The 56,304-nt window shown below is 62.8% G+C and carries 57 protein-coding genes and 3 pseudogenes (1 of these 60 only partly in view); 43 read left to right on the forward strand and 17 right to left on the reverse strand.

What is annotated here, in order from left to right:
• Positions 1–2,345 (forward strand): beta strand repeat-containing protein (locus tag QSV46_RS10500; RefSeq protein WP_314950002.1); only part of this gene is annotated, 2,345 nt, incomplete at its 5' end.
• A 61-nt stretch (positions 2,346–2,406) separates the two neighbouring features.
• Here the strand turns inward: QSV46_RS10500 and QSV46_RS10505 are convergent.
• The 4 genes from QSV46_RS10505 to QSV46_RS10520 form a co-directional block, all read right to left on the reverse strand.
• Positions 2,407–3,447 (reverse strand): transglutaminase-like cysteine peptidase, encoded by a 1,041-nt coding sequence (locus QSV46_RS10505; RefSeq protein WP_314950003.1) that lies wholly within the window; start codon positions 3,445–3,447, stop codon positions 2,407–2,409.
• Between the two features lie 216 nt (positions 3,448–3,663).
• Complete coding sequence (locus QSV46_RS10510) at positions 3,664–4,914, reverse strand: HlyD family type I secretion periplasmic adaptor subunit (protein ID WP_314950005.1); 1,251 nt, start codon at positions 4,912–4,914, stop codon at positions 3,664–3,666.
• The gene (locus tag QSV46_RS10515) at positions 4,904–7,090 is read right to left on the reverse strand and encodes a type I secretion system permease/ATPase (RefSeq protein WP_314950926.1); all 2,187 of its coding nucleotides are present in this window, start codon (positions 7,088–7,090) and stop codon (positions 4,904–4,906) included. Before QSV46_RS10515 ends, QSV46_RS10510 begins: the two co-directional genes overlap by 11 nt.
• A gap of 266 nt (positions 7,091–7,356) precedes the next feature.
• Positions 7,357–9,033, reverse strand: a complete 1,677-nt coding sequence (locus QSV46_RS10520; RefSeq protein ID WP_314950006.1) for a TolC family outer membrane protein — start codon at positions 9,031–9,033, stop codon at positions 7,357–7,359.
• 667 nt (positions 9,034–9,700) lie between these two features.
• Between QSV46_RS10520 and QSV46_RS10525 the strand changes: the two genes are divergently transcribed.
• The 6 genes from QSV46_RS10525 to QSV46_RS10550 all read left to right on the forward strand — a co-directional run bounded on the left by QSV46_RS10525 (position 9,701) and on the right by QSV46_RS10550 (position 12,208).
• Positions 9,701–10,027, forward strand: a complete 327-nt coding sequence (locus tag QSV46_RS10525) for a hypothetical protein (RefSeq protein ID WP_314950008.1) — start codon at positions 9,701–9,703, stop codon at positions 10,025–10,027.
• The gene (locus tag QSV46_RS10530) at positions 9,993–10,577 is read left to right on the forward strand and encodes a hypothetical protein (protein ID WP_314950010.1); all 585 of its coding nucleotides are present in this window, start codon (positions 9,993–9,995) and stop codon (positions 10,575–10,577) included. The genes QSV46_RS10525 and QSV46_RS10530 overlap by 35 nt, the downstream gene beginning before the upstream one ends.
• Positions 10,546–10,797, forward strand: a complete 252-nt coding sequence (locus tag QSV46_RS10535) for a hypothetical protein (RefSeq protein ID WP_314950012.1) — start codon at positions 10,546–10,548, stop codon at positions 10,795–10,797. Before QSV46_RS10530 ends, QSV46_RS10535 begins: the two co-directional genes overlap by 32 nt.
• Before the next feature lie 17 nt (positions 10,798–10,814).
• A complete protein-coding gene (locus QSV46_RS10540; protein ID WP_314950014.1) occupies positions 10,815–11,192 on the forward strand; it encodes a hypothetical protein in 378 nt (125 codons plus the stop codon).
• A gap of 480 nt (positions 11,193–11,672) precedes the next feature.
• Positions 11,673–11,825, forward strand: coding sequence for an integrase (locus QSV46_RS41400; protein WP_409997163.1), 153 nt, complete (start codon positions 11,673–11,675; stop codon positions 11,823–11,825).
• Positions 11,825–12,208 (forward strand): hypothetical protein, encoded by a 384-nt coding sequence (locus QSV46_RS10550; RefSeq protein WP_314950015.1) that lies wholly within the window; start codon positions 11,825–11,827, stop codon positions 12,206–12,208. Before QSV46_RS41400 ends, QSV46_RS10550 begins: the two co-directional genes overlap by 1 nt.
• A 140-nt stretch (positions 12,209–12,348) precedes the next feature.
• Here the strand turns inward: QSV46_RS10550 and QSV46_RS10555 are convergent, their stop codons facing one another.
• Both QSV46_RS10555 and QSV46_RS10560 read right to left on the reverse strand, forming a co-directional pair.
• Complete coding sequence (locus tag QSV46_RS10555) at positions 12,349–12,942, reverse strand: NADPH-dependent F420 reductase (protein WP_409997164.1); 594 nt, start codon at positions 12,940–12,942, stop codon at positions 12,349–12,351.
• A gap of 16 nt (positions 12,943–12,958) precedes the next feature.
• Positions 12,959–13,693: an SDR family NAD(P)-dependent oxidoreductase gene (locus tag QSV46_RS10560; RefSeq protein WP_314950929.1), complete on the reverse strand. Its 735-nt coding sequence runs from the start codon at positions 13,691–13,693 to the stop codon at positions 12,959–12,961.
• 266 nt (positions 13,694–13,959) lie between these two features.
• On the opposite strand from QSV46_RS10560, the gene QSV46_RS10565 reads away from it, so the two are divergent.
• Positions 13,960–14,856 carry a LysR family transcriptional regulator gene (locus QSV46_RS10565; RefSeq protein ID WP_314950019.1) on the forward strand — a complete coding sequence of 299 codons (897 nt, stop codon included), beginning with the start codon at positions 13,960–13,962 and terminating at the stop codon, positions 14,854–14,856.
• Between the two features lie 148 nt (positions 14,857–15,004).
• Entirely contained in the window at positions 15,005–15,907 is a 903-nt protein-coding gene (locus QSV46_RS10570; protein ID WP_314950021.1) for an HNH endonuclease, read from the forward strand.
• A gap of 15 nt (positions 15,908–15,922) precedes the next feature.
• Here the strand turns inward: QSV46_RS10570 and QSV46_RS10575 are convergent, their stop codons facing one another.
• Entirely contained in the window at positions 15,923–16,822 is a 900-nt protein-coding gene (locus QSV46_RS10575) for a LysR family transcriptional regulator (RefSeq protein ID WP_314950022.1), read from the reverse strand.
• Between the two features lie 109 nt (positions 16,823–16,931).
• On the opposite strand from QSV46_RS10575, the gene QSV46_RS10580 reads away from it, so the two are divergent.
• From QSV46_RS10580 to QSV46_RS10620, 9 genes are all read left to right on the forward strand, one after another.
• Positions 16,932–17,576: a DsbA family protein gene (locus tag QSV46_RS10580; RefSeq protein ID WP_314950024.1), complete on the forward strand. Its 645-nt coding sequence runs from the start codon at positions 16,932–16,934 to the stop codon at positions 17,574–17,576.
• Between the two features lie 72 nt (positions 17,577–17,648).
• A complete protein-coding gene (locus tag QSV46_RS10585) occupies positions 17,649–18,545 on the forward strand; it encodes an MBL fold metallo-hydrolase (RefSeq protein WP_314950026.1) in 897 nt (298 codons plus the stop codon).
• A gap of 1 nt (position 18,546) precedes the next feature.
• Positions 18,547–18,951, forward strand: a complete 405-nt coding sequence (locus QSV46_RS10590) for a nuclear transport factor 2 family protein (RefSeq protein ID WP_314950028.1) — start codon at positions 18,547–18,549, stop codon at positions 18,949–18,951.
• A 563-nt stretch (positions 18,952–19,514) separates the two neighbouring features.
• Complete coding sequence (locus QSV46_RS10595) at positions 19,515–20,981, forward strand: amidase family protein (protein ID WP_314950029.1); 1,467 nt, start codon at positions 19,515–19,517, stop codon at positions 20,979–20,981.
• A gap of 68 nt (positions 20,982–21,049) precedes the next feature.
• Positions 21,050–21,541 (forward strand): DUF302 domain-containing protein, encoded by a 492-nt coding sequence (locus QSV46_RS10600; RefSeq protein ID WP_314950030.1) that lies wholly within the window; start codon positions 21,050–21,052, stop codon positions 21,539–21,541.
• 32 nt (positions 21,542–21,573) lie between these two features.
• Positions 21,574–22,155 (forward strand): TetR/AcrR family transcriptional regulator, encoded by a 582-nt coding sequence (locus tag QSV46_RS10605; RefSeq protein WP_314950031.1) that lies wholly within the window; start codon positions 21,574–21,576, stop codon positions 22,153–22,155.
• A gap of 525 nt (positions 22,156–22,680) precedes the next feature.
• Positions 22,681–24,870 (forward strand): TonB-dependent siderophore receptor, encoded by a 2,190-nt coding sequence (locus QSV46_RS10610; RefSeq protein WP_314950032.1) that lies wholly within the window; start codon positions 22,681–22,683, stop codon positions 24,868–24,870.
• 114 nt (positions 24,871–24,984) lie between these two features.
• Entirely contained in the window at positions 24,985–26,232 is a 1,248-nt protein-coding gene (locus QSV46_RS10615; RefSeq protein WP_314950034.1) for a serine hydrolase, read from the forward strand.
• 164 nt (positions 26,233–26,396) lie between these two features.
• Positions 26,397–26,855 (forward strand): suppressor of fused domain protein, encoded by a 459-nt coding sequence (locus tag QSV46_RS10620; protein WP_314950036.1) that lies wholly within the window; start codon positions 26,397–26,399, stop codon positions 26,853–26,855.
• Positions 26,856–26,947: 92 nt separating this feature from the next.
• Here the strand turns inward: QSV46_RS10620 and QSV46_RS10625 are convergent, their stop codons facing one another.
• Complete coding sequence (locus QSV46_RS10625) at positions 26,948–27,367, reverse strand: hypothetical protein (protein WP_314950038.1); 420 nt, start codon at positions 27,365–27,367, stop codon at positions 26,948–26,950.
• Between the two features lie 96 nt (positions 27,368–27,463).
• Here QSV46_RS10625 and QSV46_RS10630 point away from each other — a divergent pair, with 96 nt between their 5' ends.
• Entirely contained in the window at positions 27,464–28,345 is an 882-nt protein-coding gene (locus QSV46_RS10630) for an AraC family transcriptional regulator (RefSeq protein ID WP_314950039.1), read from the forward strand.
• Between the two features lie 45 nt (positions 28,346–28,390).
• Here QSV46_RS10630 and QSV46_RS10635 read toward each other — a convergent pair whose 3' ends face one another.
• Positions 28,391–29,362, reverse strand: a complete 972-nt coding sequence (locus QSV46_RS10635) for a LysR family transcriptional regulator (RefSeq protein WP_314950041.1) — start codon at positions 29,360–29,362, stop codon at positions 28,391–28,393.
• Between the two features lie 166 nt (positions 29,363–29,528).
• On the opposite strand from QSV46_RS10635, the gene QSV46_RS10640 reads away from it, so the two are divergent.
• The 5 genes from QSV46_RS10640 (at position 29,529) to QSV46_RS10660 (ending at position 33,044) form a co-directional block, all read left to right on the forward strand.
• Positions 29,529–30,041, forward strand: a complete 513-nt coding sequence (locus QSV46_RS10640) for a hypothetical protein (protein WP_314950042.1) — start codon at positions 29,529–29,531, stop codon at positions 30,039–30,041.
• A 149-nt stretch (positions 30,042–30,190) separates the two neighbouring features.
• A complete protein-coding gene (locus QSV46_RS10645) occupies positions 30,191–30,949 on the forward strand; it encodes an SDR family oxidoreductase (protein WP_314950044.1) in 759 nt (252 codons plus the stop codon).
• Between the two features lie 294 nt (positions 30,950–31,243).
• The gene (locus QSV46_RS10650) at positions 31,244–32,164 is read left to right on the forward strand and encodes a LysR family transcriptional regulator (protein ID WP_314950046.1); all 921 of its coding nucleotides are present in this window, start codon (positions 31,244–31,246) and stop codon (positions 32,162–32,164) included.
• An 80-nt stretch (positions 32,165–32,244) separates the two neighbouring features.
• A complete protein-coding gene (locus QSV46_RS10655; protein ID WP_314950933.1) occupies positions 32,245–32,607 on the forward strand; it encodes a carboxymuconolactone decarboxylase family protein in 363 nt (120 codons plus the stop codon).
• The gene (locus tag QSV46_RS10660) at positions 32,604–33,044 is read left to right on the forward strand and encodes a DUF302 domain-containing protein (RefSeq protein ID WP_314950048.1); all 441 of its coding nucleotides are present in this window, start codon (positions 32,604–32,606) and stop codon (positions 33,042–33,044) included. Before QSV46_RS10655 ends, QSV46_RS10660 begins: the two co-directional genes overlap by 4 nt.
• 212 nt (positions 33,045–33,256) lie before the next feature.
• Here QSV46_RS10660 and QSV46_RS10665 read toward each other — a convergent pair whose 3' ends face one another.
• The gene (locus QSV46_RS10665) at positions 33,257–33,607 is read right to left on the reverse strand and encodes an AraC family ligand binding domain-containing protein (RefSeq protein ID WP_314950049.1); all 351 of its coding nucleotides are present in this window, start codon (positions 33,605–33,607) and stop codon (positions 33,257–33,259) included.
• Between the two features lie 174 nt (positions 33,608–33,781).
• Between QSV46_RS10665 and QSV46_RS10670 the strand changes: the two genes are divergently transcribed.
• Both QSV46_RS10670 and QSV46_RS10675 read left to right on the forward strand, forming a co-directional pair.
• Positions 33,782–34,444: an SRPBCC family protein gene (locus tag QSV46_RS10670; protein WP_314950051.1), complete on the forward strand. Its 663-nt coding sequence runs from the start codon at positions 33,782–33,784 to the stop codon at positions 34,442–34,444.
• Positions 34,444–34,806 (forward strand): metalloregulator ArsR/SmtB family transcription factor, encoded by a 363-nt coding sequence (locus QSV46_RS10675; RefSeq protein ID WP_314950052.1) that lies wholly within the window; start codon positions 34,444–34,446, stop codon positions 34,804–34,806. Before QSV46_RS10670 ends, QSV46_RS10675 begins: the two co-directional genes overlap by 1 nt.
• Positions 34,807–34,846: 40 nt before the next feature.
• Here the strand turns inward: QSV46_RS10675 and QSV46_RS10680 are convergent, their stop codons facing one another.
• Positions 34,847–35,344, reverse strand: a complete 498-nt coding sequence (locus QSV46_RS10680; protein WP_314950053.1) for a peptide deformylase — start codon at positions 35,342–35,344, stop codon at positions 34,847–34,849.
• A 265-nt stretch (positions 35,345–35,609) separates the two neighbouring features.
• On the opposite strand from QSV46_RS10680, the gene QSV46_RS10685 reads away from it, so the two are divergent.
• Positions 35,610–37,034, forward strand: coding sequence for an amidase (locus tag QSV46_RS10685; RefSeq protein ID WP_314950054.1), 1,425 nt, complete (start codon positions 35,610–35,612; stop codon positions 37,032–37,034).
• An 874-nt stretch (positions 37,035–37,908) separates the two neighbouring features.
• Here the strand turns inward: QSV46_RS10685 and QSV46_RS10690 are convergent.
• A complete protein-coding gene (locus QSV46_RS10690; RefSeq protein WP_314950055.1) occupies positions 37,909–38,943 on the reverse strand; it encodes a methyltransferase in 1,035 nt (344 codons plus the stop codon).
• A 303-nt stretch (positions 38,944–39,246) separates the two neighbouring features.
• Between QSV46_RS10690 and QSV46_RS10695 the strand changes: the two genes are divergently transcribed.
• Positions 39,247–40,218: an ABC transporter substrate-binding protein gene (locus QSV46_RS10695; RefSeq protein ID WP_314950057.1), complete on the forward strand. Its 972-nt coding sequence runs from the start codon at positions 39,247–39,249 to the stop codon at positions 40,216–40,218.
• Between the two features lie 34 nt (positions 40,219–40,252).
• Here QSV46_RS10695 and QSV46_RS10700 read toward each other — a convergent pair.
• Positions 40,253–40,382: pseudogene (locus QSV46_RS10700) on the reverse strand (transcriptional regulator); the annotation flags it as partial.
• A 330-nt stretch (positions 40,383–40,712) separates the two neighbouring features.
• Here QSV46_RS10700 and QSV46_RS10705 point away from each other — a divergent pair.
• Positions 40,713–41,933, forward strand: a complete 1,221-nt coding sequence (locus QSV46_RS10705) for an MFS transporter (protein WP_314950058.1) — start codon at positions 40,713–40,715, stop codon at positions 41,931–41,933.
• Positions 41,934–41,955: 22 nt separating this feature from the next.
• Here the strand turns inward: QSV46_RS10705 and QSV46_RS10710 are convergent, their stop codons facing one another.
• Both QSV46_RS10710 and QSV46_RS10715 read right to left on the reverse strand, forming a co-directional pair.
• A complete protein-coding gene (locus tag QSV46_RS10710) occupies positions 41,956–42,342 on the reverse strand; it encodes an ester cyclase (protein ID WP_314950060.1) in 387 nt (128 codons plus the stop codon).
• A 55-nt stretch (positions 42,343–42,397) separates the two neighbouring features.
• A complete protein-coding gene (locus tag QSV46_RS10715; RefSeq protein WP_314950062.1) occupies positions 42,398–43,270 on the reverse strand; it encodes a bifunctional helix-turn-helix transcriptional regulator/GNAT family N-acetyltransferase in 873 nt (290 codons plus the stop codon).
• A 145-nt stretch (positions 43,271–43,415) separates the two neighbouring features.
• Between QSV46_RS10715 and QSV46_RS10720 the strand changes: the two genes are divergently transcribed.
• From QSV46_RS10720 to QSV46_RS10750, 7 genes and pseudogenes are all read left to right on the forward strand, one after another.
• Positions 43,416–45,062 carry an acetolactate synthase large subunit gene (locus tag QSV46_RS10720; protein WP_314950064.1) on the forward strand — a complete coding sequence of 549 codons (1,647 nt, stop codon included), beginning with the start codon at positions 43,416–43,418 and terminating at the stop codon, positions 45,060–45,062.
• 274 nt (positions 45,063–45,336) lie between these two features.
• Positions 45,337–45,684, forward strand: coding sequence for a Lin0512 family protein (locus QSV46_RS10725; RefSeq protein WP_314950065.1), 348 nt, complete (start codon positions 45,337–45,339; stop codon positions 45,682–45,684).
• Between the two features lie 4 nt (positions 45,685–45,688).
• Complete coding sequence (locus QSV46_RS10730) at positions 45,689–46,381, forward strand: GNAT family N-acetyltransferase (RefSeq protein ID WP_314950066.1); 693 nt, start codon at positions 45,689–45,691, stop codon at positions 46,379–46,381.
• A 72-nt stretch (positions 46,382–46,453) separates the two neighbouring features.
• Positions 46,454–47,638 (forward strand): annotated as a pseudogene (locus QSV46_RS10735) (serine hydrolase domain-containing protein).
• A 29-nt stretch (positions 47,639–47,667) separates the two neighbouring features.
• Positions 47,668–48,333, forward strand: a complete 666-nt coding sequence (locus QSV46_RS10740; protein ID WP_314950068.1) for a DUF429 domain-containing protein — start codon at positions 47,668–47,670, stop codon at positions 48,331–48,333.
• A gap of 115 nt (positions 48,334–48,448) precedes the next feature.
• The gene (locus QSV46_RS10745) at positions 48,449–48,592 is read left to right on the forward strand and encodes a hypothetical protein (protein WP_314950069.1); all 144 of its coding nucleotides are present in this window, start codon (positions 48,449–48,451) and stop codon (positions 48,590–48,592) included.
• A gap of 75 nt (positions 48,593–48,667) precedes the next feature.
• Positions 48,668–49,378, forward strand: coding sequence for a glutathione S-transferase family protein (locus QSV46_RS10750; RefSeq protein ID WP_314950072.1), 711 nt, complete (start codon positions 48,668–48,670; stop codon positions 49,376–49,378).
• Here the strand turns inward: QSV46_RS10750 and QSV46_RS10755 are convergent.
• Positions 49,375–49,744, reverse strand: a pseudogene (locus tag QSV46_RS10755) (tRNA-binding protein). The gene QSV46_RS10750 and the pseudogene QSV46_RS10755 sit on opposite strands and share 4 nt — an antisense overlap.
• Before the next feature lie 108 nt (positions 49,745–49,852).
• Here QSV46_RS10755 and QSV46_RS10760 point away from each other — a divergent pair.
• The gene (locus QSV46_RS10760; RefSeq protein WP_314950934.1) at positions 49,853–50,206 is read left to right on the forward strand and encodes an ArsC family reductase; all 354 of its coding nucleotides are present in this window, start codon (positions 49,853–49,855) and stop codon (positions 50,204–50,206) included.
• A gap of 24 nt (positions 50,207–50,230) precedes the next feature.
• Here the strand turns inward: QSV46_RS10760 and QSV46_RS10765 are convergent, their stop codons facing one another.
• Entirely contained in the window at positions 50,231–50,872 is a 642-nt protein-coding gene (locus QSV46_RS10765; protein WP_314950074.1) for a hypothetical protein, read from the reverse strand.
• 342 nt (positions 50,873–51,214) lie between these two features.
• Here QSV46_RS10765 and QSV46_RS10770 point away from each other — a divergent pair, with 342 nt between their 5' ends.
• The 6 genes from QSV46_RS10770 to QSV46_RS10795 form a co-directional block, all read left to right on the forward strand.
• The gene (locus QSV46_RS10770; protein ID WP_314950076.1) at positions 51,215–51,970 is read left to right on the forward strand and encodes an ABC transporter ATP-binding protein; all 756 of its coding nucleotides are present in this window, start codon (positions 51,215–51,217) and stop codon (positions 51,968–51,970) included.
• A complete protein-coding gene (locus QSV46_RS10775) occupies positions 51,963–52,709 on the forward strand; it encodes an ABC transporter ATP-binding protein (RefSeq protein ID WP_314950078.1) in 747 nt (248 codons plus the stop codon). Before QSV46_RS10770 ends, QSV46_RS10775 begins: the two co-directional genes overlap by 8 nt.
• 87 nt (positions 52,710–52,796) lie before the next feature.
• Positions 52,797–54,020, forward strand: coding sequence for an ABC transporter substrate-binding protein (locus QSV46_RS10780; protein WP_314950081.1), 1,224 nt, complete (start codon positions 52,797–52,799; stop codon positions 54,018–54,020).
• Between the two features lie 71 nt (positions 54,021–54,091).
• Complete coding sequence (locus QSV46_RS10785; RefSeq protein WP_314950083.1) at positions 54,092–54,955, forward strand: branched-chain amino acid ABC transporter permease; 864 nt, start codon at positions 54,092–54,094, stop codon at positions 54,953–54,955.
• Position 54,956: 1 nt separating this feature from the next.
• Complete coding sequence (locus QSV46_RS10790) at positions 54,957–55,925, forward strand: branched-chain amino acid ABC transporter permease (RefSeq protein WP_314950084.1); 969 nt, start codon at positions 54,957–54,959, stop codon at positions 55,923–55,925.
• A 155-nt stretch (positions 55,926–56,080) separates the two neighbouring features.
• Positions 56,081–56,304 carry the 5' portion of a DUF47 domain-containing protein gene (locus tag QSV46_RS10795; RefSeq protein WP_314950086.1) on the forward strand. 421 nt of this gene lie beyond the right edge of the window, so the window shows 224 of its 645 coding nt (coding positions 1–224); its start codon is at positions 56,081–56,083; its stop codon lies off the right edge, out of view.

Below are 56,304 nucleotides of genomic sequence, written 5' to 3' on the forward strand. Positions count from 1 at the left end.
AGAACCTCGTCACCAACCCGGCGACGGTGACGACGACGATCACCGATGACAGCGATCCGGTGACGGCGACGCTGACGACCTCCAGCACGACCGTCTCGGAATTCGGCGGTTCGATCACTTATATTGTGACGCTGTCGAGCGGATTGAGCCCGTTTACCCCGAATTCGCCACTGGATGTGCTGTTGAGCAATGGTGAGCACGTCATAATCGGCGCGAATGCGAGCAGCGGCTCGGTTACCAGAACGTATACGGATGCGGAGATTACCAGCCAGGGCTCGATCGTCGATTCCATCAATAGTGTCGGCGGCGCTGCGCAATATGAGCAGTTGCTCACCACGGGGACGACGTCCGTTCCAGTCGTCTATTCCCCGACGGTCTCCGTTGGGCCGAACAACGGCCTGCCCGAAGACACGCAAGAGGGAATCCAGTTCACGGCGACCGTCGGCAGCAGCTCGCACGTCACGCAGATCGTTGTTTCCGGTCTCACCGGATGGAATGTGGACGCGACGGCTGCCAACATCGCGCTCACGGGAGGCGGTGGCACTGCTTCGGTCAGCAGCGCCTCGTTCAATAGCGGTGTGCTGACCATCAATATCGCCGGTGCTGCCGATGGTGCGGCCGTGACGGCGGCGGTGCTCATGTCGCCGCCTCTCAACAGCGACGTGGACGCCACGGTTTCGATGACGGCGACGGCCGCGCAGGGGGCTACGACGTCCACCAGCGCGGCAACGCCGGGTATCATCTACGTCGACGCCGTTGCGGATGCGCCCGCGCCAGTAACCGGCCAGTCGCATATCATCTTTGTGAAGGACTCGGCCAGTGACACCAACTCGGCATTCAGCAATGGCGAGACCGGGTCGCTGCAGATCAAGACGACGTTTGGGGACGTGCACGACGGGTCGGAGACCCACGTACTGGATATCCACCTACAGACCGGGTTCACGGCAGCTCTCGCGGCCAGCGGGACCATTACCGGCACATACAACGGTATCAGCACAAGCTTCAGCTACACCTACAGCAGCGGAACCGGCAATATCCACATCATCGTTCCCAATGATGCAGCCCTGAACCCGAACGCAGGCCAGACGGCGACAATCGATCTAAGCTTCGCCGTGACGGCGCCGCTGACGGGAACGCTGCCGGACAACCTGAACTTCAGTGTCACCGCAACATCGACGGAAGCCATTCTCTCCGGCGGGGGCGTGGGTGCCGTCAACGCCGACGTGACCAGCGACAACATCGCTACGTTCCTGGACAGCACGGCCATTCCGGCCGCCAGGCTGTTGGCTGGCGCCTTCAAGACCAACACGAACAGCAATGTTCAGGAAGCGATTCTCAGCTTTATCGACGAGGCGCAGCCTCTGGATGCGTTCGCGCAGCTTATGACATTCCAGGGCACTGGCCAGGCATCGACCTTCGCCGGCGACGCGGGCTTCAATATCACCGGCTCGCATACGTTCGAGGTCGTCATGGAAGCCGCCTTTACCGCGACGAGCCAGGTCAACGTGACCGATTTCACGTTGAACAACGTTGCGATGGTCAAGGACAGTGCCGGCGTTACAACCAAGATCGAATACTTGCTCAGTGGCAACACCGCTGAAGCGCTGACATCGGAGATCGTGCCTGACGGTGCCCACAACGCCGACACCTATGTGAATTCGCAAGATGGATCCAGCGCTGCCAATAACCCGCTGACCGGCACCGGCGTCAACGGCAACTACGTCTATGGATTTGACGGCAATGACACCTTGGTCGGTGGAGCCGGAAATACGTTCCTGAACGGTGGCGCCGGCGCCGACGTCATCACTGGCGGCGTCAAGAACGACGTCATCGTGTTCGATACGAACGACACCAGCGTCAATGGTGGCGCCGGGTTCGACATTCTTCGTATCGATGACGGAGCGATCTACAACACCTCCTTCCAGGTCAGCGGCGCGCCGACCGGCGCTCTCTCCTCCGCCAATTCGCACCTCACCGGCGGTGTGCAGCTGTATGACGTCGACCTGTCGACTGAGAACCTGACCAACTTGGAAGCGATTCTGCTCACCGCGGAGGCGTCCGCCAGCAGTTCATTTGGCACCGAACTGCACGGGCTGACCGCTGCCAATGTGGTTGCCTTCACGGGCGGCGCAGGGGCGATCAACGGCCAGACGGGCACGGCCAACACACTCTTCGTCATCGGATCGACAGGTGATGACGTCCAGCTCACCAACTTCACCGAGACCGCAACGACCTTTACCTCGTCGGGAGGGCAGGTCTTCCATCAATGGGTCTCGACCGCCGGCCCTGCGGCGACGCTGTTCATCGACAACGACCTGCAGGTGAATCACGCCGCGCAGGCCTAGTCTTCCGGCAAAGGCTGACGGCACCGGAAAGCGGCTCGATAAGAGCCGCTTTCCATTCGTCTCACATCAGCAGCGGGAGCGCGCCCGGCCAGGACCCGCCCGCGGCGATGTCCGTGTCGCCCCATTCAGCCCGTTCACCACTGGCTGCCGGCGCAGCCTCTGTGGACGCGGCGAACTGGCGCTGAGCGTAGGGGGCGGCGAACAGGTGGACGCCGGCGTGGTCGATGGCGAACAGCGGGGCCAGGTTCGTCGCCCCTGAATCCTCGATCAGCTCGGAGCGGCGGTTGTCAAGCACGAGCCACTGTCCGTCGAGGCGCGCGGCGAGCACGGCGTGGTCCTGCCGCACGGCGCGGTCGCGGACCAGCACGAGCCGCAGATCTTCGCGCGGGAATCCGGCCTCGCGCAGTGCGACGTATTTCGCGATTGCATAATCCTCGCAATCACCCTTTGCCGTCGCGAAGGTCTCCAGCGGCGAGCTCCAGCGATCGGCTTCGCCGTGCTGCGCGTAGTCGCTCACGTAGCGGACGACCATGTTGACGGCGCGATTGGCCTCATCGAGCCTCGCGCGCCCCGATTTCGATTTGACGGCGCCGATCAAGCGCAGGAACTGGGCGGCGTTGGAAGGGCAATCGCCGGCGTCGGTCTGGCACCGTTTCAGTGTCTCTGCGTCCCGGTTCAACTTGGTCTCGAGGCCCCGCCATTTCTGCCACAAGAGGCCTTCGGGCGCCCGGAAGGTGAAGAGGCCAAACGGCTCGTCGCCCTTCCCCGGCAAGGGCCTGGGCTCAGGGGCCGCGTCGGTCGCGATGTTGGAAGGCGTCAGCGCCGCGACGCGGACTGCATTCGGCCCACGGCCGCGCATGGCATCGAGCTTCGCCAGCACGTCGTTGATGCGAAAGAACGTTGCAGGTGCGCGCGCTGCCGCGTCGATGCCGGGTGCGAGAGTATCCTGGGCGTCCTGAGCCAAGCCGTGATCAGCCAAGCTGTTCTGGGTCAAGCCGTCATCGGCCCGGGCAGGCGATGTCACGCCGGCAACGATCAATGTAACCAGCCCCACGCCAAGTGCGCACAGGCGTTCCCGCTGCAATTCCCAATGCGGTGTCATAGACGACGTCCCTGCGCCGGGAGCGTCGTCAACGTCTATTGCGTCGATCCACGCCCCGATCCTGTTGTCGGATCGAGACTGAGGTCCGCGACGCTTAGACGAGGTTAAAGCGGAGGCGGAGGCAGGAGCCTTGTCGCAAAGACGGTCTATCCCGCGCTTCGAGGGACCGGCAAATTGTCGCCGCGATCTTTGCGCGGCGTTAACCTTGCCGAGGGCTCAACGCTCGCGCAGGGCTTCGTCGCGTAGCGTACGGGCCGGCCTCACCAGATAATCGAGAACCGACTTCTCGCCGGTCAGCACCTCGACCGTCGCGACCATGCCGGGAATGATCGGGAGCGGCTTCTGCTCCGTGCCGAGGTGGTTCTTCTCTGTCCGCACCATGACGCGGTAGAAGCTCTCCTGGCGTTCCGGCGTCTTCTCGGCCTTGTCGTCGACGATCGTATCGGCACTGATACGCTCGACCTTGCCCTTCAGCGAGCCATAAACGGACGAATCGTAGGCCGAGATCTTCACCACGGCGTCCTGGCCGGGCCGAATGAAGGCGATGTCTTGGGGCTTGATGCGGCCTTCGACCAGCAGCGTATCGTCGAGGGGGACGATGTCCATCACGTTGGCCCCGGGCTGCACGACGGCCCCCACGGTGGTCACGTTCAACTTGTTGACGATCCCGTGCACGGGCGCCTTGAGGTCGGTTCGTCGGACCCGGTCCTGCGCTGATTTGATGTTTTCATCGAGCACGGCCAGATCGCCCTTGGACTTCGCAAGATCTTCGTCCGCCTGGGAGCGGAAGGAAGAGACCGTGCTCGCGATCTTGGATTGGGCCTCCGCGAGTTGTCCTCTCATCTCGGTCGCCTGGCGGTCGAGCCGCAACATCTCGATTTCCGGCACCACTTTTTGCTCGTACAGCTTGCGGGTCAACGCCAGCTCCCGATCCAGCAGTTTGAGTGTCCCCCCGAGCCGGGTGACCTGCTGGTTCAGAACGTCGACATCTTGCGCCAGTTTCTGCGCGCGCATCTTGAACACACTGCTTTCCGTGGCCACGGCCGCGGGCACCACCTGGTCAAGCCGGTCGGGAAAAATCAGCTCGCCCTTTCCTCTGGCTTCGGCCTCTAGTCTGGTGACACGGGCCGCCATGGCAGCTCGCCGTTCCCTGATCTCACCGAATTCAGAGGCAAATTTCGTGTCGTCGATGCGCATCAGGGATTGGCCCTGCTGGACGATCGCTCCCTCCTGGATGAGGATATCGCCGACGATCCCGCCTTCGAGCGACTGCACCACCTGCATCTGACGTGCGGGCACAACGCGGCCATTGCCTCGCTTGACCTCGTCCAGCACGGCGAAATGAGCCCAGGTCAGGAACGCGGCGAGCATGGCAAGGGATGCTACGAGCAGCATGCGGGAGGTCCGCGGCGCGCGAAGCGCGGCGGCGGCCCGAACATCGTTGGCGAATGCGAAATCAGACGACATTGGATCTGGCCATGGGTGAGGCGGGTTGCTCGGCAGCCGCCGGCATCTGGTCCTGGCTCGGCGTCGATGGCGCCGGCTTGCCCTGCAGCAGCGCGAGAACCTTGTCGCGGGGGCCGTCGGCGACCAGTCGGCCGTTATCGAACAGCAGGAGGCGGTCGACCATGTTCAGCAGCGAAAGGCGATGCGTCGAGATCACGATTGTGATCTGCGCTTCGCGCAGCGTCCTCAGGCGATCGAGAAATTCGGCTTCGCTGCGAATGTCGAAGTGGGCGGTTGGTTCGTCGAGAAACAAAATTCGCGGCTTCCTGATGAGCACGCGCGCAAGGCCGATTGCCTGCTTCTGGCCGCCCGAGAGGCTCCGGCCACCTTCCGAAATGGGCATGTCGTAGCCCATGGGATGGCCCGCGACGAACGCCTCGACGCCCGCCAGCCGTGCCGCGGCCAGAACTTCCTCGTCGGTTGCCTCGGGCTTTCCCAGCGCGATATTATCGCGCAGCTTTCCGAAGAACAGTTCGGTGTCCTGCATCGCAAAGCCAACGCCCGACCGCAGGTCGGATGGATCGTATTGCCGCGAATCGACGCCATCGACGAGGATGCGGCCCTCCTGCGCTTCATAGAAGCCGAGCAGAAGCCGCCCGACGGTTGTCTTGCCGGAGCCAATACGTCCGATGATGCCGACCTTCTCGCCGCCTTCGATCTTGAAGGATACCTTGTCGAGGGCCTTGCCGGGCGCATTGGGGTAGGTGAAACTGACGCCGTCGAAAGCGATCGCGCCGTCGCGGATTTGCCGGGAGACATAGGCACGCGCAGGGGATCTCTCGCGCTCCAGCGACATGATGCGATCGATGGCCTTTAGCGAACTCAGCGTTTGCGTTCCGCGCGTGATCACTGACGCGATCCCGGCGATCGGAGCTAGAACACGTCCCGCCAGCATGTTTGCCGCTACCAGCGCTCCGACCGTGAGCTTTCCGTCGAGTATGAGGAATACGCCGACGACGATCAGCGCGAGGCTGGTGAGCTGCTGGGCCGTATTGGCGCTCGTAAGCGCGAGCGAGGCCCAGAAATGGACGTCTTCGCCGGAGCGGGCCGTTGCTGCGACGGATCGCTCCCAAGCCGTTTGCATGCGGGATTCGGCGCCGGTCGCCCGTATGGTCTCGAGGCCGGACAGCGATTCGACCAGCACGCCATGGCGTGCCGCAGCTTCGGCCTGCTGGCGTTTCATGGCCCGGTTCAGCGGGCGCTGCAGTGCCAGGCCGATCAGGAGCATGACCGGCAACATCACCAGAGGGATCCAGGCCAGCGGCCCGGCGATGACGAAGAGGATCCCGACAAACAGCATTGCAAACAGCAGATCTGTCGCGGATACCACGCTGCCGGACGTGAAGAACTCGCGAACTGAATCGAAGTCGCGCAACTGATTGGCGAGAATGCCCACCGAGGCGGGACGCTGCGCCATCTTCACCGCCATCACATGCTCGAAGATGTTGGCGGCGAGGATTACGTCGATCGTCTTGCCGGTGACATCGATCATGCGGCTGCGAACGGTTCGGAAGATGAAGTCGAACGCAATCGCCAGTCCCATTCCGATCGACAGGGCAATCAGCGAAGGAAGCGCGCCATTGGGAACGACGCGGTCATAGACGCTCATTGTGAAAAGGGGCGTCGCCAGCGCCAGCATATTGATCAGAAAGGCGGCAAGCGCGATATGACCGTAGCTGCGCCAATTAACCTTGACCACCGACCAGAACCAATGGCTTCGCGGCAGGTCGCCGGCAGCGACGACGCGTGCATTGCTTTCGACCGTAGCCCTGACGAAGAATGCGTATCCGGTGTAGCCCGCCGAGATGGTCTGGATCGCCTGAAGCTGAGGGATATTGTTCGTCGGGGACGGATCGAGGACTTTGACATTGCTTCCGGATTTGTCGAACTCCAGGAGGATCAGTGTCGTCCCATTCTTCATGATGAGGACGGCCGGCAGCACCAGCGCGGGAATATTGGCAATGTCGCGTTTGACGGCTTCGGTCTGGAGGCCCGCGCGTTGCGCCGCGCGGTCATAGAGCGGAACCGACAACCGACCATCCAGGATCGGCAGTCCGCCAAGGAGTGCGTCACGGCTGACGGCACGGCCGTGGTACGACGCCAGGTAGATGAGCGATGATGCAAGTGGGTCGTCGATTTCGAGGCGACCCGTTACTTGCTTCGGTTCAAACGCAACGGCTCGCTCTGCAACGGAGTGGCCATGCGTGCGCGTTGACTCGGATGCTCGAAACAACAAATGCGAATGTCCAAAATGAAATAATACGGAGCGAAAAGCGAACCGTCATTCCAGCATAGCGGAAAGCGCACTGAATCATTTGGTTAATCGGCAAAAGCACGACTAAAGGTTAATCTTCGAATTGCCTTTTGCCGATCACGGACCGACTGCACCTTGTGGAGTTGGGACTATTTTTGAATCGGCTCGAATGCCGTCGCCAGCCAATGCGGCTTTCTATCGGCTGTGTATGCGGTCACGGGAGAGGTTTGCAGTATGACTGGATCGTTGGTGCTTCGCTGCTGCGTGATCCATTCGGACGCTCCCACCAGGCCCGCCAGATTGGATCGCGACGGCCATCTGTGCTTGAACGCATCAGGTTCGGGCGCTTCGCTCGCGTAGCCCAGACGGGCGGGAACCCGTTCCGGTGCAGGCACGGGGACGTTCAGCGGTTCGGAGCCGGTCTGGGGCAGCTTCACGCGCAGCGTCGGCGCCCTGTAGTCGGGCGTTCCGAAAATCCCAAGATCCATCGGTGCTGCATCAACAGGGGGCGGAGCTTTCAGATATTCGAGCAACGTGCCCATCGCCGCCAAAAGCTGGTAGTCGGCGAACACCACGACGCCGCGAGCCGAAGTCAACGAAACCAACGCGTTGAAATACTGGTTCTGTGCATTCAAAAGGTCGATCAGCGAACGCTGGCCAAGCTCATATTCCTTTTGGAATGCCGCGATCGTCTTGCGATCAGCCTCGAGCTGTCGCGTCAGCGCGGCGATCCGTGTCACGGTTTCCGTCCGCGCAGCCCAGGCCTTGTCGATGGATTCGATTGCATCGCGCTGAAGGCGTGCATGTCGTGCCGTGCTTTCGACGTAGCGCTCGGACATCTCAGTCCGTCGCCAGACATCCTGACCGCCGCGGAAGACATCCCAGGACATGACGACCTTGCCGCTATAGTCGTCGTGAGTAACGCCAAGGTAGGGGTACGTATTGTCGCTGTGTGTTGCTCGGCCCTCAAGCGAGAAGGTCGGAACAAAAGCGCCGTCGGTCACGCGAAACGCATGCTTTGCCGCATCGGCGTCGGCCTGCGCGGCCTGAATGGTGGGATTGAATCGTACCGTAGTTGCAAGCGCCTCGTCGCGGGTTCTCGGCAAGCCGCCGAGCGGTCCCGGGAAACGAAGATTGATGGGTTCGATTCCGACGACCTTGCGGTACCTGGCGCGGGACTCTTCCAGGCTCCGGCGGAATTCAGAGAGCGCCGCGCGCGCATTTTCAACTCGTTCGCGGGCCTGTTCGAGATCACCTTCGCCGGCGCGACCGCCGGAAAAGCGCGTGTTGACGTTGGCGAATATCTTCTCGTGGTTGGCGACGTTCTGCTCGCTGAGCGCCACCAGTCGCAGATAGCGGACGACGTCGACATAGGCTTCCGCTGCGTCCAGAGCGATCAATTCGGTGCGCTCGCGAACGCGGAAAGCCGCTGCGTTGACGCGCGCCGTCTGTCGCCAGATGTCGTGGATCGAGGCGAAGCCATCGAACAAGATCTGCCGGACGACGACGGATTCCTGCGATCCGTTGCGCCAGGAGCCATTTCCGGCGATCGGAACGGGCAGGGCGGTGCCGGTTGTCACGGCCGCGCTCTGGTCGAATTTTTCGGGGCCCCAGCGCGCTTCTACGCGCACCTGCGGAAGCAGCGTGCTCTGGGTCTGTCGAAGTTCGCTCTCGGTGGCGCGGCGGTTGGCCGACGATTCACCGACTCCAGGATTGGTGCGCACCGCCTGCTTCAACGCGTCATTAATGGAGAACGGCTCGGCCGATGCGCTGCCGCAAGGAGCCAGAGCCAATGCAGTAAAAACGAAAATTGTGTGCTTGAACAATTTGACCTCCGCCCGCTCCCGAAAATTCGGTCGGGGGCCCCCCCATGAAATTGCCTGAAGCTTCGCAAGGACTGATCCCACAAGCTAGGCACAATGCGGGAAAACTGTGCAAATATGCGGGTTGTCGCTTTTCTGCCACGTTCGAAACCGCTGTTTAGGTGTAATAATACCTGCATCGCCGGGGGCAGAGGAAAGCGGCGCCACCTTTTTGCCCCTTCAGTGCGACGGAGATTCAAGCGCCTCCCGTGCCGTTTTGTGTCTTCGGAGTATGTCCTCGGGACGGTTGTCGACCCGGGCCATGCCGCACGATGCCGTCCCGCCGAGCGACGATCCGTCATTGGCGAACACAAGCCGGGCGTCGAGCCAACCGACCATTCCGCGTTAGCCCGCTGCCCCGGCGTCATCACGACCAACGTTGCAAGCAGGTGCAGCCGATGCCGCGCAAGGAACCATAATCCGGCGGGATTGCTTGATTATCGGCCGTTCGGTTGAAACGGCGCGATGCCCGCCGCGCCTCCTTGGTGGCCAAGATTGCTCTCACGAAGGGAGGGAAATGCGCTTTCTGCTTGCTACGGCAGAGCACCTGGATGATTGTGACGGAGGCGTGAACGAGCATACGTAGAATCGACGTGACTGATTTTTCCAACTGTATTTTTTCGGATTTCCGATGCGCACCCTGTTCATTGTTCTCGGCATTTGGCTGCTGATAAATGTTCTCTTCGTCGTGATCATGATGCCGCCGCGAAAGCCGCGGAGGTCGAATGCCGAGAGTCGACAGAGCGACCTGTCGCCAGCATTGATCAATCCGAACAGCCGACTGGTCGAAGCGGATGAAGGTTTTTCGCTTCGGCATGCAATCATTGCCGTCGCGCTCGGCTCCTTCTTTTCTCTGACCCCGCCGTTGCTGCAAGCTTACGATGCCATCGCGGCATTCATCAGAAAGCGCCGCCGAGACGAGGGTGACGGAAATTCAGCGGATCCTCCCTCTCGCTAAGTCAGGGCGCGATCACCATTTCGAACCGGAGCGCTTCACCCGCTCCAAACGTTCCCGAATTTTCCCAGAAATTCCGCAACGTCCCGAGTTACATGGACTTTTCGCCCTAGGTTCCAGAAAACTTCCAACATTCCGTCCAACACGATTTTCTGAATGCCCGAATTTTCTCATACGGCGTAATGGCGCATGGCATTTCGTTCGGCGCGTACCGAGTGAGTTCAAGAAGCTCGATCGGCGTGGCGTCATCAAGCATTCGACGCGCATTCGCATCGCCGATGATCGCGCGGGACATCGCGCTGCACGCGTTGCGGAGCAGCTCAATGAACAGCTTGAGATGTTCTGGAGCAGCCTTGCTGGCGGGCATAAGGCACATCTCAACAGTTATGAAACCGCCCGGCGCCAGGCACGTGCGCTTGGCTTTGACTACATCGAGAACCAGCAACTCCTGAAGGCAGCACCCGAAGCGCGGCTTGAGCGTTTGGAAGCGCTCGTCAATGCCGGGCTCGCAAACGACAACGGTGCGCGCGCCGCACTTCGAGATCACGTCTGACGATGGCATCAATTACTGCGAATTGTGGCGCGGCCGGGTGATTGAAGGCGAGTCCGAACCCAAGACCGCCAACAAGGATATCGGCCAGCTGAGCCACATCAAGGTCAGCACACGTCGTCGTCTGGGCCTGGAGGACATCTTCTGCGGCCTGCGCCTGAAGGGCGAGATCGAGCGGCCCCGTGTTCCGTACGATACCGAGTTCATTCAGCCATCGTCCTGAAAGCTCCGATCCCGTATGTGAAGATCCTGCCCGAGGGACGCCGCCTGAAGACTGCCGATTCCCAGCGCGAAATCCCGTTGGTCGGTGCGGCGCTAGCCGCGATGAAGAAGAGGCCACAGGGATTTCCGCGCTATCGCGACAAGTCGTCCAATCTGTCGGCCGTGGTGAACAAGTTTCTTCTGAACAATGATCTTCGCCCGACCAAGGATCACACCGTCTATTCGCTGCGGCACAGCTTCAAGGACCGACTGATCGCCGCCGAAGCGCCGGACAGCCTGATCGACAACCTCATGGGTCACAAGACCTACAAGCCTAAGTACGGGAAGGGGCCGTCGCTCGAACTCAAGCTGAAGTACCTTCAGCGGATAGCTCTCCAGGCGCCCGCGTCGCTGTAGGCCGTCAGGCGACGCGCTGTCGGCGCGTAAGGCCTGGCGATGACGGTATCTGCCGCACGTCGGGGAAAGCCCAAGAGGAGGCTCTTCCAAGTTTGAGTCCGTCTAGTGCCCCGATTGATTCCGATACTTGCTGAAGGTGCCACCCCTCAGCGTCACCCAAATTTTCCTGTGAATTCAAGGCCGAAAAGTTGCGACGGATGCGCCGCGGGATTTGTCCGTCAGCTCCAAGGATTTGTGCTTGGAGATCAACACCGTAATATCGACCTAGAGACTAAGTGAGACGGCATGCACTGGTAAAAATGACGGGTAACTCATGAACTACAAGGATTTAGGCATAACATTTCTGTATCACTCCGCCGCGCCCGATCTCGCCATATTTGCTGGTACTGTCGAGGGCAGGTTTTTAGGGGCTCCGTTTCGGTCGGTTCTGTACCATCATGGTCCATGATGGTATCTGGCGGCGAACGAACGGAGAATACCTTGTTGACCGATGCGGGACTTCAGAAGCTCAAGCCTGGCAAGAAGCTTTACAAGCGCGGCGACCGCGACGGCATGTACGTTGCCGTCCTGCCCATCCATGGACGCAAGCAGATCTCTGAAAGTGGCGACCACACCATCAAGGTGGTGCACTGATGCGCGCCGCGTTGAAAGTGGTGGTGGCCGCAATACTTGCTATGCCGGCTACGGCGGCTCTGGCGAAGTCTCCGGACTGCGCGAGTTGGCCGACGAACATGGCCCTCACGCACCTCAAGAATGCCGGCCTGATTGATATCCCATCAGTGATCGAGGCGCAGACCAAGGCCGTTCGTCTCGCATCCGAAAAGATCGGCAAAGACCTCTACCAGCAGGTTTACGATATCACGTTTCACACCAAGGACGGCAAGAAGATCGAGGTCATCACGAAAAACCAAGCATCAAGCGAGGAATGCTCGATGAGCGGCGTCGATATCTACGTGGTCTCGAAGAAAATCGACGGGTCGGCAGGGCAGCCATCTGACGGCACGACTAAAAAGTGATCCGGCTGCACCGAAAGCTCAAGAACTGTAATTGACCCGCAGCGCACCACGTAACTCCCTCAAATATTCGGTCGCGCGCTGCTCGAAGAAGTTGGCGCGCGCGACCGGCTCTCGACGTCGATCACACGGTCCTAGATCGATTACTGCTCCTTCCTGATCAAATCCTGGAAGATGAGCTGGCCCCAGGTGCGGCCGCGTGCGTGCACCAGCGCGCCGCCCTCGTTGAGCTTTCCGAGCTTGACGGGTGCGAAGCCGAGTTGTTTGGCCAAAGCCGCCACGGGAGCGATTGCGTCCTCGTCGTCACCAGACAGGAAGACGACCCGGTGGCCGCCCTCGACGACCGGATCGGTCGCCAAGGTGGCTGCAATCAGATGATTGAAGCCTTTCACGAGCCCGGCGCCGGTGAACGCCTTCGCGACGACGGCGGAGGACAGAAGACCGTCCAGCTCTTCTCCAAACCCGTTTGTCGCGTCGATGATCGTCTTGCCTTTCCAGCTCGGCAGGGCCTTCGCAACCTCGCGATGCTCGGCGAACGGGACCGCCAGGATGATCGTGTCGGCCTCCAGCGCTTCCCGCAGCGACTTGGAGACAACCGTGGGGCCAATCGCCCGAGCCTGCGGCGCCAACGCCTCGGGCGGCCGGCGGCTCGCGACTGTTACCTCGATGTTCTTGCGGGCGAAGGCATGGGCGAGGGCCTGGCCGATCTTGCCGAATCCAATGATTGCGTGGCTCATGATGTTTCTCCTATTTTCAGATGGCCGAAAAGCCGCCGTCGACGGACAGCTCCACCCCATTCACGAAGCTCGAATCGTCCGAAGCAAGAAACAGCGCGACCGCCGCAATTTCCTCAGGACGCCCCATCTTTCCCCGCGGGATCAGGGATTCGAACATCCGCTTGGCTTCCTCGGTGAGAACCTGGTCCTGCATCGGTGTGGCGATCGGCCCCGGGCTCAGCACGTTCACGCGGATATTCCGGCCTTTCAGTTCGTTGAGCCAGGTGCGCGCGAACGAGCGCAACGCCGCCTTGCTCGCCGCATAGACGCCGTAACCAGGAAAACCTTTCACCGAAGCAACCGACCCGGTCATGAAGATCGATCCGCCATCGCCAAACAGCGGCAGCGCCTTCTGGACCGTGAACAGCGTGCCGCGCGTATTCAGGTCGAAGGCCGCATCGAAGTGCTGCTCGGTAATCTCGCCGAGGGGGACGGCGTCGCCGATGCCGGCGCTCGCGTACAGGACGTCGATCCTGCCTTTGATCCGCTTGACCGTATCGAACAGGCGGTCGAGGTCGTCGAGATTGGCCGCGTCGCCGCGCACACCGGTCACATTCCCGCCGATCAGCTTGACGGCCTCGTCCAGCGCCTCCTGTCTCCGTCCCGTGATGAAGACGTAAGCGCCTTCTTCCACGAACCGCTTGGCGCTCGCCAGCGCCATGCCGCTCGAACCACCCGTGATGACTGCAACCTTACCCTCAAGCTTTCTCATGACTTCTCTTTCAGACTCCGTCTTCGGTTGTTCGGGGACGCCCCCGAGAACCTCGACATAGGTCTGCAGGCGCGGGGCATTGAGTGCGGAAAAGCGCACATCGGTGGTGCGAAATCGATCCGGCCGCACCGGCCGCGATGATCGGTGTCCGCCATTTCGGAATTGGGCAGTGCTTGCGAGCACCAGGCTATGATGACCGGCTGTATTGCTGTACGAGGCGTTGGATACGGCCTTGGAAGGCGCACCCTCCGGTGCGGGATTGCACCATGATCGACTGGGATGACGTTCGCTATTTTCTCGCCGTCGCGCGCGGCGGCTCGGTGCGGGCTGCCGCCGAGCGCCTCGGCGTGAACCACGCGACCGTGCTGCGGCGCATCGCCCAGCTCGAGGAACGCCTCGGCGTCCAGATGTTCGAAAAGCTGCCTTCGGGCTACCGCCTGACGGAGGCGGGCGAGGAGGTCCTCGAATTCGCGGACCAGATGGAAGCCTCGTCGCACCAGCTGGAGACGCGCGTCTTCGGGCGCGACCAGAGCGTGCGCGGACGTCTGCGGGTAACGCTGGCGCCGCCGCTGGCGACACACCTGCTGATGCCGGACTTCGCCGATTTCGCGCGCCTGCATCCTGATATCGAGATGGACATCCTGTCGTTCGGCGAGCTGGTCAATCTGACCAACCGGGAGGCCGACGTCGCGATCCGCGTCGTCTACGACCGCAAAACCCTGCCGCTCAATCTTCACGGCGTGAAGGGGCCGGAGCTATTCGGCGCCGTCTACATGTCCAGGGATCGACTGGCCGCGTGGCGCGCGGGCGCGCCAGATCCCATCCGGTGGATCGTCATCAGCATGCACGGCATCCCGGACTGGGCCGGCGCGGGCGAGGTTCGCACCACGGGCGTTCCATTCAGGACCTCGGACGCCGGGGCGCAGATCGCAGCTGTCCGGCAAGGTCTGGGGATCACGACCTTGCCGTGCTTCGTCGGCGATGCCGACCCAATGCTGGCGAGGGTGCCGGGCACCGACCTGCACATGTACGGAACGCTCTGGCTCCTCACACAGGGGGAGACACGCAAGACCAAGCGTGTGCGGCTGTTCACCGAGTTCGTATCCCGCCGTCTCGCCGCCTACGCGCCGCTTCTCGCAGGGTTGTCGGTATCGCGCGACTGACGCTAGGCAGGTCGCTGCCGGAAAGGTTGGCCTCGACAGATCGATGCGTTATCGTGCTTGATAAGAATAGAGTGGGAGCAGGGTGGTGACTGCTATTCGTCCAGCAGCGCTGGATGTTGTTTCCTGGAGAGGCAGCGCCGCTTAGGTCATGGGATTTGGAGTATTCATCCATCGATTGGACTCGATCTACGATGACAGTCCCGCTGAGCAATACCAATTTCCCAGTCAATATCTTCATCGCGTTGAAGCCTGCATCGGCGATTGGATAGTATATTACGAACCGAGCAAAGTCGCTGAAACGCGCGGTTATTTTGCAATTGCACGGGTTCAGCAGGTTATTCCCGATCCCGGTACTTCTGGGATGTATTTCGCTTTAATTGAACCGGGAAGCTATCTCGATTTTGCCAATCCGGTCCCTTTCAACGGACCGACAGGTCCAGTAGAGCGCGGCGTCCTCAACGAGCAGGGACGGATTTCAGGACGCGCTCAGTCCGCAGTCCGCCCAATCTCTCCGGACGATTTCAATAGAATATGCGAGCTTGGTTTTGCGGAGAACGCGCCGGTGCTGCCGCGGCGCGACGGCGACCTCCCGCTGCTCGATCTTAACGATCAGCCGCAGGTGCCATTCGCGGTTGAGCAGCAGCGCGACCGTGTTAGCGTGACGATATCGAAAATCCTGCGTGATCGAGTTTTCCGGCGGATCGTGCTGCGTGCCTATGAAGAGCGTTGCGCCGTCACCGGCCTCAAGCTCATCAATGGAATGGGGCGCGCGGAGGTCGCGGCGGCTCACATACGACCCGTGGAGGCAAACGGGCCGGACATCATCAGTAATGGGATTGCTCTTTCGGGCACCGCTCATTGGATGTTTGATCGTGGTCTCATCAGCTTTGCGGATGATTTGGAGATATTGATCTCGCGCCAGACAAATGATCTGGATGGCGTGCAATCGATCATCAACAAGACCGGGCGGGCCCTTGCGCCGCGTCGGGCGTCGGATCGGCCACATCCACACTTTTTGAAGTGGCACCGCGACCATTGTTTCAAACAATAGGCAAAGCGATGCGGGTCATACGACCGAACCCGCCCGTCGCTGAGCCGCGATCAACATCTCCACGAACGCTGTCACCTTGGGCGGACGGAAGCGAGCCGCGGGGTAGACCGTGTGGATGCCGCCGGATGGCAGTTGCCACTGCGGCAGGATGTGAATGAGGCGCCCGGCCGCGAGATCGTCGGCCACCAGGAAATCCGGCAGCACCGAAAGGCCGCCCCCCGCAAGCACTGCCGCGAGCACCCCCGGCGTCGTGTCGATCGCAATGCTCGCTTGCAGCCGCAGGGCGCGTCGGTCGAGATCACCGCGCGAGAACTGCCACAGCAGCGGCTCGCGCAGCGCCATGTTGGCGATGAACGGCAGCGTCACGAGGTCGTCGGGATCGCGCGCGGCGGCGATCCGATCCTTGAAGGCGGGAGCGCCGACCAGGCATTGCCGGAACGCGCCGATCTTGCGCGCCTGCAGGCTGGAATCGACCAGCCACCCGACACGGATCGCCATGTCGATCCGGCCTGAGGCGAGATCGACCGTCTGATCTTCGAGCGTCAACTCCACCCGGCAGTTGGCATAGCGTGCCGCGTAGGCCGTGACGACGGCGACAACGACGGCCGTGCCGTAGTCGTTGGGCGCCGTGATCCGCAATATTCCGGTCGGCTCAGCGGCTGCCTGGGCGAGCTCGCCGAAGGCGTCCTCCGCCTCGCGCAGGATCATGACGCAGCGCGCATGAAACATCCGGCCCGCTTCGGTCGGATGAACCCGGCGCGTGGTGCGCACGAGCAGGCTGGTGCCGAGATCGCGCTCCAGCTGCGCCACTTGCTGGCTCACTACGGCTTTGGTGATGCCGAGCCGCTCGGCTGCCCGCGTGAACGATCCGGCGTCCACGACGGCTGCGAAATAGGCCAGTCGGTTCAGGTTCATTGGCTCCCCGGCGAGATTTTATTGTCAGTTTATTACATACATTCTGTTTATTTTGTTGATGTTTTTCTATCAATTTGCGCGTGCCACATTGCGATTCAAGGAGATCGCCATGTCCGCGCCCATTCACGTCACCTACCTGTTCGATCCGCTCTGCGGCTGGTGCTACGGCGCCTCCACGCTGCTCGAACAGCTGGTCGCCCGACCGGATTTCGATGTCGCACTGGCGCCGACGGGCCTGTTCGCCGGTGAGGGTGCCCGTCCGATGGACGATGGCTTTGCGGCCTACGCCTGGAGCAACGACCAGCGGATTTCGCGCTTGAGCGGCCAGCCCTTCAGCGAAGCCTATCGCCGCGATGTGCTGGGCGACCGCACGCGTCTATTCGACTCCGGCCCGGCAACACTGGCGCTCACGGCTGTTGCGCTCACGGCGCCTGATCGGGAGTTCGCGGCTCTGAAGGCCTTCCAGCTCGTCCGCTATGTCGAAGGCCGCGACAGCACGGACATCGCCGTTTTGTCGGACGTGCTGCGCGCGTTGAACTTGCCGGACGCTGCCGCGCGCCTGGCGAGCCCCGACGCCGCATTGATCGCCGCTTACCGCGGGCGCCTCGAGACTGCGCGTGCCGAGATGCGCCGGTTCGGCGTTAACGGTGTTCCGGCCCTGATCGTAGGAGCCGGCAATGATCGCCGCCTCGTGCAGGCGAGCGCCCTGTTCGGCAGCCTGGACGTCCTCATTGGCGGACTGAAGGCGGCTTGAGCACCGCACTCAACACAGACCGGACCATCCAGCTTGAATTTCGCGATCGCAGACCAGCACCAGGAGACCAACATGCCGACAAGGAGAACCATCATGAAAACCACTCTCGCCGCGGGCACCGCCGCACTCTTCGCACCCGCAGGCCTCGGCCATGCCGCAGGCAGCCTCGCCTGGAAGCATTTTCCAGCCGGACAGAACGGCTTCTTCCGGGCTCCCGTTCTGGTGTCCGGGCCGAGCGAAGCCGTGCTGATCGATGGCGGCTTCACGCTGTCCGATGGCAAGGCTGTGGCCGACGCCATCAAGGCCACCGGCAAGAAGCTCACCACCATCTATATCAGCCAGTCGGACCCGGATTATTATTTCAGCCTCGGTGCCATCAAGGCGGTCTTCCCCGAGGCCCGCGTGATCGCGGCGCCCGCAACATTGGCGGCCATCAACGCCAGCGTCGAAAAGAAGCTTGCGGTCTGGGGGCCGCAGCTCAAGGCGAACGGGCCGCAGGTGCTTGCCGGTGTGGTCATCCCCGCAGCGTTCGACGGCAAGACGCTCAGCGTGGACGGCGAGACCATCGAGATCGTCAGCGCAGAGGGCCTGGCCAACCGGCGCTATTTGTTCGTGCCCTCGCTCGACGCAGTGTTCGGCGGCGTGCTGATCTTCTCGGGCGTCCATGTCTGGACCGCCGACACGGCGACCAGGGAGCTGCGTGCCGCCTGGATCGCCAATCTGGAAAAGATCGCGGCGCGCAAGCCGGCGATCGTCGTGCCCGGCCATCTTTCGGTGGATGCGAAGACCGACCTCTCCGGTGTCGAGCACACCATCGCCTACCTGAAAGCGTTCGATGAAGAGCTGGCCAAGGCCAAGGAGTCCACAGCGCTCAAGGCGGCGATGGAGGCGCGCTTCCCCGGCCTCGGCATGGGCGTTGCGCTCGACATCGGCGCCAAGGTCGCCACCGGCGAGATGAAGTGGGGCTGAGATGGGTGGCAACCTCGACCTGATCCGCGCCACCTATGAGGGATCATCGTCGGAAGAGAACGGCCGCAATCTCTTGGCCGCTCTCGCCCCCGATGCCGCGTGGACCGAAGCGGAGGGGTTTCCGTACGCGGGCACCTATGTCGGGCCCGACGCGATCATATCAGGCGTGTTCCGGCGTCTCGCCACTGAATGGACCGGCTACCGCGCCGATGTTCACACCTATCTCGAAGACGGCGACCGCGTCGCCGCCTTCGGCGTCTACTCCGGGACCTATAAGGCGACGGGCAAGGCCATGCGTGCCAATTTCGCGCATCTCTATCAGCTGAGGGACGGCAAGATCGCCATCATGACCCAATATGTCGACACTGCGATCGTGCAGAAGGCGCTGCAGCCCGCTGGCCAATAACGGCCGTATGCCGGGATGTGCGAAAGAGGGGAGCCCGCGACATGCGGGCTCCCCATTTTGGTTCGGGGCGCCTGCTAGGACGCGGACTCATTAAAGCGCAGCCATAGTCGGCGAGTTCGTAGCGCATGATTGGAGACCCCAGTTTGGGAGTTTGAATCGCGGGGGTCTGGCCGAACGCAACCCTCCTGGCCGGTCCTTGTTCGGCGCTTTCGCGCAGAAGCTGACATCAACCAAATCCCGTCGAAACCAATCGTGCTCGGCCGACGAACGCCGCTCACCGTCACTGTGACGTAGGATCTGCAATCGCGCTGGCCAGATTGCCCGACCAAATGAAGGACGTACCAGAACTCTTTGCTCCCGGACGGTCGTTCTTCGAACTGTTGACGTATCCGTCATTCGGCACCTGGGCACCTCACGTACATGTGTCCGGCGGCTCCGCCTTCCACGGAAAATGACCATTGAAGTACGATCGTAATTTTATATTATGATCGTAATGACATTGAGCTGAGCCGGCTGTTTAGCGGCAGCGGGACGCCACCAAACAGCTTTTTTGCGAGGATTTCATGGAAGACACGACCGCCACTTCACGCCAGATTGCATCGCGAGACATCACAGATCTCACCTCGCTTGGGCTTGCAGCCGCTGCAGCAGCGGTTGGCAACGGCGACATCACGTCGGAAGGCTACACTACTGCGCTTCTGCAGCGCGCCCGAGCACTTGCCGAGCTGAACGCTTTCATCACCATCGACGAGGTCGCTGTGCTCGAGGCCGCGAGGGACGCGGACAAGGCGCGTGCGGCCGGCTCGGCGGCCCCGCTCCTTGGCGTGCCCCTCGGGGTGAAGGACAGCTATTTGACGAAAGGACTGCCTACCAGCCTGGGCGTCGAAGGCCTCTCTCATTTCGTGCCGCGCGAAGATGCCGACGCTGTCCGGGCCATTAAGGGTGCGGGGGCTTTGGTCTTCGGCAAGAACAACCTCGTCGAGATGTCGTACGGCTTGACCGGTCACAACGCACGTTACGGCCAGGTGAAGAATCCGCACGCACGAGATCGCGTGTCGGGCGGCTCGTCGAGCGGCTCCGCCGCATCCGTGGCCGCTGGGCTCGTTCCCGCGTCCCTGGGCGGTGACACCGTTGGGTCCATCCGGGTACCCGCATCGTTCTGTGGCGTCGTGGGCTTCAAGCCAACGACCGGGCGTTGGCCGCGCTACGGCGTTGCGCCGATTTCCCATACGCTCGACACGACGGGCGTATTCGCCCGAAGCGTTGAGGACTGCATTCTGGTGGATCAGGTCGTGACTGGTGAAGGGGCTGCGGAGTCCTCCGACGGCGGCTACGGCCTGAAGGGAGCCCGGCTGGCCTTCGCGCCGCGACAGTTCCTGGATCTGGTGGACTCCGAGGTCGAGACCCGCTTCCGCGCGGTGGTTCGGCGGCTGCAGGAGGCCGGCGCCGAGGTCGTTGAAGTAGACCTTGGCGAAGACTTCAATTCCCTCGTCCAAACTGCGACATGGGGCATCTTCGCTCGTGAGACGATGGGCGCAGTTTCGGAATTTCTTCGCCGCCATGGCATTCCGACCACGTTCGAGGCCATTTACGAGGGCCTTAAGCCCCAACTTCGGCAGGCGTGGGGGCACATCGTACTGCCGGCTGGTGCAGGTGCCACCTCGGCAGAGGCCTATCGGACTGCGCTCGATGTGAGCCGGCCGGAAATCCAGCGCCGGCTCAACACGGCGTTCGTCTCTCATGGGGCGCTGGTCATTCTGCAACCGACCACGCCCTGCACGGCGCCTCTGATCGAGGAGCAGGCGACCGTCCATATCGCGGGGCAGGAAGTCAGCTACCTCGCCTTGGCGAACCACACCGTGTCGGCAAGCAGCGTGGGGCTGCCCGGTATAAGCCTTCCTGTTGGCTTGTCTCGCGCGGGGCTGCCGATTGGGCTCGAGCTGGATGCCCCCTTAGGGCGCGACCGGGAGCTTCTAAACCTTGCCCGCAGCATCGAAGGCATCTTGAGCGGCAAGTCGAGTGCGATCTAACGTAGCGGCCGCTTCGCGTGGCGAAGGGGCCACCTGCAAACAACGACAACCAATTAGAGGATCAACAGATGGCCAATGCGCTGCGCTCAACGCGTGCCATTCCGGTCGAGCACGTCACCATCCGCTCAACAAAGCCTTTCGAGGAGGTTCGTGCAAAGCTCGCGACCTTGGCACCCCGCATCGACGACGGGATCTTCACTCTCCTGCGATACGGTGAAGGCAGGCGCGCGCTGCGAGAGTTGGAGGCCGGTCCGCCGCCCACCATTTTCGGTCAGCGTGACCATGGGGCACTCCTGGCTATTGCTGGGCTGACGCGCCGATCCATCCAGTTCGACATCGGAAATCCGCTCACCGCGTCCAAGATGACCTGCCATCAACTGTCGGCGGGGCTATATGCGCCCATTCGCGTCCTATTGCGCGAGGATGACGATGGCGGTGTCGCGTTTGAATATGATCGACCAGCATCCGTTTTCGGTCAGTTTGGCAGCGATAATGTCGATGCAGTAGCCCAGCAGCTTGATCGCGACCTCCAAGCCCTGTTGGAAGCGGCTGCAGCCTAACGGCTGCGGGATGTTGGTGGAGTGGAGAGAAGATGCGTTTCGAGAAAGGTCATAAGGCAGCGACGCGACGGCACATCATCGATGTGGCGTCGAAGTGCATGCGCCGAGACGGCATCTCCGCCGCTGGGATCGCCGGCATCATGGGCGAGGCCGGCCTGACCAAAGGCGCATTCTCTCCGCACTTCGAATCCAAAGACGCGCTCGTTCGCGAGGCGCTGGCGAGCGCGCTCAGCGACCAACAACATCGCCTCGATGAGGATCAGCGGAGGGGCGTGGCCCTCGAGGGGGCGATCCGGAGATACCTCAACCGCGCTCACCTCAAAGACCCGGCGGGAGGGTGCCCTTCGGCGGCGTTGCTCCCGGAAATCGCCCGCCAGCCCCTGTCCACTCGGCAGGACTACGAGAAAGCGCTGCGAAGCTACGTTTCGTCGCTGGCCGCATTACTTCCGGAGGCCGATTCTGCAGCGAGCCGCCGCCGCGCGACCACCATCTTCGGCCTCATGGTGGGCACCCTCCAGTTCGCGCGGGCCGTCCCCGACACTGTCCAGGCGGAGCAGATCCTGGAAGGCGGTGTTGAGGCCGCGCTGCAGTTGGCGCGAGCTCCATCTCCCTAGGTTAGGAAGCTCCGAAAGGCTATGGGCTATGATCACCGGCGTCAGCTTCCGACTAGCGCGACATATCGCGCTACCGCACCAACTCGGTCGCGAACGGGATAAGCGGACGTAGCCTTCGTCGCGTCACGCCGACGGATTTATGGGTACACGGCCTAGATCTTGATGAAGCTGTGCGCGGCCAGCGCGCCGAAGGGCAATGCTGCCAAGCGTCCGCTGAAGACGATCGGCATCAGAAGTCGCCGGCATGAAAGTCCAGCGCGCAGGATTATTTCGCGCAGCGTTCGGGATTGTTTCCCGGTGCATTCGCTGAGGCGCGACGCACAACTTGTCGCATGCTGCACTACCAAACCGGAGTCGCAGCAATGCCACAGTTGCGGCGAGACGGCATTCTTTAGACCCATTCAATTTCGCTTCGTCGTTTGCGTGTGCTCATAAGTGCGCGGCTGATATTTCTTACCGGGGATTGGAATGCTGGGTTTGAGTGCCGTGAGGCGGAGTTTTTTCGCGACCTGCAGTTTGTTGGTGTTGGATGCAGGTCTTGACGGCAAGAGTTACGCTCAAGCCCAGCTACCCGCGGTCACGGTGGAGGCTCCAAAGCAGCAGCAGGCGCGCCGGGCGCAGACTGCGCAGTCCGGTGCCGCAGGCGATCTGCGACGATCGGCGCGGCGCCCGAATCCGCGCAGGGAGGCGCAGATTGTTGCAGTGGCTCCGGCGTCGAGCACGACACTCCAGAGTGCGATCGGCCCGGTCCAGGGCTTCGTCGCAGCGCGCAGCGCCACCGGCACCAAGACCAATACGCCACTGATCGAGACGCCGCAGTCCGTCTCGGTCGTAACGCAAGACCAGATTCGCGATACCGGCGCACGAACCGTCGGCGAGGCGTTGGCCTACACCGCCGGTGTGCAGACGCAGCCATACGGCTTCGACCCGCGCTACGATCAGTTTCTGATCCGCGGATTTGCGGCCAACCAGTACGGCAACTATCGGGACGGCTTGCGTCAGGGCAACGGCTCGTTCGCCTATTTCCGCAACGAACCCTATGGCGCCGAGCGCATCGAGGTGATGCGTGGTCCATCGTCGGTCCTGTACGGCGCCAATGAAGCCGGCGGCATGGTGAACTACGTGAGCAAGATGCCCCTCGAGAAGCGGCTCAACGAGGTCGGGCTCGATATCGGCAATTTCGATCGCTATCAGGGACGTTTCGACTTCAGCGGGCCGGCGCTCGATAATGACAAGCTGCTCTATCGCTTCACCGCCCTGGTGCGCGACAGCGGCACACAGATTCCCGGAACCTGGGATGACCGCGTGTTTTTTGCCCCGAGCTTTACCGCCAAGCTGGGCGAGGATACCACGTTGACGATGCTGGCCGAATATGAGCGCAGCAAGACGTCGATGTGGCCATATTATCTGCGCAACCCGGTGACGGGCGTGGTCACCAATATTCGTCTCGGCGACCCCGCATTCGACGCGCTCACGCAGTCGCAGGCCTCGATCGGTTACAGGCTCGAACATCGTTTCAACGAGGCAGTGACGTTCCGGCAGCATGTCCGGGTCGGACATGTGTCGTTCGAGGGCAACATGGTTGATGCTCTCAGCCTGTCGCCCGACGGCCGCACGCTCAACCGCTACGGGGCGACGTTTCGGGAATGGCTGAACACGTTCAACGTCGATCATCAGATCGCGGCCAGGCTGGTCACCGGCCCGGTCAAGCACACGGTCCTTGCCGGTGTTGATTACTTCCGGCAAGGCACGACGCTGGACTATTATGCGGGCCTGGCGCCTTCGCTCGATCTGACCAACCCGGTCTATGGCAGTTCGGCGCCGACGACTCCTCTGGGCCTGATGAGCAGCAACAGCCAAACGCTCGGCCAGGTCGGGCTCTACGCACAAGATCAGATGGCGTGGGGCGGCTGGCGTCTGACCGTCGGCGGCCGGCAGGATTTTGCCGCGCTTTCGAACCGCAATGACCTGACGGGTCTGACGAGCGATAGCGAGCCCAGCAAGTTCACGGGCCGCGCCGGATTGTTGTATCTGTTCGAGTCGGGTCTTGCTCCTTATGTGAACTATGCGACATCGTTCCTGCCGCTGACCGGCACGACGGCCCCGCAGCGCGGCGGCACGCCGTTCGCGCCGACAACGGGTGAATCGCTTGAAGCCGGCATCAAGTATCAGCCGTTGGGCTGGAACAGTTACTTCACAGGCACCTGGTTCAATCTGACCAAGGACAATGTGCTGACGGTCGATCCGGCCTTTCCCACTTTCTCGGTGCAGACCGGCCAGGTTCGTTCGCGTGGGGCGGAGCTCGAAGCCGTGCTGTCATTGGCCGAGGGTCTCAAGGGCATCGCGTCCTACAGCTATACCGATGCCATCGTCACGCGCAGCAATGGCCTTGATCTCGGCAAGGTGCCGATCGGCGTGCCGTTGCAGCAGGCCGCGATCTTCCTCGATTACACCTGGCAGACCGGCCCGCTTGCAGGCTTTGGTGTCGGTGCCGGTGCGCGCTGGATCGGGCAGACCTGGGCGGACGAGGTCAATACGATCAGAAATCCCGCCATCGCGGCGTTTGACGCCGGGGTGCATTACGACTATCGCGGCATGCGCCTGGCGATGAATGCGCGCAATTTGTCGGATGAGCGCGTTCCAATCTGCAACGGCGGGACCTGCGCGTTCACGCAAGGGCGAACCGTGCTGGGGAGCGCAACAGCGCGTTGGTAGGCGAGGGCCCTCCGCGGTCCTGATCATCGCGTAGCACCCCGGCGCAAACGCTGGATGTCCGCCACTCCCTCCCGTGATACGAAATTCGCATCGTCCCCTGGGAGCCATGCGTTCATGTCCACCGCCGCCACCCCCGCTCAACCAACCGAAACCGATCCTGAAACTCTCGGCTGGATGCGCGGCTTCCCGCCGGCGCCCGACCGCACGATCGCCTTCCAGGACGGCTCGTTCCGCAGCTTCCCCGAGCTGCGCTGGGCGTGGAGCAACATCCGCCAGCTGGTGCCGACGGTGAACGTTTGGCGCGGGGCGGGGCCTCGGTCGGTGCTGCCGCGCGAGGACCATGACATCGGCGCTGTCGCCTCGACCACGATGGATGGCCGGCCCATGACGTTCGCGAAGATGCTGGAGGAGACCTACACCGACGGCATCGCCGTGCTGCATCGGGGCAGGCTGATCTATGAGCGCTATTTCGGTGCGCTGAAGCCGCACAAGCCGCATATCGCGATGTCGGTGACGAAATCCTTCACCGGCGTGCTCGCGGGCATTCTGGTCTCCGAGGGCAAGATCGACCCGCAGGCGCCCGTCACGGACTATGTGCCGGAGCTGAAGGCGAGCGCGTTCGGCGATGCGCGCGTGCACGAGGTCATGGATATGACCACGGGCCTCGAATACACCGAAGTCTATACCGACAGGAACTCGGATGTGTGGGGCTTGCGGCGGGCGAACGGCATGGCGCCGATCCCGCCGGACTATGACGGCGCGACCAACATTTTCGATTTCCTGATCGCGCAGAAGAAGCAGGGCGAGCACGGCAAGGCGTTCGCCTACAAGACCGTCAACACCGACGTGCTGGCCTGGATCATCAGGCGCGCCAGCGGCATGACGCTGTCCGATCTGCTCTCGGAGCGAATCTGGCAGCCGATGGGCGCGGAGGAAGACGCGCATTATCACGTCGACCGCATCGGCACCGAAAGCGGCGGCGGCGGCCTCTCGACGACGTCGCGCGATCTCGCCCGCTTCGGCGAGACCATGCGCAACAACGGCCGCTTCAACGGCCGCCAGATCGTGCCGTCGACCGTGGTCGGGGACATCGCGCGCGGCGGCGATCCCGAAAAATTCAGGCCGGCCGGCTACACCACATTGCCCGGCGCCTCCTATCGCAATCAATGGTGGGTCACGCACAATGCGCACGGCGCCTTCATGGCGCGCGGCGTCCACGGCCAGGGCATCTACATCGATCCAAAGGCCGAGATGGTGATCGCCCGCTATGCATCGCATCCCGTGGCCGGCAATGCGGCGAATGATCCCGTGACGCTTCCGGCCTATATGGCGCTGGCGAAGGAGCTGATGGCTGGCGGGTAGGATCGGGGTATATCTCGCAAGCGATTCCTTGGATTTTGACGTGAGGAGCCATGGCGGTTTCGAAAGACAACAAATCTCTCGCCCGTTACTTGAGAGACGTTATGCAGAACTCACCGACGGTTACGAAATATTGGGATGTCGCCCACGTCAGCGACGTCGACATCATGATCATCAAGGACGTCCCGGCAGGAGGCGTTTCCACCTATGCCAGCCTGGCGCTCTCTGATGCGAAGACAGGCCTGACGTCCGGCGACAAGGCCCTGGGCGTCGAGATTCTGCTGGCTCTGGCGACGGAATGCGCCGAGGGCGCCAATATGATCGCGACCTGCGCTTTCAGCATCAAGAAGGACGAGATCACACCCTTGCCCGGCGTCGTCATTCCGCGAGCCCTGGAACTGTATGGCGAAGGGCGCGACATGAAGCACGCCATGCTCATCTCTCCGTTCTCGTGGGACCTGGAAACACAGTCCTTCTCGACCAAGTCCGTCGCCTGGCTGCAGATGCTCCCTGTTTCCGACGCCGAGCGGGACTACGCGCTGGCGAACGGGCCCGAAGCGCTGGAGGATCTGTTCGAGGACCGACAGATCGACGTGTTCGACATCGATCGTCCCAGCGCTCTTTGATACCTTGACCGCCGCCATCCTCGTGGGCGCCTGCGCGGCGCCTCGCCTGGAATAGGATGTTGAGCCCGAAGAGTATCGCTTCGTCTCTCTCTCTACCGCGGCGCCAGCCCCGCGCCGTTTTGAAATGCCAGCAACCCAATGCAGAAAATCGCTGCGCCAACCCACAGCACCACCGGGACCAGGTACGGCGACGAAATGACTTCGAGCACCGGGAACGCTTTGTCTGAAACAAACCTTCTGTGCGCCACCCATGCGGTTGCGACGAGGGGTGTAAAGGCGACGACGAAGTAAATCGCCCCCAGCACCCAGCCAAAGGCGGTCAAATCCCTGGATCGCGTGACCTCTCCCGCCAAGCCAAGCGCGGCAATTGACACGAACGCGCCCAACGCGCTGATGAGCAGCTCGGCAGCCAGGACGACGATGGATAGAGTTGCATTCATGCTTGGATTCCGTTTGCGAATGAGATTTCCATTTAGCGCGTAGAGGAAGGAGCTTGCAATCGGTGTGGTCATTCGAGCTTGAATTGGCCAGGCTTGATCGAATCGCAAGATCGGTCGAGCAAATCATGGCCAACAGCGCCTAAATGGAGCCGCCACGGAGGAGAGACGATGACGGCGGCACTGCAACACTATCAGGCCCGGATGCGGCGGGTGCTGGACCATATCGACCGGCACCTCGACGCTGATCTGGACCTGGACACTTTGAGCGCGGTTGCGGCCTTCTCGAAATTCCATTTCCACCGGCAGTTCACGGCAACCTTCGGGTTGTCCGTGCATCGCTATGTCCAATTGGCCCGTCTGAAGCGTGCGTCGCATCAGCTGGCCTACAATGACGCCCAAACCGTCACGGATGTGGCGATGGATGCCGGTTACGACGCGCCTGATGCCTTCGCCCGCGCCTTTCGGCAACGGTTCGGGCAATCGCCCTCGTCGTTCCGGAAATCCCCCGACTGGGAGCCGTGGCTTGCGGCCTTCGGGCCTCTCGACAATGCGAGGAGCAAGCTTATGCAGAAGACCTTTACCACTGACGACGTGACGATCCGCGACGTGCCCGCCACGAAGGTCGCGATCATGGAGCACCGAGGCGACCCGGCGACGCTTCGTGCCACCATCCAGCGGTTCATCGCGTGGCGCAAGGCAGCTAACCTGCACCCCAGCACAAGCCCGACCTTCAACGTCTGGCGTTCCGAGCGGCGTCCTGCCTCGCCGGCCGATTACAGCATCGACCTCTGTGTCGGCATCGACCGGCCGATCGCGGCGAACGGAGAGGCGATCAAGGCCGGCGAGATCCCCGGCGGGCGCTGCGCGGTGCTGCGCGTCGTCGGTTACACCGACAATCTGGAGCCCGCCGCGCTCTACCTTTATCGCGACTGGCTTCCGGCCAGCGGCGAGGAGACGCGCGACTTCCCGATCTATTGCCAGCGGCTGAGCTTCTTTCCGGAGGTGCCGGAGCATGAGACCGTCGCGGACGTTTTCTTGCCGTTGAAATAGCGCCCTCCGAGGGCGGCCTGTTCTTCCGATCGCAAGGCACGCGCCTCAGCGCTTCTTCGCGGCGCGTGCCCGCCTGTCGTCCGGTTGAAGTCGGGCGTCATGGCTGGTGGCCGAGCGCCGCTTCACGTGATCGACGAAGGCCCGGAGCTTCGGCATCATCTGGTGGCGGCTGGGATAGTAGAGAAACACCCCAGGCGTCATCGGGGCGAACGGCTGCAGGACCTGCAAGAGTTTTCCGGCCTTGACAAGTCCGGTCGCGATCGGCGCAGGCACTTGCGCAAGGCCCATGCCTTCGACGGCGGCACCGAGCATGGTCGGGAAATCGTAGGCGATGAGCGGCCCTGAAACGACAGCCTCGACCGGCTTGTTGCCGCTAACGAACGACCACGGCGCAACCGTCCCGTTCGAGCGGCGGATTCGGATGCAGGCATGCTGGCGCAGATCGTCGATCTGCGCGGGTGTGCCCCGGCGACGCAGATATTTGGGGCTGCCGACGACCACGAACGGAAACGGCGGCGCCAGCCGCACAGCGATCATGTCGGGCGCGATGAACTGGCCCATCCGGACGCCGGCGTCGAACCCCTCGGCGGCAAGATCGACCAGCCCCTCACTGACGGCGATCTCGACTTCGACGTCGGGATAGGCCTGCGAGAACGATGCGATCAGCGGCTCCAGCAGGATTGGCACCACCGCCCGCGGCACCGTGAGGCGCAACAGTCCGCATGGCCGCTGTCCGAGGTCGCGGGCGACATCGCTGGCGGCGATAAGCTCCTCGAAAGCCGGCCTTGCCCGCGCGTGAAATCGTTCGCCGGCCTCGCTCAGGCCGACATTGCGCGTGGTGCGGATGAAAAGCGCTGCGCCGACACGAAGCTCGAGCGCCCGCACCGCCTGGCTCATCGCCGATGGCGTCACGCCGAGTTCGGCCGCCGCTTTGCGAAAGCTGCGATGCCGGGCAACGCTCAGGAACGCCTCGACACCGTCGAGCGCGCCCCGCCGGATTGTGAAGTTACGCTTCATAACCTGTCGACATTATCGCGAATAGTCGCTCGCGGAAAGCGCGCTTACAACCGGGTGCCGGTCAGGAGCGTTGCTGATGGCGGGGGCCTGAACACTCGCGCTCGTGCGCCAGCTGCGCCGCTGTATTCGGACCGAGCTCGACGTCGCGACCTTGTCGGAGACCTAAATGGCTACGGAATCTCTCTTTCGGATTCACCTCGTCCTGGGCTATGTCGCCTGGCTGCTTTGCTTCGGCGCCTACATCTGGCCCTGGCTCAAGTCGATGGACGGAATTGAGGCGCACCGCGCCATCGCCACGCTGCACAGCTTCCGCTTCTTCGGGCTGGTCTTCATCCTTCCCGGTGTCGTCAGTCCGGACCTGCCGGCCGGCTTCGCGGTGTCCGCCGCCTGGGGCGACTTTGCAACCGCGGTGCTGGCGATGTTGGCGCTTCTCACAGTGAGGGTGCGGCTGCTGTTTTGGCCGCTCGTGGCCGCCTTCAATGTCGTAGGGACGGTCGACCTGATCCTAAACTATTACCACGCCATCCAGGTCGGCCTCCCCGAGCACGCCGGATGGCTGGGTGCCGCCTATGCGATCCCGATCATCTACGTACCGCTGCTGACGATCACGCACGTCGCCGCATTCATTCTCCTGGCACGGGCCAGCACCAAGGCCATGGCGCCGGCTGGTGCGGGTTGAAACGAACCGGCGTCTTGCCGAGTCGTATCCTTGCGACATCCTCTCAACCCACTTGATCAGGCGATCGCGTTCAACTCAGGAAACGGGTGGCAGCTCGCAGCTGCCTGATGTCTTGTTCGGCTCCTTTTTGACATCAGGAGAGTCTCACGGTGGAACTTGCAAACAAGACGATCATCATAACCGGCGCCAGCAGCGGTATCGGTGCTGCCGCAGCGTCATTGTTCGCGTCCGAAGGTGCCGATGTGGTGCTCGGGGCGCGTCGCGCCGCCGAGCTGCAGGTTGTCGTGGATGGCATCAGAAGCGCTGGCGGTCGCGCGACTTTTCTGGCGGGCGACGTTCGGGACACCGGATACGCCGAAAGTCTCGTCGCACACGCTGTCAAGACCTTCGGAAAGCTCGACGGCGCCTTCAACAATGCCGGCGTCGTCGGCGACATGACAGCGGTCCCCGAGATGAAGATCGAGAATTGGACCGATGTGCTTGCGGTGAACCTCACCTCCGCCTTCCTCGGCGCGAGGGCGCAAATCCCGGTCCTGCGCAAGCGGGGCGGTGGCTCCATCGTCTTTACCTCGTCCTTCGTTGGCTTCAGCAACGGCGGCCTGCCGGGGATGGCAGCCTACGCAGCCTCGAAGGCGGGATTGATCGGCCTCGCTCAATCGCTCGGCGCCGAGCACGCGGCCGAAGGCATTCGCATCAACGCCCTTCTGCCGGGAGGGACCGTCACCCCGGCGGCGGGCGAGGGAAATCCGGACGCCCTGAACTTCATCGCCGGCCTCCACCCGATGAAGCGGATGGCCGGTCCCAGGGAGATCGCGCAAGCGGCCGTCTTTCTGCTGAGTGACCGGGCGTCGTTCATGACGGGCAGCCCGATGACGGTTGACGGTGGCATGTCGGTCCGGCTGACCTGACGGCGAGGCCCGGCTTGGTCGACGGCGCCCATGCGCTGTCGACCAGAACAGGCTTGCGGTGATCGATAAAGCCGTTACTGGCACGCCTGTGCTGCTCGTGCTTCACCCGCGCGCCTCAGGGCAGGCGAATTCCGGCGGAAACGCGATGGTGGCGCGGGTCGAGAGAATTCCGTGAAGTATGCTAGTCAGGCGTCGAATCATCGAAGGGAGCAGGGCTGAGCCCGCTGGCCAATGAAACGCCGTTTCGATCGGGATGCGAGCCGACGATCCAGACCGGGGACGGCGGCGAATTCGTTGAACTGGGACGATCTGAAATTTGTGCTGGCGGTCGCCAAGCACGGCTCGCTCTCTGCGGCTGCGCGGCATTTGCGAACCACGCAGCCCACGGTCGGTCGTCGCATCGCGGCGTTCGAGGCCGGTCTTGGCACGCAAATCTTTCGCCGCTTGCCTGGATCGCTTGCGCTCACCGAGTCCGGTGTTGCGATCCTGGAAAGGCTCGAGCGCATCGAGGCCGAAACCCTGGCCATCGAGCGAACGGTTTCTGGGCGCGACGCGGGAGCCGAGGGGGTCGTTCGGGTCAGCGCTGCGGAATGGTTCTGTGTGCGCGTTCTGGCTCCCGTCTGTGCAGAACTGTCCGAAACCCATCCAGGCATGACCATCGAGCTGCTCGGAGAATCCCGCCGGGCCAATCTCGCCCGAGGCGAGGCCGACATCGCGTTTCGCTTCGTTCGCTTCGAGCAAGGCGAGGTGGTCCAGCGACGGCTCGGTGGCTTGGCCTTTGGCCTTTATGCCGCGCCGGCCTATCTCAGCCGGCATCGTGCGCCGAACTTCGGGGACGGCTTCAAGGGCCATGCCATCATTGCGATGCAGAGCGAGCTGGCCGCGATTGCCGATCTCGCCTGGCTCGGAGAGATCGCCTATGCGGCGAGCACCGTGCTGCGAACGGACAGTCGCGAAGCACAGGCACATGCAGCGCTTGCCGGCGCCGGCCTTGCCTGCCTGCCGCGCTACATCGGCGACAATGCGGCAGGCCTTGCTCGGGTGAAAACTCCCGTGCCCATACCGGCGCGCGAGATCTGGATGGGCATTCACACCGAGGTTCGCGGCACACCCCGCGTGCAGGCGGCGGCGCGAATCCTTGCCGCCGGCATCCGCAAGGAATCCCGCCGTCTCGACCCCGGCGATCGCCCCCAGACGAAAACGCATAAGGCCTAAACGAGGTTCGGCAATTTCCTTTGCGCGGCAACTCCGCTTGTCTGGAGCATCGCTTCCACCAACAACGGAGTTCGATCGTGATGATCGATTGGGATCGCTACCACACGCAGCTGCTGGGCCGCATCGGTGAATTGGGCAAACGCTCGCCGGATACGCTCAGAGGCTACAAGACCCTGAGCTCGGCCGGCGCGACGACGCACAAGCTTTCGGCGAAGACGCGGGAGCTGATTGCGCTCGCCGTTGCGGTCACGGCACGCTGCGACGGCTGCATCGTCGTCCATGCCGAGGCGGCGCTCAAGGAGGGAGCCGAGCCGGACGAGATATCCGAGGCGCTCGGCGTCGCCGTCGCCCTCGGCGCCGGGGCGGCGATGGTCTATTCGGCACGCGCGCTCGACCCGGTCGCCGTGAAGTCCGGTCCTGCTGCCGCGGAGGCGGTTCGATGAGCGACCAGCCGTCAGGATTGGTCAAGGTCGACTACGCTCGGCCGCGAGAGGGACATACGTTCCAGCACGCGATTGCCACGAGATCGTCATTTGAGACGGTCCTCGAGACCGTCTGCACCGTGCTGCGCGAGGCGGATCTCTGGATCATTCACGAGATCGATCCGCAGATGCTGCTCAAGCGCGGCGGCTATATCATCCCGCGAACGCGCCAGATCCTCTTCTTTCACCCGCGCTACATGGTTCGCCTGCTGGGCGCAGACCCTGCCGCGCTTCTGGAGGCACCGCTGAAGATCGTCGTCATGGAGGATGCCGATGCGGTTGGGGTGAGATGGCCGTCGCCCGCGCAGCTGTTCGATCGCTACGGCCATGATCAATTGACGGCGCTGGGGCGAGAGCTCGAGCTGATCTACGCCGCTATCGCCGCAAGGCTGACGTGAAGGTGGTACCCGGGTTGCTCCGCACCGGCATGAGCAGGGTCGCATCCGGGGCGGGGGTCAATCGGCAGTAGTTCGGTCTCGCCCGACGCCTCGAATCGCTTGGCCTGACGACGAAGCGTTCGGCTCGATCGACGGCGCTGATGCGCCGCCGATCAGAACAGCTCAGCGGTGATCGACGAACCCGTTGCCGGCAGGCCTGTGCTGATCACGCCTCACCCGCGCGCCTCCTGCCAATGCGGATACGTGACGTAGGCGGTGACGGCGCCTTGCTCGTGCGAGCGGATGGTGACCTGTTCGCCCTTGGGCATGTGCACGATCTCGCCCGGACCGGCGGTGACGGTGCCGGCGTTGCTCGACACCGAGAGCTTCCCTTCGAGCACGACCATCACATCGTCGACAATGATCGTCTCGTCGAGGCTCTGGTTCGGCGCGTAGCGGCCGAAGCCGATGGTGATCGGCGCGCCGTGGCGCTGGTCGATCAAATTGGCGACGAAGATCTCGCCGTCCTGCCCGGGCGAGCGCTCGAATGAAGCGTCGGCGATGGCGAATTTGCGAACTTTCATGGAATCCTTCCGTCTTGCGCCAGAAGCTGGCGGAGTGCGGACCAATAGACGCCTGAACAGGTTTTGTTCACCGCACCTGCGAGGCGGTTTGACGCAGTGGCATTGTATATAAGAATTGACTTATATTAGTGTAGACCGATATCTGTAATCGCCCAGACAACAAGGAGGAACGCAATGGAGATCGACGTCGCCAAGGTATTGGGGCTCGTGACGCGCTCGGTGCAGAATTTCGAGAAGGACGGCAAGGCCGCCAGCACCGTGACGCTGACGCGTCTCTACGAGACCAGCGTCGACGATCTCTGGGACGCGGTGACCAGCAAAGAGCGCATTCCACGCTGGTTCTTGCCGATCGAGGGCGACCTCCAGCCTGGCGGAAGGTACCAGCTCAAAGGCAATGCGGGCGGCACCATCACGGCGTGCACGCCGCCGACCCATTTTGCCGCGACGTGGGAATTCGGCGGCGCGACCAGCTGGATCGATGTGAGGCTGGCAGCCGAGCGAAATCAGGCGCGTTTGACGCTGGAGCACACCGCAATCATCGAGGACCATTGGAATCAGTTCGGTCCAGGCGCGGTGGGCATCGGCTGGGACCTCGCCATTGCGGGACTTGAGCGATATCTTGCGACCGGAGCATCGGTCGATCATGAGACGGCCGAGGCCTGGATGGGCTCTCCTGCGGGCAAGGACTTCATGACGACGTCAGGCGAATATTGGCGCGCGGCGCATGTCGCGAGCGGGGTCGATCCTGACACCGCGAAGCAGCGCTCGGACCGCACCATCGCGTTCTATCGCGGCGAGATGCCGCCTGATATCGCGCATCGAGGCACAGGAAGCTGATGCAAATCTTCGAAGTCCTCGCCGATCCCGTACGGCGCCGCATCCTCGAACTGCTTGCGCCCGGCGAAATGGCGTCCGGTGAGGTCGTCGAAGCGATCGGGGCCGAGTTCGGGATCACGCAGGCGGCCGTGTCACAGCACCTCAAGGTGCTGCGCGAGAGCGGCTTTGCAAGCGTCCGGGCGGAGGCACAGAGACGACTCTATTCGGTCGACGTCGCAGGGCTTCGGGCCGTGGATGCGTGGATCGGTCAGTTCAGGAATTTCTGGGAACCGAAGCTCGACGCGCTGGCAACCGAGATCGCGCGCGGCAAACGGGAGCGTCGCAACGCTCCGATCACCAAGCGGAGCGGGAGGAGGGCCTGAGGCAACCGCGACGAGGATGCGGAGGGGCCATCAGTCGCGCTCAACCCCGCGATATCTTCTCGAACTTCTTCACCAGCCGCTCCCTTTTCAGGCGCGACAGCCGCTGGATCCAGAATAGGCCGTCGAGCTGGTCGATCTCGTGCTGGTGGCAGACGGCGCGCAAGGCCTCCGATTCTTCGGTCTGCGCGTTGCCGTCGAGATCCCGATAGCTGATCCGCACGCGGGCGTGGCGCTGGACCTCGTCGTTCACGCCGGGCATCGAGACGCTGCCTTCCCTGTGCAGGATCATCTCCAGCGAGGCCCATTCGATCTCGGGATTGACGTAGGTTTGCGGACCCTCTTTGGCGTCGAGCTCGAGCACGACGACGCGCAAGGGCACGCCGATATGCGGCGCGGTGATGCCGATGCCAGGTGCGGCGCGCATGGTGTCGAGCAAATCCTGCGCAAGTTCGCGCAAGGCGTCGTCGAACGCGGTGACGGCGCGCGCAGGCATCGAGAGCCGGCGGTCGGGGTAGCGGACGATCGGGCGAATGGTCATGCACGCTCCTACCACTCACGGATGGTTGAAGCATCCCGTTCCTGCGGCTGGGCGGGTACTTTCATGCGCAGCTCGAGCCTTCCCGCCAGCAGGAACCCGAGGGCGCTAGTGCTTTGCACAAATGCTTTCCTCAAGCGCTTCCCTGGAATGCGCTCTCCCTAGAAATTGCATAGTCGGTTGATCGATAGTTGGTCTATGACCTACAGGCGATGATCCAAAACGCGCGAAGACGCCTCCCGCCAGAACATGCGCCAAAGCATGCCTCATGCCTGATGATCTGAACTGGCTTTCCGCGCGCGAGTTGGCCCGGCGCTTCGCCAGCGGCGAGCTGTCGCCGGTCGATGTGCTGGATGCGACCCTGGCGCGGCTGCATGCGGTGGATCCCGTCCTGAACGCGGTGTGCCTGCTGGACGAGCCGCAGGGGCGGCGTCTGGCGGCGGAGTCAGCCGATCGCTGGCGTCGCGGAACGCCGCTCGGGCCGCTCGACGGCGTGCCGGTCGCGATCAAGGATACCGCGCAGGTTACGGGATGGCCGATGCGCATCGGCTCCCACGCCACGCCGGCCGCGCCCAGTACGCAGGATACGCCCGGTGTGGCCCGGCTGCGCGAGGCCGGCGCCGTGTTCTTCTGCAAGACGACGACCCCTGAATTCGGCTGGAAGGGAATCACCCACGGCCCGCTGACCGGCATCACCCGCAATCCCTGGGATATTTCCCGCACACCCGGTGGCTCCAGCGGCGGCTCGGCCGCCCTGGTGGCGGCCGGCGTGGTCCCGCTCGCCACCGGAGGCGACGGCGGCGGCTCCATCCGTATCCCGGCGGCGTTCAGCGGCGTGTTCGGATTGAAGCCGAGCTACGGCCTGGTGCCGAATTTCCCCGGCGCCATGGGAACGCTCGCGGTCTACGGCGGCCTGTCGCGCGATGTCGCCGACAGCGCGCTGTTGCTGAACGTGCTCACGCGCCCGGATGCGCGCGACTCCTTTGCCATTCCCCATCGCGGTATCGATTATCTCGATGGTCTCGAGCGCGGCGTCGCGGGCCTGCGGATCGCGTGGTCGCCCGACCTCGGCTTTCCGGGCGCCGACCCCGCCGTGGTGGCCGCCATGCGGCCGGCGCTCGACGCGCTGGAGGCGGCCGGCGCCGAATTGCAGGATGTTGCTCTTGATCTGTCCGGCGCGCGGCATGCGCTGGAGGTGATCTGGGGGGCATCGCATGCCGCGCTGGTGCGTGATTTCACCGGCGCGCAGCTGGCGGCGCTCGATCCGGGCCTGCTGCGATTGATCATCGCGGCCCAGGATATCTCCGCCAGCGAATTGCAAGCCGCCCATGTCGAGATGCGGGCGCTGAGCCAGCAGATGCAGGCGTTTCACGGGGATTACGATCTGCTGCTGACGCCGACCGTGCCGATCACTGCTTTCGCAGCCGGTATCGACACGCCCGACGCGGCGCGCTTCCCGCAATGGTTCGACTGGACGCCGCTGACATGGCCGTTCAACCTGACGCGCCAGCCCGCGGCCTCGGTGCCGTGCGGATTTGTCGAGGGGCTGCCGATTGGCTTGCAGATCGTCGGGCCGATGTTCGCCGAGCAGACGATCCTGCGCGCCAGCCGCTGCGTCGAGCAGGCCTGCGTCACCGCTGCGCGACCAAGCCTTGCCGATGGCGCCGCGCGGACGTCTCGTCAGGTGCGATGATCTGCAGTCGATCGGCGTTGCCTCGGCGTCAGCGCGAGGCGGGAATTGCCCCGCGTCGCAGCGCTCAATGCGCCCGACAAGGTGAAGGCGCTGATCGCGATCGAATCTTCGGGAGCACCTGATCCTGCGAAGGCCGACGCCGCGAAACTCAAGGGCGTGCCGCATCTGATCGTGTGGGGCGATTTCCTCGACAAGGTCCCGGTGTGGTCGAAGCTCGCGGCCAACCCGACCAGACGGGGACAGGCAGTGGCCGCCGCCGGCGGCAAGGTTGATACCTTCGAACTGCCGAATGGGCATCAAGGGGAACACCCATATGATGATGGACGGCAACTCCGACGACATCGCCAAACTGGTTGGCGACTGGATCGACAAGCAGGGACTGGCGAACTAGGGCTTGCACTCACAGAGTTCGGCTTACCAACGCAAAGCGGAAGTTTCCCGCCTAGAACGTGTTCGGCGGCTTGTGACCCTGAGCGGACCTGTGTGGGACCCCTATCCTAATTTGTTTTTCGCCATTTCCATGTAGCTATCAGATACACGGAAAGACCTAAGATCGCGGTCCAGAGTATGATCCGAATTGGCTTGGATTCGCCGCTATCGACGAGCCCGTATAGCGTCAGGAGCAAGTAAACGACTGCGCATCCTAGCAGGGTCCATTTCAACGCGCCTCTCGACATTCCAGAACCCTATCACTTCCCGACCGCGTCAGTTGACGATCTCCTTCATACCATAGCGATGTCGGGTTGTGGCTCGTTTGAGACCTTGCCATGGGCACCAAAGATGTCCGCTCGTCGGGGCTGACCGGAAGTAATCGCGGGAGGACTAAACCGACGCGATTGACCCGAAGCAGAAGTCAATCAACTTCCGCCCTCACTCAAGCCGCCACCGCTTCCACAATGCTTGCTGCAGATTCGGTCGATACCACCTGCGTCAGACGGAAGCCGGCCTTGCCTAGAAGTAACGCATACTCCGACGCGGTTCGTTCGCGGCCCCCAAGTTGTACCAACATGACCATGTCGAGCATTTTTCCAGGATGGGCGACGTCACCCGGCGGTAAGACCATCTCAACAATCAGCAGACGACCCGCGGGATCCATCGCTTTGCGGACATGGCCAAGGATCGTCAAACACCTGTCTTCGTCCCAATCATGGATGATGTGCGATAGAATATAGGCATCCGCACCACTCGGAACGCCTGCGAAGAAGTCCCCAGGTTCAATCGCTATCCGACCGCTGACACCTTTGGCCTTAAGCAGGACGGGTGCGTCTTTAACAACGTGTGGTCTGTCAAACAAAATACCGCGTGGCCCATGATGCAAGGATAGCACGGCCGAAAGCATGTTGCCTGTCGCTCCGCCAACGTCGACGATGGTTTTGAAGGCCGAAAAATCGTAAGCAGCAGCGACGGCTGGAGGCTCTTGGTTATGGAAACCTACCATCATTTCGCTGAATAACGACGCTTCCTCTGGATGCTGCGCGAGATAGTCAAAGAATGACACGCTGTGCGCTTTTTCGAAGCCGGGTTTGCCGGTCTGGACAGAGTAGACCAAATGATCCCAACCCATCTGGCTCCAGGGGCTGCCCATAAACAACAGGCTGGATTTTGCCGAGCCTGGCGCACCGGTCTTCAAGGCATTACCCAACTCGGTTAGTGCGAAGCGTTGCTCGGATTGCTCGGTTAGTACGCCCAAGCTTGCTAGGGTGCGCATTAAGCGGTGCAAGGAAGGCTCGTGAACCTGCATGCGACCTGCAAGCTCGGCAGCACTCTTGGGTCCAGGCGCGAGATGATCCGCGAGGCCCAGTCTGGCGGCAGCATAGATGATCCTGGAGACGAGACCGGCCTGACCCATCTGGATCAATTGAATATGGGGCGGAACTACTTTTGACTTCGGCGGCTCCTGGTCTGGCATGAATAATTCCTTCAAAAATACGGAAAGTATTTGCTCAGCATACCAAGCAGTCCAGATGCAGGCTACTTCAGGTTTTGGCCCTTCGCGGCCGTTGAAGCGGTGCTGCGACAGTCCGTTCAGAAGGGTAGACCGGAAGTTTGCAGCCGAGCGCTAGATCGACGCTTTTGACCCATCTCGGACATTGAGACGCAGCTTCGGATATCATTATTTGCCCAATCACACTGGCCGTCTGGTCGCAAAGTGCTAGGCTTTGGACATGGACCGGCGTTTCCTCCGCGGTGCTCAATGAGACGACGCGAGTTCATGGGGCTGATCGGCGGCGCGGCAGCGACGTGGCCGCTCGGCGTGCGCGCGCAGCAACCAGCAAAGTGGGTCTACAGGGTAGGTTACCTCGCGAGCGCGTCGCGGGAGCAAACACTTCGTAATGTTAGAGCCTTCGAAGCGGGCCTGCGGAGCCTTGGCTATCGCGTCGGCGAGAATGTCGTGATCGAGTACTGTTTTGCCGACGGAGACACCGGGCGGCTGACGGCGCTTGCCACAGAGATTTCCGGGCTCGGCGTGGACGTCATCGTTTCCGGAACCAATGCGACCACGGTTGCGGCCATGAAGGCGACTCGGACGATCCCGATCGTGATGGCCAACAGTGCCGAGCCCGTCAGTGCAGGCCTTGTCGCCAGTCTGGCGCGCCCTGGTGGCAATGTCACTGGGTTCAGCTCGGAGCCCGGCGATGAGATCAACGGCAAGCGGCTCGAATTTCTGAAGGACACTCTGCCGAACCTCTCGCGCGTGGGCATTCTGTGGAATCCGGACTTTACGCCCAATCAGGACCAGTTGACGTCGCTGCGGGAAGCCGCCCAAGCGTTGGGGTTGACGCTTGTCCCGGCCGAGGCGCGCGGCTCGGAAATACTTGAACAGGCGTTCGCGACAATGGTGAGGGAACGCGCGCAGGTGCTCGTCGTGCTGAGTGATGGAGTACTGTTCAACCATCGCGGCCTGATTGGCGTCATGGCCGTCAGAAATCGGCTGCCTGCAATCTCTGCGGTGAGAGAATACGCGGAAGCGGGCTTCCTCTTGAGCTACGGAACTGACTTGCCAGATCAGTTTCGCCGGTCTGCGACCCTTGTGGACAAGATTCTCAAGGGTACGAAACCTGCCGATCTGCCGGTCGAACGGCCGACCAAGTACGAACTTGTTATAAACCTCCAGACCGCCAAAGCACTCGGCATCAACATGCCACCGACCCTGCTGACGCGGGCCGATGTAGTGATCGAGTAGGCACTCTGACGTCGCTTATTGGTCCAAGGCCGACTACGCCGAAATCAGACAGGCCTCCGGCATTGCCAAGCCGTTGCCGGATGCGCTCGGCGCAAGGGGCGTCGAAGGGCGGGATAGCCGGAGCCCCTGTGGGCCGGCACGGCGGCGATGTCGATCTTCGGCATGAGCTGTTCCCCGAAAAGCGCGCTGGATCAGCGGGCGTCCGAGGGTGATGCAACCAAGCTGGCGGGATGATGACATCATGCCGGTGTTTTGCCCGACGAGTCAAATTGCAGCTTGGCGGCGCGCGAGAGTGACATCGCAAGGAACCGGCATCGTAAGTCGTTGATCCCGCAGGCGCCGTCTACTGTGCATGGGGTTGTTTTCGCGGTTTTTGATATGGCGGGTGCAAGATTTGCGAAGGCAACAGAGGCTCCCGCAAAAAATCACGCTACTCTGTCGGCCCTGGCTGTTCCCATTCGTCTTCCATCCAGACAGACTGACGGGAGACCAAGATGAACGCTTCCTCGTATCGCTGGGTGATCGTCGCCGCCGGCGGCCTGCTCGGCTGCGTCGCCATCGGCGGCATGTTTTCGCTGCCGGTGTTCCTGCAGCCGATCGCAAAAGACACCGGCTGGTCGGTGACCGGCATTTCCAGCGCGATGACGATCGGCTTTCTGGCGATGGCCTTCACCAGCATGGCTTGGGGTACGCTGACGGATAAATTTGGGCCGCTGCCGGTGGTGCTGACGGGATCGTGCGTGTTGACGCTCAGCCTGTTCGCGGCAAGCCATGCGACCTCGCTGCTGGCGTTCCAATTCGTGTTCGGCCTGCTGGTCGGCGCCTCCTGCGCGGCGATCTTCGCGCCGATGATGGCGACGGTCACCGGATGGTTCGAGACGCATCGGAGCCTCGCGGTGTCGCTGGTGTCGGCCGGCATGGGCATGGCGCCGATGACGATGGCGCCGCTCGCGGCCTGGCTCGTCTCCGGCCATGACTGGCGCACCTCGATGCAGATCGTGGCGCTGGTGGTCGGCGCCATCATGATCCCGGTCTCCTTCCTGGTGCGCCGCCCGCCCGCGCTCGCGCACGCGATGGCCGCACCAATGGGCGAGGGCGCCGGGCAGGCCGAGATGTCGATGGGCAACGCGCTGCGCTCGCCGCAATTCCTGATCCTGCTCGCGGCCAATTTCTTCTGCTGTGCCACCCATTCCGGCCCGATCATCCACACCGTCAGCTACGCCGTGAGCTGCGGCATTCCGCTGGTCGCGGCGGTGACGATCTACAGTATCGAGGGCTTTGCCGGCCTCGGCGGGCGCATTGCCTTCGGCCTGATGGGTGACCGCTTCGGCGCCAAGCGCGTGCTGGTCTCGGGCCTGCTGCTCCAGGCGTTCGGCGCGCTCGCCTATGTCTTCGCGCAGCAGCTCGCGACCTTCTACGCCGTCGGCGCCGTGTTCGGCTTCATCTATGCCGGCACCATGCCGCTTTACGCCGTGCTCATCCGCGAAAATTTTCCGCTGCGGATGATGGGCACCGTGATCGGCGGCACCGCGATGGCCGGCAGCCTCGGCATGGCAACGGGGCCGCTCGCCGGCGGCCTGATCTACGACGCCTTCTCCAGCTATGCCTGGCTCTACATCGCCTCCTGGGCGATGGGCTTGGGTGCGTTCCTGATGGCGATGAATTTCCGGCCGTTTGCCAAGCCGCAAGGCGAGGCGGTCGCCGCGACGGCATAGGCGGCCTCGCCGAGGCGCGGCCTCAGAGCTGCGCCTCGATCGCGGCCTTGTCGACGATCGACCACACCTGCCAGATCTTTCCGTCACGAAACTCGTAAAATACGTTCTCGCAGAACGATACACGCTTTCCATCAACCGCCAGCCCCAGGAATGTCCCGATCGGCGCGCAATCGAATTTCAATCGGGCGGCGATATTGGGCGGATCGGAGATCAGCAGGTCGACGTTGAAATGCAGATCCGGAATCTCGCGGAAATCCCCCTCCAGCATCGCGCGATAGCCGGATACGCCGAGCTGCCGCGAATTGTGAGCGACATTGTCATGCACGAACTGCCCGAGCGCCGGCCAGTCCTGACGGTTCAGGCAATCGATATAGTTGCGGTAGGTATTGACGAGGTCGGTCCGTGTCATGGCGAAGCTCCGGGCTTCGAGCACAACGCGCCGGGAGGGTGAATCGACGCTCCGCTCAGAGCCGCTTTTCGAAGAACAGATCCGGGTAGGGGTCGTCGTTGAAGCGCGGGATCTCGCGCCAGCCGGTGGTGCGGTAGAGCTGCCCGGCCTCGGGCAGCGCGCTGTTGGTGTCGAGCCGCAGCAGCGCGATGCCGAGCCCGTGCGCGGCTTCCTCGGTCGCGTCCATCAGGCGCCGGCCGAGCCGCAATCCGCGCGCGGCGGGCGCGACCCAGAGCCGCTTGACCTCGGCGTAGCCGTGATCCGTTCCCTTCAAGCCCACGCAGCCGATCGGCAGCGTGTCCGACATCGCGACGATGAAGGTGCCGCGCGGGCGGCGCATGTCCTTGGCGTCAGGATCGCGCGACAGCGACACGTCAAAGCCCTGCTTGAAGCGGCGGCCGAGCTCTGCGTAGTACTCGCCAAGGCAATAGCGCGCTTGGTCGCTCTGCGGATCCATCTCGGCAAGGGCAACGCGCTCGCGCGTCAGCGCCGAGGCGATCAGGTCCATTGCCGCCAGCAGCGCCTCGCGCTGCGGATGTTGCGCGAGAAAACCTTCGGCCTGCGTGTTCGAAAGGGCTTCGTAGGCCGCGAACTCGCGCCGGCCGGAACGCGTCAATTTGGCCACGCGCCGGCGTGCATCGTCCGCATGCGCGCTGGTCTCGACCAGCCCTTCGTCCTCGAGGCTCCGCAGCAGCCGGCTCATCAACCCGGAATCGAGGCCGAGATAGTCGCGAATCTCCGCCACATCCGAGCGTCCGTGCCCGATCGCATTGAGCACGCGCGCCGCTCCGAGCGGCCGACCGCGCCCGAGGAACGAGGTGTCGAGCGCGCCGACGCCTGAAGTGACGGCGCGATTGAAGCGGCGAACGCGGGAGACGGGGTCGAGCATGATGTCTGACTTTAGTCAGGTAATGGTTTCTGTCAATCGGGTCGGACGGATCGGCTCGTGTGGTTGTGAGTTGTGCCCGTGCCGCAGACCGCTACCATGCGCCCGCTGCCGTGGAACACGGGCCGGCACAGCGAGCGGAGGCGACATGAGCGGGCAGGACCACAAAGTCAAAGGATCGGACCTGTTTGTCGCGGCGCTGGAGAACGAAGGCGTCGACCGCATCTTCGGTGTTCCCGGCGAAGAAAATCTCGATCTGGTCGAATCGCTGCGCACCTCCAGAATCGAGTTGGTCCTGACCCGCCACGAGCAGGCCGCCGCCTTCATGGCCGCCACGCATGGCCGGCTCACCGGCAAGCCCGGCGTTTGTCTGTCCACGCTCGGTCCCGGCGCGCTCAATCTGGCCACGGGCGCGGCCTATGCACATCTCGGCGCGATGCCGATGATCTTGATCACCGGCCAGAAGCCGATCATGAGCAGCCGGCAGGCGCGATTCCAGATCGTGGACGTGGTCGCGAGCATGAAGCCGCTGACGAAATTGTCGCGGCAGATCATCAGCGCCTCCAGCATTCCGACCGTGGTGCGCGATGCCTTCCGCGTGGCGATGGAGGAGCGGCCGGGGCCGGTGCATCTCGAACTGCCCGAGGATATCGCCGGCGATGAAGTGCCGGCCGCGCCCGTGATCCCGGTCCATCCGATCGAAATTCCCGTCGCCCATCGCGCCGCGCTCGATCGGGCCGCCGAAATGATCCTGGCCGCGAAACATCCGCTGGTGATGATGGGTGCGGCGACCAGCAGGCCTCGATCCACGCACGGCATCGCCAGCTTCGTGCGGCGGACCGGCATTCCGTTCTTCACCACGCAAATGGGTAAGGGCACCGTGCCCGGCGGCACCAATCTCTATATGGGCACCGCCGCGCTGTCCGAACGTGACTACGTTCACGATGCGATCGAGGCCGCCGATCTGATCATTGCGATCGGTCACGATCCGATCGAGAAGCCGCCCTTCATCATGGGGCCGGCGGGGCCGAAGGTCATCCACGTCAGCTACACGCCGGCGAGCGTGGAGCTGGTCTATTTCCCCGACGCCGAGATCGTCGGCGACGTCGGCCCGAGCCTGGAGCTCCTGGCCGACCGGCTCGAGGGCAAGCTGCCGCAAGCGGCGGCGCTGTTGCCGTTGCGCGAGGAGATTCTCGGCCATCTGGCCGATCGCGCCACCGAAGCACGCTGGCCGCCGACGCCGCAACGGATCGTGCACGACATCCGCCAGGTGATCCCGGAGAACGGCATCGTTGCGCTCGACAACGGCATGTACAAGATCTGGTTCGCGCGCAACTACCGCACCCGTGTCGCCAACACGCTGCTGCTCGACAATGCGCTGGCGACCATGGGCGCGGGCCTGCCCTCGGCAATGATGGCCGCGATGCTCTATCCGGACCGCCGCGTGCTCGCGGTCGCCGGCGACGGCGGCTTCATGATGAACAGCCAGGAGATGGAAACCGCCGTCCGTCTCAAGCTCAATCTCGTCGTGCTGGTGCTGGAGGACAATGCCTACGGCATGATCCGCTGGAAGCAGGCGGTCGATCATTTTGCGGATTATGGCATGACTTTCGGCAATCCCGATTTCGTCCTCTATGCGAAGGCCTATGGCGCGAAGGGGCACCGCATCGCGAGCATCGACAGCTTTGTCCCGACGCTCGATGCGTCGTTCAAGCAGGGTGGCGTGCATCTGGTCGTGATCCCGATCGACTATTCGGAGAATGTGCGGGTGCTGGTCGACGAGCTGCGCGCATGAGAAGGCGAAGGCGTGAGAACTGCGATCTCGTGCCCCGGACGCAGCGCAGCGCCTCTTCGGCGGTGCGCTGCAGAGCCGGCGCCCATGCATCAGCGAGCTCTGTGGCCTACTGGGTCCCGGCTCTGCGCAGCAGCGCCATATCGCGTCGAAGACGCGCGTGAACGCGCTTTCGGCGTTGCAGCGCGTCCGGGACACGAGAGGAACGACCGCACTTGTCTCGCGCGTCCCGATCGCAGACATTCACTAGCACCTAACCAACCAACAGGAATAAGACATGACTCGCGTTCGCTGTATCACCGAGATGGGCATGGGCGTCGACGTCCACGGCAGGGACGCCACCAAGGCGGCGAAGCGCGCGGTGTCGGATGCCATCAGGCATTCGAGCCTCGGCTTCTTCCGGATGATCGGGAAGACCGCGAACGACATGTTCGTCGACGTCACGATCGCGGTGCCCAACCCCGAGGCGGTGGACAAGGAAGCCGTTGCCAAGGAGCTGCCTTACGGCACGGTGACCGTCAACGCGGTCAAGGGCGGGCTGGAGATTCCCTCGACCCCGGAACAGGGCAACGACCCCATTCTCATCGCCAATGCCGCCGTCATCGTCAGCTTCGACAAGGACTAGGCCGGTGTCGGACAGCGATGAGCGGCTCCTGGATCGCCCGATCTGGAGCGCGCTGACGACCAGCCAGAAGCATCTGGCGGAGGGCGGCCCGCGCGCGCTGCGCTATCCCGTGGACATGACGCCGTTTGCCGACATGGCCGACATGTCCGAGGCGAGCTTTGCCGCACTCCATGATCTCCTGTCGGGCTCGCAGGTTGCCGCGCTGTTCACGCCGGAGCCGGTCGACATTCCCGCCGGCTTCAAGGTGGTGCTGGCCGAGACCGGCGAGCAGATGATCGGCTCGCCCGCTGACAGTGCACCCCGCGATGCCGAGATCGTCACATTGGGCGCCTCTGACGTTCCAGCCATGATGGCGCTGACGGAGCTGACCAAGCCCGGTCCGTTCGCAGCACGGACCCATGAGCTCGGTACGTTCCTCGGTATTCGCGCCGGCGACGAACTGGTCGCGATGACGGGCGAGCGGATGAAGCCGGGAAAATTCGTCGAGATGACGGCCGTCTGCGTGCATCCGGACTATCGCGGGCGCGGCTATGCACAGGCGCTGCTCGCGGCGGTCGCGCGGCGTATCGAGGCGCGCGGCGAAATTCCGTTCCTGCACGTGTTTTCCAACAACGCGTCGGCGATAGGGCTGTACCAGCGGCAGGGGATGACAATCCGCCGCCGCCTGCACGTGACCGTGGTGATGAAACAGGAATGAGTGCCGCCGCTTCGCTGGGCTTCATATCCCGTGAATTCACGCTATATCCGTGCAGCCACAATGGGAAAACACATGGACGCCAGAACACCTGATTTTTCCGCCGCACGGACGGCGATGCAGCGCTACGTCGATCAGGAGATCATCCCCGGTGCATCCTGGGCCGTGCTGCGCGGCAGCGAGGTCGTCGAGCAGCAATGCGTCGGGTTCGCCGACCGCGAGGCAAAGACGGCACTCCGGCCCGACCACATCTTTCGCGCCTTTTCCAACACCAAGATCTTCGTCACCTGCGCGATCATGCTGCTGATCGAGGAGGGCCGCATCGGGCTCGACGACGCGATCGAGACATTCCTGCCGCAGCTCGGCAATCGCAAGGTGCTGAAGCGGGGCGCGGAAAGCCTTGCCGATGTCGAGCCGGCGAAGAGCCCGATCACGATCCGCCAGCTCCTGACCCACACCGCCGGCCTCAGCTACGGCATCTTCGATCCCGGCACGGTACTGTTCAAAGGCTACAACGCGGCGGGCGTGCTCAATCCGCTGACGCCGCTCGCTGACATGATCGACAAGCTGGCCGATCTGCCGCTGTCCTATCATCCCGGCGAAGCCTGGGAATAATCGGTGGCCACCGACGTGCTCGGCCGTGTCGTGGAGGTCGTCTCGGGCAAATCCCTCGATGCCTTCCTCAAGGCGCGCATCTTCGATTCCCTCGGCATGGTCGACACCGGCTTTTACGTGCCCGAGGCGCAGCAGGGCAGGCTGGTTGCACTCTATAATGGCGCGGACGTCCTCGATCCGATGAAGCCTGGCCTCACCCGGGCCGACAATCTTCCTTTTCCGCAGGCTTATCGGCGGCCGTTTCCGCGGCTCTCGGGCGGCGGCGGTCTGGTCTCGACCTTGCCCGACATGCTCGTGCTGGTGCGCGCGTTGCTGCCCGGGTCGGATGCGCTGCTCAAGCCGGACACGCTGCGGCAGATGATGACGAACCAGTTGCCCGCGGGCCAGACCATCCGCTTCGCCAATCTCGGGCCGATTCCCGGCAAGGGCTTTGGCCTCGGCGGTGCCGTCACCTTCGCGCCGACGTCCTTCGATCCTCCGAATTCGACCGGCGAATTCCAGTGGGGCGGTCTTGCTGGCACCCATTGGTGGATCTGCCCTGCGGCCAATACCGCCGGCGTGCTGATGGCCCAACGCTACATGGGCTTCTGGAATCCGTTCTTCTTCGAGTTCAAGCGCCTGGCCTATCGGGCGGTCGGGGGCTGATCGCGAGAGCGCCCCTTCGGACGCATGACGTGCCAAACTATTTCGGCCTCGACGGATTTCGCTTCGGCTGGGTCGCGGCCTGGATCGACGAGCATGGCGATCACGGCTTCGACTATTCGCCGGGCTTGTCGCGTTTGCTCGCGATGCCGCATGCGCGCGCGATGATCGACATGCCGATCGGATTAAATCCGAGCGGCTATCGTGCCTGCGATCTACAGGCGCGTGAGTTGATCGGCCCCGCCGTGTTTCTCGGTGCGCGCCGCGACCTCTGGACGTTTCCGGACATGGCCACGGCCAATCGCCACTACTGGAGGCACGAAGGCAAGGGCAGAGGCGTGTCGGCGCAGCTCTGGAATATCAGGGAGAAGATGCGAGAGGTGGACGTGATGATGACGCCGGGACGGCAAGCGACGATCGGAGAGGCGCATCTCGAATTGATCTTCTGGAATCTGGCAGGGCGAGTCCGGCTTGCGAACAAGACCTCAGCGCAGGGTCGCGAGCAGCGCATCGCGCTGCTGGCGCGACGCGGCTTCGTGCGCCTGCCGAAATGGCTCTCACAGCGACACGGCACCGGCATCGCGCGTGACGATCTCATCGATGCCTGCGCCTGTGCGGTTGCAGCGCGTGACAGCATGCAGCGCGCCGGCGGAACGGAGATCGATCCGCGCGGGCTGCGGATGGAGATCAACTATTGACGCGTTCGGTCGCGAAGTTGCGATCGGGAAAATGTGGCAATTTATTTGAAGCATTGAGGAACTGCCAGCGATCGACGTGCGTTCCCAGTGCGGATCGAACAGAGAAGCACATGCGATGAATGACGCCAGTCAGTTCGCGACCGCGATGCTCGCGCTCGTCTTCATTGGAGCATTGCTCGTCACCGGGCAGTTCTTCATCGAGCAACGCGCGCAGCGCGACATGACCTACCCAACCAGCCATTTGCTGCGTCCGCTGTAATGGCTGCCCGGCCTTGCGCCCTTCGCCGGCTCGCCTAGATTAGGCGGCGTCTCGCGAACGCAGCCGGGGTCGCCGATGTCCGATCTGTCCTCCTTTCCCATCACCAGCCGCTGGTCCGCCAGGCATCCGGAGTTGCTCCAGCTCTACTCGCTGCCGACGCCGAATGGCGTCAAGGTCTCGATCATGCTGGAGGAGATCGGGCTGCCTTACGAGGTGCATCTCGTCGATTTCGGCAAGGACGACCAGAAGACGCCGGAATTCCTCTCGCTCAACCCCAACGGCAAGATCCCTGCGATCCTCGACCCGAACGGCCCCGGTGGCAGGCCGCTGCCGTTGTTCGAGTCCGGTGCGATCCTGCAATATCTCGCGGAGAAGACCGGCAAGCTGCTGCCGCAGGATGCCGCGCGGCGCTACCAGACTCTCGCGTGGGTGCATTTCCAGATGGGCGGCATCGGGCCGATGTTCGGGCAGGTCGGCTTCTTCCACAAATTCGCGGGCAAGGATTTTGAAGACAAGCGTCCGCTCGAACGTTACGTGGACGAATCCAGGCGGCTTCTCGGCGTGATGGAGACGCATCTTGCGGGACGCCAGTGGTTCATGGATGACGACTACACCATCGCCGACGTCTCCATGCTCGGCTGGGTGCGCAATCTCATCGGGTTCTACGGCGCGGGCGATCTCGTCGAATTCAGCCGGTTCAAGTCGGTCGGTGCCTGGCTCGAGCGCGGGCTGGCACGTCCCGCCGTGCAGCGCGGGTTGAACATTCCGCGGCGGCCGGGCGGCTAGAACAGCCGGCCGCCGTTCGGCACCGGCTTGCCCGGTTGCACCAGCACGACCTTGCCGTCCGCATCGGGGAAGCCGAGCGTCAGCACCTCCGAGACGACGGGCCCGATCTGGCGCGGCGGGAAATTGACGACGGCCGCGACCTGCTGCCCCACCAGCGTCTCCAGCGGATGGTTTTCGGTGATCTGTGCCGAGCTCTTGCGCACGCCGATCGGGGCCGAAGTCGATCCACAGCCGAAAGGCCGGCTTGCGCGCCTCGGGAAACGGTTTTGCGTCGACGATGGTGCCGACGCGAATATCGACGGCGAGGAATGTGTTGAAGTCGATGGTCGGCGAAGCAGCCGCGGCGGGGTCGTGAGTGACGTGCATGGAATGTCCGTTCGGAGAATTCGGAAGGCCGGTTTGAATATTGTCGCGCGAACCGGAGTTTCGTACAACGCTGCAGCGGAAGCATCATGCATGCGCGAGGACCGTGTCTTGCCCAACATCATCTACGGCATCAAGAATTGCGACACCATGAAGAAGGCGCGCGCCTGGCTCGACGCCCATGGCGTCGCCTACGAATTCCACGACTACAAGGCGGCGGGTGTAGAGAAGGACAAGCTCAAGCAATGGAGCGACAAGCTCGGTTGGGAGACGCTGCTCAATCGCGCCGGCACCACTTTCAGGAAGCTGCCCGATGCCGACAAGGAAGGCCTCACCGAGAAGAAGGCGCTGGCGTTGATGCTAGCGCAACCATCAATGATCAAGCGGCCAGTGCTGGAAGTCGGCGGCAAGCTCCTGGTCGGCTTCAAGCCGGACATCTATGCCAAGGACGTCAGGACCAGGTGAGCCGGCGCCAAATCGCGCTGAAAGCTAGCTCAACTCGATGGTCTCGGTGGCGACGCCGGGCTGATCGGTGAACTCGACCACGTCGGCCGCGGCAATGCGGCCGGGCGCGCGATGGAAGAGGTTGTGGTCGATCACTGCGGTCAGTCTCGGGCGCGGCAGCGCGTCATTTCCGCGCATCAGATTCTTGATTTCGAAGCCGCCGTCCTCGCAGAAGGTCTTGAGCGAGGCGATGATGTGACAGACCTTGCCGTCGGTCAGGAACGGCAGCAGCAGGCGCTCATAGGCAACCACGCGGCCATAAATGTCGTCGACATCGGCGACGCTGTAGACCGGAAGCCCACGCACGACACATTCGTAATAGATGGGCATCACGAAGGGGACAAGCCGCGGCCCGATATATTCGTCCAGCAGAACGCCCTTTCCGGTATGTCCATAGGCGCGCGACATGCGTGTGCCTTCGCTTTGGATGGTCAGGCGCGGCGTCGGCGCCGAGTTGTCCACCGTGTAATAGATCAGATCGGACAGTTCTTCCTCGAGCCGCGCGGGCTGGTACTCCCAGATCGCCGGTGCCATCTGCTCGCGCGCATAAAGTCGCAGCCACGTGTTCAGGAGATCACGCTGCCTGATCGACTTGACGACGGAAGGAGCGGCGCTTGCAAATTCCAAGACAATATTCCCGGCGATAAAAACCCGGACATGATCGGGCTTGCGGGAAAATTTTCTATGAAGGCTGGCGCGCGACACGAAAGACCGTTAACGACGGCTTGATGACCGGTGCTTTGCGAACCGGGAGGCCGGGCAGGCCACATCAAATCACGTCCGACTAAGGGAGCATAAGCCTCCCGGCCGGAGACCTGATCTGCTCAGCTTTCCGCCTTGCCTAACCCCCGTCACCTCCGGCATATTCCGCGCCCGGAGGCGGCGTTCCGGGACGGGCTCCAAGGCCTCCGGAAGCCGAAGTAAACTTAAGGACAGCCACGCGCATTTTGCGGGCAGGGGGAAATCTGTTTGGCCGATGAGTTCATTCTCGAAACGGAAGGCTTGACCAAGGAGTTCGCGGGCTTCTTCGCCGTCCGGGATGTCGCGCTCAGGGTTCGCCGGGGGAGCATTCACGCGTTGATCGGCCCGAACGGGGCGGGCAAGACGACGTGCTTCAATCTCCTGACCAAGTTCCTGAAACCGTCAGCCGGGAAAATCCTGTACAAGGGGCAGGACATCACTGCGATGGCGCCCGCGGACGTGGCCCGCATGGGCCTCGTGCGTTCGTTCCAGATCTCGGCGGTGTTTCCGCATCTCACCGCGCTCGAGAACGTTCGTGTCGCGCTCCAGCGCCAGCACGGCAGCTCCTTCGATTTCTGGCGCTCCAAGTCCGTGCTCAATCGGTTCAACAGCCGCGCGCTGGACCTGTTGAACGATGTCGGCCTCAGCGAGTTTGCCAACACGCCGGCGGTCGAGATGCCCTATGGGCGCAAGCGCGCGCTGGAGATCGCAACCACGCTTGCCCTCGATCCGGAGATGATGCTGCTGGACGAGCCGATGGCCGGCATGGGCCACGAGGACATCGACAAGATCGCGGCGCTGATCAAGCGCATCTCGGCGAAGTATACCATCCTGATGGTCGAGCATAATTTGAGCGTCGTCGCCAACCTCTCCGATGTCATCACCGTGCTGACGCGCGGGCAGGTGCTTGCGCAGGGCAATTACGCCGAGCTCACCAAGGACGAGCGCGTCAAGGAAGCCTATCTGGGAGCCGGTCATGCCTGAGACTGCAACCGCGGAAGCCCCCGCCAAGGCCGCGACCGGCGGCAACATCCTTCAGGTCCGCAACCTGGAAGCCTGGTACGGCGAGTCCCACATCCTGCACGGGATCAATTTCGACGTGAACGCAGGCGAGGTCGTGACGTTGCTAGGCCGCAACGGCGCCGGCAAGACGACCACGCTGAAGTCGATCATGGGCATCATCGGCAAGCGGACCGGCTCGGTGAAGTTCAACAACCAGGAGATCATCCGCGCGACCTCCGACAAGATCGCGCGGATGGGCATCGCGTTCTGCCCTGAGGAGCGCGGAATTTTCGCCAGTCTCGATGTGCGGGAGAACTTGCTGTTGCCGCCGGTGGTTCGCCCGGGTGGATTGCCGCTCGAGCAGATCTTCGACCTGTTTCCCAACCTGAAGGAACGTCTCAACAGCCAGGGCACCAAGCTCTCCGGCGGTGAGCAGCAGATGCTCGCGATCGCGCGCATCCTGCGCACCGGCGCGAGCTTCCTGATGCTGGACGAACCGACCGAAGGTCTTGCGCCCGTCATCATCCAGCAGATCGGCCACACCATTGCGCGGCTCAAGAAAGAGGGCTTCACGATCCTCCTGGTCGAGCAGAACTTCCGCTTCGCATCCACCGTCGCCGACCGCTATTACGTGGTCGAGCACGGCAAGATCATCGACGGATTTGCCAATTCGGAGCTTGCCGCCAACATGGACAAGCTCCACACCTATCTCGGCGTCTAGGGCATGATCCGGACTAGTGTATCGGGTTTCCGAAAAGACCATGCCCAAACCAACGAACTGCCAACAAAAAAATCCAAGGAAAGTCGCATGAAGACCAGGTCGATTGCCTCATTGCTGCTGACCACCGCGCTCACCTTCGCCGCGGCAGGCGTCGCCTCCGCGCAGGACAAGACGGTCAAGATCGGCGCGCTGTCCGATCAGTCCGGCCTCTACGCCGATCTTGGCGGACCAGGCTCGACCCTGGCAGCGCAAATGGCCGTTGAGGACTCCGGTCTCGCCGCGAAGGGCTGGAAGATTGACGTCATCTCCGGCGATCACCAGAACAAGCCCGACATCGGCACCGCGATCGCGCGGCAGTGGTTCGACGTCGACAAGGTCGACGTCATCGTCGACGTGCCGAATTCCGGCGTGGCGCTCGCCGTCAACAACGTCATCAAGGAAAAGAACGGCGTCTACATCAACTCGGGCGCGGCGACCTCGGACCTCACCAACGCGCAGTGCTCGCCCAACACCGTGCACTGGACCTACGATACCTACATGCTGGCCCACACCACCGGCCAGGCGCTGGTCAAGGCCGGCGGCGATACCTGGTTCTTCCTGACCGCGGACTACGCCTTCGGCGCGGCGCTCGAGCGCGACACCACGGCCGTCATCACGGCCAATGGCGGCAAGGTGGTCGGCGGCGTCAAGCATCCGCTGAACACGCCGGACTTCTCCTCGTTCCTGCTCCAGGCGCAAGCCTCCAAGGCCAAGATCATCGGCCTTGCCAATGCCGGCGGCGACACCACCAACACGATCAAGCAGGCCGCCGAGTTCGGCATCGTCAAGGGCGGCCAGAAGCTCGCGGCGCTGCTGCTGTTCCTCACCGACATCAAGGCGATCGGCCTCGAGACCGCGCAGGGCCTCAACTTCACCGAGACCTTCTACTGGGACATGAACGACCAGACCCGCGCGTTCTCGAAGCGCTTCGCCGCGAAGATGAAGAACAGTGCGCCTCCGACCATGGTGCAGGCCGGCGTCTATGCGGGCGTGCGCCACTATCTCAAGGCGCTGGAGGCGCTCGGCGGCAATCCCCGTGACGGCGTCAAGGTCGTGGAGAAGATGAAGTCGATGCCGACCGAGGACGATCTGTTCGGCAAGGGCGAGATCCAGCCCAACGGCCGCACCATCCACAGCGCCTATCTGTTCGAAGTGAAGAAGCCCTCCGAGTCCAAGGGCCCGTGGGACTTCTACAAGCTGGTCGGCTCGGTGCCGGGCGACCAGGCCTTCACGCCGCTGTCCCAGAGCAAGTGCGCGCTGTTGAAGAAGTAACGTAACCGCCCGCAGGCCTCGAGGCCTGCGGGCGACTTTCAGGGAACGCCGAAGGACCGGGTGCGAGATCGATGCAGGCTCTTTACGCTCAGCTACTGGTGGGACTGATCAACGGCTCGTTCTACGCGCTGCTCAGTCTCGGCCTTGCCGTGATCTTCGGCATGCTCAACATCATCAATTTCGCCCATGGCGCGCTCTACATGATGGGCGCCTTCGTCGCCTATTTTCTGCTCAGCCTCGGCGGGATCAACTACTGGTGGGCGCTACTGCTGGCGCCGATCATCGTCGGCATCTTCGGCATGATCCTGGAGCGGACCATGCTGCAATGGCTCACCGGGCTCGACCATCTCTACGGCCTGCTCCTGACCTTCGGCATCGCGCTGATCGTGCAGGGCGTGTTCCAGAACTATTTCGGCTCCTCCGGTTTGCCCTATGCCATTCCGGACCAGCTCAAGGGCGGCATGAATCTCGGCTTCATGTTTCTGCCGGTCTATCGCGGCTGGGTGGTCGTGTTCTCGCTGGTGGTGTGTATCGCCACCTGGTTCCTGATCGAAAAGACGCGGCTTGGCGCTTACCTGCGCGCCGCCACTGAAAACCCGACGCTGGTGCGCGCCTTCGGCATCAACGTGCCGCGCATGATCACGCTGACCTACGGTCTCGGCGTCGGCCTTGCCGCGCTCGCCGGCGTGCTCTCGGCGCCGATCAATCAGGTACGGCCGCTGATGGGCGCCGACCTCATCATCGTGGTGTTCGCGGTGGTGGTGATCGGCGGCATGGGATCGATCATGGGCTCGATCATCACCGGCTTCGCGCTCGGCGTGATCGAGGGCCTGACCAAATATTTCTACCCCGAGGCGTCCAACACCGTCGTGTTCGTGCTGATGGTGCTGGTGCTCTTGGTGAAGCCAACGGGATTGACGGGAAGGGCGGCCTGATATGACAGTCTTGACGGACGACACGCTGCCGGTGACGCCGCGCGCCATTCGCGACGAGATGATCGTATTCGCAGTGATGGCACTGCTGCTGGCTTCGGTGCCATTCAGCGGCCTCTACCCGTTCTTCGTGATGCAGGCGCTGTGCTTCGCGCTGCTCGCCTGTGCCTTCAATCTGCTGATCGGTTATGGCGGCCTGCTGTCGTTCGGCCACGCGATGTTCCTGGGCACGGCCGGCTATTGCAGCGCGCATGCGCTGAAGGTGTGGGCACTGCCGCCGGAGCTCGGCATCCTCGTCGGCATCGCCGCAGCCTTCGTGCTCTCGCTCGTCACCGGCTATATCTCGATCCGCCGCCAGGGCATCTATTTCTCCATGATCACGCTGGCGCTGTCGCAGCTGCTCTACTTCATCTACCTCCAGGCCCCCTTCACCCATGGCGAGGACGGCATCCAGGGCATCCCGCAGGGGCACATGTTCGGCGTGTTCGATCTGTCCAAGCCGACCGTGCTCTACTATGTCGTGCTGGTCGGCTTCCTCGCCGGTTTCCTGCTGATCTACCGCATCATCAACTCGCCTTTCGGCGAAGTCCTGAAGGCGATCCGCGAGAACGAGCCGCGGGCGATCTCGCTCGGCTATCGCACTGACCAGTACAAGTTCCTGGCGTTCGTGCTCTCGGGCACGCTGGCCGGCTTTGCCGGCGCGCTGAAAGTGTTCGTGGCGCAGAACGCCTCGCTCACCGACGTGCACTGGTCGATGTCCGGCGAGGTCGTGCTGATGACGCTGGTCGGCGGTCTCGGCACCATCTTCGGCCCCGTGATCGGCGCCTTCGCGATCATCGCCATGCAGCAATATCTGGCGGGGTTTGGCCAGTGGGTGACGGTGATCCAGGGCTCGATCTTCGTGATCTGCGTGCTTACTTTCCGCCGCGGCGTCATCGGCGAAATCGCGCATTACTTCCGGCGGTCGCTCTAAACCATTGATATCACACCAAGTTTTATGGCGCGATAATCCGGTGGATGATCCGGCTCCGCGGGCGTGAGATGACACGCGCGCGGGCTGAAAATGGTCTATGACAGTTTTGTGACGGCCCGTTCGGGCCGGGCCATGTCCAACCGGTAGCCTATCCCATGATGCGATGGTTTCGCGCCTTCCTGCCCAAGGAGGAACGCTTCTTCGACCTGTTCGACCGCCATGCCCAGACCGTGATCCAGGGCTCGATCGCGCTTCAAGGCATGCTCAACGGGGGAGAGGAGACGCCGGTCTTTTGCCAGCGCGTCAACCAGTTCGAGAACGACGCCGACAACATCACCCGCGAAGTGCTGACGGCGGTGCGCCGTACCTTCATCACTCC

Source organism: Bradyrhizobium cosmicum, from assembly GCF_032290525.1.
GTDB classification, from domain to species: domain Bacteria; phylum Pseudomonadota; class Alphaproteobacteria; order Rhizobiales; family Xanthobacteraceae; genus Bradyrhizobium; species Bradyrhizobium cosmicum_A.

Excerpts from the sequence above, each read along its gene's own strand:
- QSV46_RS10505 (WP_314950003.1), bottom strand. The coding sequence starts at position 3,447 with ATGACACCGCATTGGGAATTGCAGCGGGAACGCCTGTGCGCACTTGGC.
- QSV46_RS10510 (WP_314950005.1), bottom strand. The coding sequence starts at position 4,914 with ATGTCGTCTGATTTCGCATTCGCCAACGATGTTCGGGCCGCCGCCGCG.
- QSV46_RS10525 (WP_314950008.1), top strand. The coding sequence starts at position 9,701 with ATGCGCACCCTGTTCATTGTTCTCGGCATTTGGCTGCTGATAAATGTT.
- QSV46_RS10550 (WP_314950015.1), top strand. The coding sequence starts at position 11,825 with ATGCGCGCCGCGTTGAAAGTGGTGGTGGCCGCAATACTTGCTATGCCG.
- QSV46_RS10555 (WP_409997164.1), bottom strand. The coding sequence starts at position 12,942 with ATGAGCCACGCAATCATTGGATTCGGCAAGATCGGCCAGGCCCTCGCC.
- QSV46_RS10560 (WP_314950929.1), bottom strand. The coding sequence starts at position 13,693 with ATGAGAAAGCTTGAGGGTAAGGTTGCAGTCATCACGGGTGGTTCGAGC.
- QSV46_RS10565 (WP_314950019.1), top strand. The coding sequence starts at position 13,960 with ATGATCGACTGGGATGACGTTCGCTATTTTCTCGCCGTCGCGCGCGGC.
- QSV46_RS10570 (WP_314950021.1), top strand. The coding sequence starts at position 15,005 with ATGGGATTTGGAGTATTCATCCATCGATTGGACTCGATCTACGATGAC.
- QSV46_RS10575 (WP_314950022.1), bottom strand. The coding sequence starts at position 16,822 with ATGAACCTGAACCGACTGGCCTATTTCGCAGCCGTCGTGGACGCCGGA.
- QSV46_RS10580 (WP_314950024.1), top strand. The coding sequence starts at position 16,932 with ATGTCCGCGCCCATTCACGTCACCTACCTGTTCGATCCGCTCTGCGGC.
- QSV46_RS10585 (WP_314950026.1), top strand. The coding sequence starts at position 17,649 with ATGCCGACAAGGAGAACCATCATGAAAACCACTCTCGCCGCGGGCACC.
- QSV46_RS10590 (WP_314950028.1), top strand. The coding sequence starts at position 18,547 with ATGGGTGGCAACCTCGACCTGATCCGCGCCACCTATGAGGGATCATCG.
- QSV46_RS10595 (WP_314950029.1), top strand. The coding sequence starts at position 19,515 with ATGGAAGACACGACCGCCACTTCACGCCAGATTGCATCGCGAGACATC.
- QSV46_RS10600 (WP_314950030.1), top strand. The coding sequence starts at position 21,050 with ATGGCCAATGCGCTGCGCTCAACGCGTGCCATTCCGGTCGAGCACGTC.
- QSV46_RS10605 (WP_314950031.1), top strand. The coding sequence starts at position 21,574 with ATGCGTTTCGAGAAAGGTCATAAGGCAGCGACGCGACGGCACATCATC.
- QSV46_RS10615 (WP_314950034.1), top strand. The coding sequence starts at position 24,985 with ATGTCCACCGCCGCCACCCCCGCTCAACCAACCGAAACCGATCCTGAA.
- QSV46_RS10620 (WP_314950036.1), top strand. The coding sequence starts at position 26,397 with ATGATCATCAAGGACGTCCCGGCAGGAGGCGTTTCCACCTATGCCAGC.
- QSV46_RS10625 (WP_314950038.1), bottom strand. The coding sequence starts at position 27,367 with ATGACCACACCGATTGCAAGCTCCTTCCTCTACGCGCTAAATGGAAAT.
- QSV46_RS10630 (WP_314950039.1), top strand. The coding sequence starts at position 27,464 with ATGACGGCGGCACTGCAACACTATCAGGCCCGGATGCGGCGGGTGCTG.
- QSV46_RS10635 (WP_314950041.1), bottom strand. The coding sequence starts at position 29,362 with ATGAAGCGTAACTTCACAATCCGGCGGGGCGCGCTCGACGGTGTCGAG.
- QSV46_RS10640 (WP_314950042.1), top strand. The coding sequence starts at position 29,529 with ATGGCTACGGAATCTCTCTTTCGGATTCACCTCGTCCTGGGCTATGTC.
- QSV46_RS10655 (WP_314950933.1), top strand. The coding sequence starts at position 32,245 with ATGATCGATTGGGATCGCTACCACACGCAGCTGCTGGGCCGCATCGGT.
- QSV46_RS10660 (WP_314950048.1), top strand. The coding sequence starts at position 32,604 with ATGAGCGACCAGCCGTCAGGATTGGTCAAGGTCGACTACGCTCGGCCG.
- QSV46_RS10665 (WP_314950049.1), bottom strand. The coding sequence starts at position 33,607 with ATGAAAGTTCGCAAATTCGCCATCGCCGACGCTTCATTCGAGCGCTCG.
- QSV46_RS10670 (WP_314950051.1), top strand. The coding sequence starts at position 33,782 with ATGGAGATCGACGTCGCCAAGGTATTGGGGCTCGTGACGCGCTCGGTG.
- QSV46_RS10675 (WP_314950052.1), top strand. The coding sequence starts at position 34,444 with ATGCAAATCTTCGAAGTCCTCGCCGATCCCGTACGGCGCCGCATCCTC.
- QSV46_RS10680 (WP_314950053.1), bottom strand. The coding sequence starts at position 35,344 with ATGACCATTCGCCCGATCGTCCGCTACCCCGACCGCCGGCTCTCGATG.
- QSV46_RS10685 (WP_314950054.1), top strand. The coding sequence starts at position 35,610 with ATGCCTGATGATCTGAACTGGCTTTCCGCGCGCGAGTTGGCCCGGCGC.
- QSV46_RS10690 (WP_314950055.1), bottom strand. The coding sequence starts at position 38,943 with ATGCCAGACCAGGAGCCGCCGAAGTCAAAAGTAGTTCCGCCCCATATT.
- QSV46_RS10695 (WP_314950057.1), top strand. The coding sequence starts at position 39,247 with ATGGGGCTGATCGGCGGCGCGGCAGCGACGTGGCCGCTCGGCGTGCGC.
- QSV46_RS10705 (WP_314950058.1), top strand. The coding sequence starts at position 40,713 with ATGAACGCTTCCTCGTATCGCTGGGTGATCGTCGCCGCCGGCGGCCTG.
- QSV46_RS10710 (WP_314950060.1), bottom strand. The coding sequence starts at position 42,342 with ATGACACGGACCGACCTCGTCAATACCTACCGCAACTATATCGATTGC.
- QSV46_RS10715 (WP_314950062.1), bottom strand. The coding sequence starts at position 43,270 with ATGCTCGACCCCGTCTCCCGCGTTCGCCGCTTCAATCGCGCCGTCACT.
- QSV46_RS10720 (WP_314950064.1), top strand. The coding sequence starts at position 43,416 with ATGAGCGGGCAGGACCACAAAGTCAAAGGATCGGACCTGTTTGTCGCG.
- QSV46_RS10725 (WP_314950065.1), top strand. The coding sequence starts at position 45,337 with ATGACTCGCGTTCGCTGTATCACCGAGATGGGCATGGGCGTCGACGTC.
- QSV46_RS10745 (WP_314950069.1), top strand. The coding sequence starts at position 48,449 with ATGAATGACGCCAGTCAGTTCGCGACCGCGATGCTCGCGCTCGTCTTC.
- QSV46_RS10750 (WP_314950072.1), top strand. The coding sequence starts at position 48,668 with ATGTCCGATCTGTCCTCCTTTCCCATCACCAGCCGCTGGTCCGCCAGG.
- QSV46_RS10775 (WP_314950078.1), top strand. The coding sequence starts at position 51,963 with ATGCCTGAGACTGCAACCGCGGAAGCCCCCGCCAAGGCCGCGACCGGC.
- QSV46_RS10780 (WP_314950081.1), top strand. The coding sequence starts at position 52,797 with ATGAAGACCAGGTCGATTGCCTCATTGCTGCTGACCACCGCGCTCACC.
- QSV46_RS10785 (WP_314950083.1), top strand. The coding sequence starts at position 54,092 with ATGCAGGCTCTTTACGCTCAGCTACTGGTGGGACTGATCAACGGCTCG.
- QSV46_RS10790 (WP_314950084.1), top strand. The coding sequence starts at position 54,957 with ATGACAGTCTTGACGGACGACACGCTGCCGGTGACGCCGCGCGCCATT.